Consider the following 55,587-nt stretch of genomic DNA (forward strand, 5'->3'; position numbering starts at 1 on the left):
CTTGTCGCCCAGCGCACCTCAGCGATCAACCGGGTGCTGTGGCATGTTCATGACCTGGATCCCGAGTGGGCCGCGGCCTTGGGTTCGCTGACCGCGCTCAAGCATCAGAAGGCGTTGATGGCCTGGTTGGCCGACCGAGTGGGCGTGGTCGCTGAAATCGCCCGTGCCGAGGTGGGCGACATCATCCGGCTCACCGGTGAGATCAACGCCTTGGCCAAGCGGTTGACCGCCAGCGCCCAGCAGCACGCTCCGACTCTTCTGCAGATCCCCGGGTGCGCGGAGCTGACCGCGGCCAAGATCCTCGGTGAGGTCGCCGGCATCGGCCGGTTCAAAAGCGAGGCCGCGTTCGGCTGCCACACCGGCGTCGCGCCCATCCCGGCCTGGTCAGGCGCCAGCGCCGGGCAGATGCGGCTAAGCCGGGCTGGTAACCGTCAACTCAACGCCGCCATCCATCGCATCGCGGTGACACAGATCCGGATGACCGGCAGCGCCGGGCAGATCTACTTCCAGAAACTGCGCGATGCCGGCAAAACCAAAGCCGCGGCCCGTCGCTGCGTCAAACGCCGCATCGCCCGCCGCGTCTACCAAGCCCTACGCCACGACGCAGGACTTCACAACGACCACCAAAACCCAGTCAAGCCGCCACAATCAGCGGCGGCTTGACATAGGAGCTATTGTTCGCGGAGGAAAGTCAGCCGTCGCCGGGGGAGGGGGCGCTGGAGATCTCCTCCAGACACCCCTCGGCGACGGCATGTTTGATGCTGTCGGTCAGCCGAGGGCAGGACCGAGCCCGGGCCGGATCGCCACCGGAGGCCCGGATCTCTTCGAATGTTGCGCAGCGCTGCACTGCTTCGGAATTCCACTGCACCGAGGTGTGTTCGGCGCTGAGCTTTTTCACCTGCACCGACACGTGACAGAACCGGCAGTCCACCGACACCAGGCCGGACGTCAGGTAGCGCTCGCGATCGCGGGCACTGGCCTCCCGCACGGCGGCGGCGCGGGCCGGGTCGGATGCGAAATCCGGTGCCTTGGACCACGTTCCAGAGGACGGCCCACCGCCGTGTAAGTGGTGCTCGTCGTCGTCGTGTCCGCCGTGCAGCAGCAGCATCGAGCGGGCCATCTGGTCCACATCGGGGGTCTCGACCCGCTCGTTGCGTGCTGCCATCAGCTCGACTGCTCCGCCGATTCCTTCTGCGCGGCTTGGATCTTGAGGTTCTCCTCGACCTCCACATGCCACTTCTCGTTGGCCGCGGTGGTGTCGATCTCCATCTCGAACCGGTCGGTCATATCAGATGTCACGTCCGCCACATCTACATAAAACTGCTGATACCAGCGGCGCATCTGGTAGACCGCGCCGTCCTCTTCGACCAGCAGCGGATTGTCGATGCGGGTCTTGTGCTTCCAGATCTCGACATCCTGGAGGAAGCCCTTGGAAACGCCGTCGGTGAACGCCACCGCGAGCTTCTCGGTGGTCTTGTCGTCGAGTCCCTTGGGCTTCTCGACGATCACGCCCCACTGCAGCACGAACGAATCCTGGGTGACCGGGTAGTGGCAGTTGATCAGGATCGACTCGGCCTTGAAGCCGCCGTAGTTGTTGTGCAGCCAGTTGATCATGAAGGACGGGCCGAAGTACGACGCCTCGGAGTCGAGGTGGGCCTCACCGTAGGTGGTGCCCATGTCGCTGATGTCGGGCCGGCCGACATTGTGCAGGTACTGCGAGGCGATGTGGCCCTCGAAGACGTTCTTGAAGTACGTCGGCAGGCCGTAGTGGATGTAGAAGAAGTGCGCCATGTCGGTGACGTTGTCGATGATCTCGCGGCAGTTGCTGCCTTCGATGAGCATCGTGTTCCACTTCCAGTCGGTCCACTCGCCGCTGGCCCACTCCGGGATCTCTGGGATCCGGACTTCTTCCTGGGGTGGGTTGCCTTCGTGGTCGTGCCAGACGAACAGCAGGCCGCCGCGCACGTCGGTGTGCCATGCCCGGGTGCGGGCCAGCCGCGGGGTGCGCTTGGCGTAGGGGACGAGCTTGCACTTGCCGTCGCCGCCCCAGCGCCAGTCGTGGAACGGGCAGGCCACCTCGTCGCCCTTGATCGTGCCTTGCGACAGGTCACCGCCCATGTGGCGGCAGTAACCGTCGAGGATCTTCAGATCGCCCTTGGAGTCGGCGAACACGACCAACTTGGTGCCGAATGCCTCGATGGAGTGCGGCTGACCGTCCTGGTAATCCTTGACCGGTCCCAAGCAGTGCCAACCCCGCGCGTAGCGGTCTGGCAGGGCGCCGGTGTCGATCTCTCTGATGCCGGCATGTTCGGTAGTCACGGTGGGCCTCCCGTATCTGTGCTCTCTAACTAGAACACGTTACAGTTTTTCGGTCCCTTCTGGCAATCACCAGGGCGTGACCTGCGGCATACCCTTAGTGAGCGTGGGCTACTCCCGCTCCGGAAGACCGTTGCGCAGAGCAATCTGTTGCATGCGGCCGACGGCGGCCACTGTCTGCGGAGACACCGGATCGTCGGGGTTGCTGTCGAACTCCAGGCGCACCACCGCGCGGCCCTGGGTGTACATCAGCAATGTGACCGCCTTCGAGTTGTCGGGCGCCATCCCCGAGATCACGGTGCCGCCCGAGCCGATCGGTACCGGCTGCGGCGGGCCCCGGTCACCATGGTGCTCACGGCCGCGGACGCCTGCTTGAGCGTGGCCGAGGCGGTCTCCGCATCCGGGTAGATCAGGACGGTGTCCGCGATGGCCCGGGTGTCATCGGCATTGACGAACAGGGCGCTGGCCCCGTCTTGACCGTCTGGGTTGTTCTTGGTGGACCGCGCGCTGAAGACTTCCGGCGGGATGCTCACGTCCTCGGCCTGCAGGAGCAGGTAGCTGTAGTCGGACGCCTGTGATTTCGGCGACTTGGTCGCTGTCGTGCTCGACGCCGGGGGTGGCGTGGCCACCCACGGGGAGGTCGGCGAATCGGCGGACGGGGTGCAGGCGCCGGCCGTGCCGACGACGGCTGCGGCGAAACCGATGGTGAGCAGTGATCTGAGGCGAGCGGTTGTCGTGGGCGGCATAGTTACTGTTCAAGGGTACCCGTCGCCGCGCCGACGCCGATTTCCTGCGGTATATCTGGACGATGCCGCTGTTTTCCTTCGAGGGCCGCGCGCCCGTGGTCGACCCCACCGCATTCGTGGCCCCGACGGCGACCTTGATCGGTGATGTGACGGTCGAGGCCGGTGCCTCGGTGTGGTTCAACGCCGTGCTGCGAGCCGATTTCGCGCCGATTGTGATCCGGCAGGGAGCCAACGTTCAGGACGGCTCGGTGCTCCATGCGCCACCGGGCATCCCGGTCGATATCGGACCCGGCGCCACCGTGGCCCACATGTGCGTGGTGCACGGCGTGCATGTCGGCGAGGAGGCGTTGATCGCCAACCACTGCACCGTGCTGGACGGCGCAGTGATCGGCCGGCGCAGCCTGATCGCCGCACATTCACTGGTGATCGGCGGCACCAAGATCCCCGACGAAGTGCTCGTCACCGGCGCGCCCGCGAAGATCCGCGGACCCATCGCCGGTACCGGTGCGCAGACGTGGGTGCAGACGAATCCAGCGGCGTACCGCGAGTTGGCACAGCGCTACCTGACGGGCCTCACCGAGCTCTAGCTTGGTTGCGGCCCGTCAGCTCAGTCCTGCCAGCCGGAGTGGATGTAGGTGTCGGCGAACCGCTTGAGCGAATCCTGTTTCTTCTCCAGCGGGGCATCGAAGCCCAGGCCTTCCAACATCCACGGAATGACGATGTTGTCGGTGATCCCGGCCGCGGCCAGCTCACGGTGCCCGTCGAGATCGAACTTGTCGATGCACACCGCTTGGAATTCGAACGGCTCGTCAGCCCGGCCGTATTCGGCCCGCAGCGTGTTGATCGCCGTGACCGTCTCGGCCAATTGGGCGCAGGTCATCATCGCGGACGTCCAGCCGTCACCGACGCGGGCCGCCCGTTTGAGCGCCACCGGCGTGTGCCCACCGACATAGAACGGCACCGGCGCCGACGGCGCCGGGCTCATCTGCAGGCGCTCGAAATCGTAGAAGTCGCCGTGGAACTCGACCATGCCGCCGCCGAGCACAAGCTTGAGGACCTCGATCATCTCGTCGACACGCGCGCCGCGCTTGGCGAACGGCACCCCGCACCACTCGAATTCCTCGGGAGCCCAACCGATCCCGACGCCGAAACCGAACCGGTTGTTCGTCAGGTTCGCCACCGAGCCGACCTGGCGGGCCAGCAGCAGCGGATTACGCGACCCAAGCTTCATCACGTTGGTGTAGAACCGCAACGTCGAGGTCACCGCCCCCATGGACGCCGCCGCGATCAGCGGGTCCACCCAGGGGGTTTCGGCAGTCCACATCCGCGAACCATCCGGGGTGTACGGATAGTCCGCGGCCTGCTTCTCCATGTAGAACAACGAGTCCGGCAGGGCGATCGAATCGAACCCGACTTCCTCGGCGGTGCGGGCCAATCCGGTCAGGTGCTCCAGCGGGCCCATGGCCACGCTGAGCGTGTACTTCATCTTCACCGGATCAGGCACCCGGCTTGGCCGAAGGCTTGTCGGGTTTGTCGGAAGAAACCACCCACATGGAGTAGTACTGTGCGCCACCGCCGTAGGCGTGGCCGAGTGCCTTGCGTGCACCCTCGACCTGGTGATCGCCACCCTTGCCCATCACCTGGATCGCCGATTCGGCGAAGCGGATCATGCCCGACGCGCCGATCGGATTCGAGCTCAACACGCCACCGGAGGGGTTGAACGGGATCTTGCCGCCGATGGCCGTCTCGCCGGCCTCGGTGAGCTTCCAGCCCTCGCCCTCGGCGGTGAAACCGAGGTTCTCCAGCCACATGGGCTCGTACCAGGAGAACGGCACATAGACCTCGGCCACGTCGATTTCGTCGATGGGGCTGGTGATCCCGGCGTCGCGCCACAACGCGGCGGCCGCGTCGCGACCGGCCTGCGGGTTGACCTGATCGCGGCCGGAGTAGGCCAGCGGTTCAGTGCGCAGCGCGGTGGCGTGGATCCAGGCGACGGGATGACCGTCGGCGATCCGAGCGTCGGCGGCGTCTTCGTTGCCGATCACCAGCGCGGCGGCACCGTCGGAGGACGGGCAGGTCTCATCGAAACGGATCGGATCCCACAGCATCTGCGAGGCCATCACCTTCTCCAGGGTGATGTCGGGCTGATGCAGGTGCGCCAGGGGGTTTTTGGCACCGTTGAGCCGGTCCTTGACCGCCACCATCGCGCCGATGTGCTCGGGAGCGCCGGAGCGGCGGATGTAGGCCCGCACGTGCGGGGCGAAATACCCACCGGCGCCCGCACCGACAGGCTTGGTGAACGGCACCGGAATGCTCAACGCCCACATGGCATTCGATTCCGACTGCTTCTCCCAGGCCATGGTCAGCACCCGGTTGTACTTACCCGATTTGACCAGGCTGGCGGCCACGATCGCGGTGGACCCGCCCACCGAGCCGGCGGTGTGCACGCGGATCAGCGGCTTGTTGGTGGCGCCGGTGGCGTCGGCCATGAACAGCTCGGGCATCATGACGCCCTCGAAGAAGTCGGGCGCTTTGCCGACCACCACGGCGTCGATGTCGTCCATGGTCGAGCCGGAGTCGGCCAGCGCCCGGTCGATGGCCTCACGGACCAGGCCGTTCATCGACACGTCCTGGCGTTTGGCGACGTACTTGGTCTGCCCGGTGCCCAGTACCGCAGCGAGTTGTGCCATGACTATTTACCCTCCAAGACCGCGACCAGATTCTGTTGCAGCGCAGCGCCACTGGTGGCGTGGGCCAGCACGCGCCCGGCCGAGCCGTTGAAGATGTGCTGTGCGGCGAAGCCGATACGTTCCAGGCCGGCCGAGAACATCGGATTCGCCGCCAGAGCGCCACCGGACGGATTCACCTTGGTGTTCGCGCCCAGACCGATCGCCTCGGTGAGGATCAGGTGCTGATGGGTGAACGGAGCGTAGATCTCGGCCACCTCGATCGAGCTGACGTCACCGCCGGCGGCGGCCTGGGCCGAGGCAGTCGTCGAGGTCGAGACGGTCAGATCGCGCGCGCCCAGCACCGGGGTTTCGATGCGATGCTCGAAACCGGTGATCCAGGCCGGGTTTTCGCGAAGCTCGCGGGCCCGGTCACCGGCAGCCAGCACGATGGCCGACGCGCCGTCGGTGATGGGGGCGATGTCGTGGCGACGCAGCGGGTCGGCGAAGAACGGACGGTCCAGCAGGTCCGAGACGGTTCCGGTGACTTCTTCCTTGTCGGTGCGGCCACCGGCGGCGTAGGAATCCAGTGCCACCTGGGCCATCTGCTCGGCCGTCCACTTGCCGGCGTCCAGCCCGAACCGGGCCTGAAGTCCGGCCATCGAGACGGCATCCGGCCACAACGGCGCGACGGTGTACGGGTCGGTCTGCAAGGCGAGCACGCGGCGCAGCACACCCGCCGAGGACTTGCCGAAACCGTAGACCAGCGCGGTGTCCACCTCGCCGGTGAGGATCTTGATGTAGGCCTCGTACAGCGCCCACGCTGCGTCCATCTCGACATGGGACTCGTTGATCGGCGGCACGGCGCCGATCGAGTCGATCGCGGAGATGAACGAGAAGGCCCGGCCGGCAAGGTAATCGGATGAGCCCGAGCACCAGAAACCGATGTCGGTCTGCTGCAGGCCGAGCTCCTCGTAGAGGCTGGCAAAACACGGCATCAGCATCTCGACGCCGTTGGTGGTGCCATCCGTGCGGCGCACATGCGGAGCATGCGCGAAACCGACGACGGCTACGTCACGAAATGTCATGAGTTCCCTTTACAGGTGGTGCTTGTAGCTGTCGTAGTCGGCGTCGGGCTCACCCGTCGGCCGGAAGTGCGAGATGTTGTCGATGCCGAGGCCCCACTCCTCCTGGGGCTTCCACACCGCCTCCACCCGCATGCCCATCCGCACCTCGGACGCGTCGATGTCGGTGACCAGGTGCAGGAACGGAATGTCGGCGCCGTCGAGCAGCACATACGCCGCGACATAGGGCGGCTTGATCCGCTGACCGGCGAACGGGATGTTGATGATCGCGAAGGTGGTGACGGTGCCCTTGTCGACCAACTCGACGAACTGGTCGAGCTCCTTGCCGGTGGCCGGATCGGCCTCCTTGGGCGGGAAGTACACCTTGCCCGAATCGCCGGAGCGGGCGCCCAGCAGCTTGCCCTCACGCAACCCGCGCAGGTACGTGCTCTCGGGCCGGGAGGCGGTGTGCTGGATCTCGATGGCCGACGGCACCACGAGCATGGTCACCGGATCGCGGTCATCCGAGCTTTCCGGTACGTCTTCGGGGGTGTCACCGAGGGAGAAGTACGCGATGTCGGTGATCGCGCCGACCGGCTCGTCGACCCAGTGCGCATGCACGCGGGCACCGGTGGCCAGCTCGCCTTCTGCTGCGTCGACCGCATGCAGCAACGGCGTATCAGCGCCGTCGAGCTTGATCAACGCCCAGGCGAACGGCCGGTCGAGCGGCTGGCCTTCCAGGGGCTCGGGCTGCCACGTCCACGACAGCACGGTGCCGACGCTGGCTACCGGGACGACCTCGGTCAATGCCTCGTAGGTGACCGGGTCATACTCAGCAGGTGGCACGTGCACGCGTCCGTCCGACCCGCGCACGCCGACGATCCGGCGCTCACGCAGGGCAGTGAAGAACTGACTGAGCAGAGGCCCAACTGAACGGGTGTAGTCAAACGACAGTTTCAGTGGCGCGGAAAGTGGCGGCTCACGGTGATCTGTCGAGGCCGGGCGGCTTTGGCTGGCTGTCACACATCGAGTAGAACAGGTTCTAAGAATCGTCGCAAGGACGTGTGGGAAGGTCATCTAAATGAAGCTCGGTTTGCAACTCGGTTACTGGGGCGCTCAGCCGCCGACCAACCACGCCGAACTCGTCGCCGCGGCCGAGGAAGCGGACTTCGACACCGTCTTCACCGCGGAGGCCTGGGGATCGGATGCCTACACCCCGCTGGCCTGGTGGGGACGCGAGACCACCCGCATGCGGTTGGGCACCTCGGTCATCCAGATGTCGGCCCGCACGCCGACGGCCTGCGCGATGGCCGCCTTGACGTTGGATCACCTCTCCGGCGGCCGCCACATCCTCGGTCTCGGCGTCTCGGGCCCGCAGGTGGTGGAGGGCTGGTACGGCGCGAAATTCCCCAAGCCGCTGGCACGCACCCGCGAGTACATCGACATCCTGCGCCAGGTCTGGGCGCGCGAGGCGCCGGTGCGCAGCGACGGCCCGCACTACCCGCTGCCGCTGACCGGTGAGGGCACCACCGGGTTGGGCAAGAACCTCAAGCCAATCACCCACCCGCTGCGCGCGGACATCCCGGTGATGCTGGGCGCCGAAGGTCCCAAGAACGTTGCGCTGGCCGCCGAGATCGCCGACGGCTGGCTGCCGATCTTCTACTCGCCGCGCATCGCCGGGATGTACAACGAATGGCTGGACGAGGGGTTCGCCCGGCCCGGCGCCCGGCGCACCCGGGAGACCTTCGAGATCTGCGCGACCGCGCAGGTCGTGGTCACCGACGACCGGCCCGCGATCATGGAGCTGATGAAGCCGCACCTGGCGCTGTACATGGGCGGAATGGGTTCGGAGGACACCAATTTCCACGCCGAGGTCTATCGCCGCATGGGTTACGCCGAGGTCGTGGACGACGTCACCAAGCTGTTCCGCAGTGACCGCAAGGATGAAGCGGCCAAGATCATCCCGGACGAGCTGGTCGACGACTCCGCGATCGTGGGCAACCTCGATTACGTCAAGGAGCAGATCAAGGCGTGGGAGGCCTCCGGCGTCACGATGATGGTGGTCGGCGCCCGCTCCGTCGAGCAGATCAAGGACCTGGCCGCGTTGGTATAGGCCACGCCAACGCTTCCTGGCGACCGGTCTAGCCGAAATCCAGCCGGACGATCGTCGGCTGTGCCGACCTCAACAACGGAAGCTGTTGCGCCGCCTGCAAAACTCCGTTGAAGATGCGCCCCCGACCGCGGGGGAGCGGCAGGTTCTGCACTGCCCGGACGCCGGGCACGGTGTCGACCAGGCCCGCTGCCTCGGACGGGGACATGTTGAAGGGCATGGGCGGCATCCGGTATTGCCGCGAGGTGCGTATCCCCTTGCGCGCCCACGCGGCAAGCCAAGCCGGCGGCAGGTCGAACATCATCTGACCGCCGGCGAATCGTTTCGCGCATGCACGAATCAGCCCCATCGCTTCTTCGGGCTCCAGATACATCAGGAGCCCCTCGGCCGTGACGAACACGCCGTCGCCTGGGTCCACCTCGTCCATCCAGCTGAAGTCCAGTGCCGACTGTGCGCAGACGGCCACGCGGTCCGAAGGCGGCAGGAGTTTGCGGCGTAGCTCGATCATCGGCGGTAAATCGACTGTCAGCCAGCGGAAATCATGTCCGACACCGGCCGTGTCGAGCCGATGGAAGCTGGTCTGGAACCCCTCTGCCAACGCCACCACCGTGGCTTTCGGATGGTCGCGTAGGTAGGCGCTCGTGGTCATGTCGAAGAGCAAGGCGCGCAGCGCCACGTCTTGGCGCCGAGGCGACCCGAACTTGGCGAAATCGCAATCGATCGAGTCGAACAACTGCACCGCCACGGGATCATCGATGATGCGGTCAGGACGCCTTGCCTCGTGCGCGCGCATCTGCAGCGTCAACAGGGCCGTCTCGGCGACGTCGCTCAGATCAACCGTGGCACGGGGAGCCGGTGACGAGTTCTCGATCACCGACCCGAACTTACCTCACCGGGCCGACCTCACACTCGGTCGCATTGGCCTCGGTCTGACGAGTAGACACTTCCTTGCAAGCTGTCTACTCGAGGTTCTAGATTTATGGCGTGAGTCACAGCGCTCCCGCCTCCGGGCCCTCGCAACACACTGTTGCCGGCACGGTGCTGACCATGCCGGTGCAGATCCGCACCGCCGAGCAACACATGGCGATGTTCTCGGTGGACGCCGCGGCCGCGCAGCGGATGATCGACTACAGCGGGCTGCAGGTCTACCGGTACCGGCCGCACCGCGCGATCGCCGTGCTGATGCTGATGCGCTACATCGACGGCGACCTGGGGCCGTACCTGGAGTACGGCACCAATGTGATGGTCAACCGGCCCGGCTCGCGCGAAACCGGCTTGCGCGGCTTCGGTTCGGCCGGCGCCTTCGTGCACCATCTGCCCGTCGACGGTGAGTTCACCCTGCAGGCCGGCCGGCAGATCTGGGGTTATCCAAAGGTCTTGGCGGACTTCGCCCTTCGTGAGGGCAAGCCGTTCGGCTTCGAGGTGAGCATCGACGGCCGGCTCGCGGTCGGTATGGAGTTCAAGCCCGGCCTGCCGGTGCCGTCGGCGTTCACCGCCAAACCGCAGGTGCAGTCCACCTACTCACATCTCGACGGGGTGTTGCGCGAAACCGAGGGGACGATGCGGCTTTCCGGTGTGCGCTACCGCCCGGGTGGGGTGCGAATCCGGCTGGGGGATCACCCCTACGCCGAGGAACTCGCCGCGCTGGGCCTGCCCAAGCGGGCGTTGCTGTCCGGCTCGGCCCGCAATGTGCAGATGACTTTCGCTGACGCCAAGGAGATTCCGTGACCCAGGTTCTGCTCAAGCCCGATGTCGATCTGACCAACGGCACGTTCTATGCCGACGGCGGCGCCCGCGAGGCCTACCGCTGGATGCGGGCGAATGAGCCGGTGTTCCGCGACCGCAACGGCCTGGCCGCGGCCACGACGTACGCCGCGGTGATCGATGCCGAACGTAACCCCGAGCTGTTCTCCAGCACCGGCGGGATCCGCCCGGACCAGCCGGGCATGCCGTACATGATCGACATGGACGATCCGGCACATGTGTTGCGGCGCAAGCTCGTCAACTCCGGATTCACCCGCAAACGCGTCATGGACAAGGTGCCGTCGATCACGAGCCTGTGCGACACCCTGATCGACGCGGTGTGTGAGAAGGGGGAGTGCGACTTCGTCCGCGACATCGCCGCGCCCCTGCCGATGGCGGTGATCGGCGACATGCTCGGAGTGCTGCCCACCGAACGGGACCTGTTGCTGCGGTGGTCCGATGAGCTGGTGTGCGGGCTGTCGTCGCACCTGGACGAGACGGCGATCACCAAGATCATGGAAACCTTCGCCGCCTATACCGCCTTCACCATGGAGGTGATCGCCAAACGGCGCGCAGAGCCCAACGACGATCTGTTCTCGATCCTGGTCAACGCCGAGGTCGAGGGGCAACGGATGTCCGACGACGAAATCGTCATGGAGACACTGCTGATCCTCATCGGCGGTGACGAGACCACCCGCCACACCCTCTCCGGCGGCACCGAGCAACTGCTGCGCCATCGTGACCAGTGGGAGACCTTGGTGGCGAACCGCGACGCGCTCCCCGGGGCGATCGAGGAGATGCTGCGCTGGACCTCACCGGTCAAGAACATGTGCCGCACCCTCACTGCTGACACCACATTCCACGGCACCGAGCTCAAAGCCGGCGAGAAGATCATGCTGATGTTCGAATCGGCCAACTTTGACGAGACGGTCTTTGAGAATCCCGACGAGTTCCGAATCGGCCGGAATCCGAACAGCCACATGGCCTTCGGGTTCGGGACGCACTTCTGCCTGGGCAATCAGCTGGCCCGGCTGGAACTGCGGCTGATGATCGAGCGGCTACTCACCCGTCTGCCCGACCTGCGTCTGGCCGACGACGCGCCTTTGCCGTTGCGGCCGGCCAACTTCGTCAGCGGTCCGGAATCGATGCCGGTCGTGTTCACCCCGACCGCTCCGGTGGGAGCCTGACCGGCAGGTCCTGTGAATCCCTGTGTCCTACTTAAGTATCGGCTGTGCAAGCTGGTTCACAGGTTCCGCCTAGCTTGTCTAATTAGATAGTCTTTCGAAATCGGGGATGACGCGACGATCGAAGGGCGCACGCTATGGCACGACATTTACCTGGGCGAACACTGCTGGGCGGGATGCTGGTGAGCGGAGCACTGCTGGCCGGTGCGGTGGGTATGGCGACCCAGGCGAACGCCGAACCGCTTCCCGGTGCGGCGCCGGCCGCACTTCACGTCGGCGGACCGGCCCCGCTGTTCCCACCACCGCCTCCACCGCCACGGCCGTGGGGTCCGCCGCCGCCTCCGCCACCGTTCTGGGGTCCGCCTCCACCGCCGCCCCCACCGCCGTTCTTCAGACCGCCGCCGCCTCCGCGATTCTGGGGACCGCCACCCCCGCCGCCCGGACCGTGGCGGCCGCCGCCGCCGGGACACTAGCGCTGACGCCATAAAAACTGAGGCCCTGCTCGAAACATCGAGCAGGGCCTCAGTTTTGGAGTAGGGGGGTGGTACCGATGACAACGCTGAAGATTGCGGCTCGATGCTGACCGGAATCTTCAGCGCAACGTCGTCGGGCGCTACTTCATCTGGAAGTTCGGGGCCCGCTTCTCCTTGAACGCCAGCGGGCCTTCCTTGGCGTCCTGCGACAGGAACACCGGGATGCCGTTGGCGGTGTCAGGCTTGAATGCCTCGTTCTCGTGCATGCCCTCGGTTTCACGGATGGTCTTGAGGATCGCCTGCACGGCCAGCGGGCCGTTGTTGTTGATCACCTCGGCGATCTCCAAGGCCTTGTCCAGCGCGGTGCCGTCCGGGACGACGTGACCGATCAGGCCGTACTCGAGCGCCTGTGCCGCGGTGATGTGCCGGCCGGTCAGCAGCATGTCGCACGCGATGGTGTAGGGAATCTGCCGCACCAGACGCACTGCCGAGCCGCCCATCGGGTACAGGCTCCACTTGGCCTCGGAGATGCCGAATTTGGCGCTCTCCCCGGCGACGCGGATGTCGGTGCCCTGCAGGATCTCGGTGCCACCGGCGATGGCAGGACCCTCGACCGCGGCGATCAGCGGTTTGGTGAGCCGGCGGCCCTTGAGCAGACCCTCGATCTTCGACGGGTCGTAGCTGCCGTCCTTGAAGGAATCGCCCGGCGGCTTCTTCGTCGCGCCCTTGAGGTCCATGCCCGCGCAGAAGTAGCCGCCGGCGCCGGTCAGGATGCAGGTGCGGATCTCCGGATCGTTGTCGACGCGGTCCCAGGCTTCCACCATGATCGAGAGCATCTCGGTGGAAAGTGCGTTGCGCGCCTCCGGCCGGTTCAGCGTCAAGATCAAAGTGTGTCCGCGCTGCTCAATGAGGGCGTCGGGCCCTTTATCAGGCTCAGTCACTGGTGTCTGCCTCTCTACATTTTCGACCCAGACTTGTATCGAAATGTAACACGTTCTAGTTTAGGTTCTGTGGCTCTGAATATTGCTGATCTTGCCGAGCACGCCATCGACGCTGTGCCGGACCGTGTCGCGCTGATTTCCGGTGACGAGCAGCTGACCTACGGGCAGTTGGAAGAGAAGGCCAACCGCCTGGCCCACTACCTGATCGATCAGGGCGTCAAGAAGGACGACAAGGTCGGCCTGTACTGCCGCAACCGCATCGAGATCGTGATCGGGATGCTCGGCATCGTCAAAGCCGGCGCGATTCTGGTCAACGTCAACTTCCGCTACGTCGAAGGCGAACTGAAGTACCTGTTCGACAACTCCGACATGGTCGCGCTGATCCACGAGCGTCGCTACGCCGACCGGGTGGCCAACGTGCTTCCGGAAACGCCGAACGTCAAGACGGTGCTCGTCGTCGAGGACGGCTCGGACGACGACTTCCAGCGCTACGGCGGCGTGGCCTTCGAGGATGCGCTGGCCCAGGGCTCGCCGGAACGGGACTTCGGCCCGCGCAGCGAGGACGACATCTACCTGCTCTACACCGGCGGCACCACCGGATTCCCCAAGGGCGTCATGTGGCGTCACGAGGACATCTACCGAGTGTTGTTCGGCGGCACCGACTTTGCCACCGGTGAGCCGGTGGCCGATGAGTACGACCTGGCCAAGGCGGCCGCGGCGAATCCGCCGATGATCCGCTACCCGATTCCGCCGATGATCCACGGCGCCACGCAGTCGGCCACCTGGATGGCGCTGTTCTCCGGCGGAACCGTCCTGCTGACCCCGGAATTCGACGCCGACGAGGTCTGGCAGGCCATCCACGACTACAAGGTCAACCTGCTGTTCTTCACCGGCGACGCGATGGCGCGTCCGCTGCTGGACTCGCTGTTGGCCGCGCAGGCTGCCGGCAAAGAACATGACTTGTCGTCTCTCTTCCTGCTCGCCAGCACCGCGGCGCTGTTCTCCACGAGCCTCAAGGAGAAATTCCTTGAGCTGCTGCCCAATCGCGTCATCACCGACTCGATCGGCTCCTCGGAGACCGGCTTCGGTGGCACCAGCATCGTGGCCAAGGGGCAGTCGCACACTGGCGGTCCGCGCGTCACCATCGACAAGAACACCAAGGTGCTCGACGAGGACGGCAACGAGGTCAAGCCCGGTTCCGGGGTGCGCGGCATCCTGGCCAAGTGCGGGCACATCCCGGTCGGCTACTTCAAGGACGAGAAGAAAACTGCCGAAACCTTCAAGACCTTCAACGGTGTTCGCTACGCCATCCCCGGCGACTACGCCGAGGTCGAGGCCGACGGCAGCGTGACCATGCTGGGTCGCGGCTCGGTGTCGATCAACTCCGGCGGCGAGAAGATCTATCCCGAAGAGGTCGAGGCCGCACTCAAGGGGCACCCCGACGTGTTCGACGCGTTGGTGGTCGGTGTTCCCGACGAGCGTTTCGGCCAACACGTCGCGGCCGTCGTGCAGCCCCGGGAAGGGGCTCGGCCGACGCTGGCCGAACTCGACGCCTTCGTGCGCAGTGAAATCGCCGGGTACAAGGTGCCACGCAGCTTGTGGCTGGTCGACGAGGTCAAGCGCTCACCTGCGGGCAAGCCCGACTACCGCTGGGCCAAGGATCAGACCGAAGAGCGTGCCGCCGACGAGGTGCATGCCAACCATGTGGGAGCCAAGAGCTGATGCGTACAGAGCTGTGTGAACGGTTCGGGATCGAATACCCGATCTTCGTGTTCACCCCGTCGGAGAAGGTGGCCGCCGCGGTCAGCAAGGCGGGCGGTCTGGGTGTGCTTGGTTGCGTGCGGTTCAACGACGCCGACGACCTCGAAGAAGTCCTGCAGTGGATGGATGTCAACACCGACGGCAAGCCCTACGGTGTCGACGTGGTGATGCCGGCCAAGATCCCCACCGAGGGCACGGCCGTGGACATCAACAAGCTGATCCCGCAGAGCCACCGCGACTTCGTCGCGAAAACCCTTGCCGATCTTGGTGTTCCGCCGCTGTCCGCGGATGAGGAGCGCAACGAGGGCGTGTTGGGCTGGCTGCACTCGGTGGCCCGCAGCCACGTCGAGGTCGCGCTCAAGCACCCGATCAAGCTGATCGCCAACGCGTTGGGCTCCCCGCCGGTCGACGTGATCGAGCAGGCCCACGCCGCGGGAGTCCCGGTGGCCGCACTGGCCGGTAGCGCCAAACACGCACTGCGCCATGTGGAGAACGGCGTCGACATCGTCGTGGCCCAGGGGCATGAGGCCGGTGGGCACACCGGTGAGATCGGCTCGATGGTGCTGTGGCCGGAAATCGTTGACGCCCTTGATGGTAAGGCTCCGGTGCTGGCCGCCGGCGGTATCGGCACGGGCAAGCAGGTCGCCGCGGCCCTGGCGCTCGGAGCTTCGGGCGTGTGGATGGGTTCGGCGTTCCTGACCTCGGCCGAGTACGACCTTGGACACCGGCTGCCCGGCGGCACCTCAACGATCCAGGAGGCCCTGCTCAAGGCCACCACCGCCGACACTGTGCGTCGAAAGATCTACACCGGCAAGCCGGCCCGGCTGCTCAAGACCAAGTGGACCGACGCCTGGGATGCCCCGGACGCGCCGGAGCCGCTGCCGATGCCGCTGCAGAACATCCTGGTCAGCGAGGCCCATCAGCGGATGAACGAGTCGGACAACCCCGACACCGTGTCGATGCCCGTCGGTCAGATCGTGGGCCGGATGAACGAGATCCGCCCCGTCGCCGACATCATCGGCGAGCTGGTGAGCGGTTTCGAGGCGGCCACCAAGCGCCTGGACGGTATCGCCAGAGCCTGACCCTCCGCGAAAAGACATAAACCCGTACCTTTTTCCGCGAAAAGGTACGGGTTTGTGTCTGTTCGGCAGAGGAAATTAGCGGCCGGGCAGCTTCTGCACCGCCTGGATCATCGGCGTCAGCGCCTTCTGCCACAGCGTCTGCGAGATCCCCAGCGGCGGATCGAGATTGATCACCCGGGCGGTGGACACGGTCTGCGACTCGGTGTATTTGAGGATGCCGTCGGCACCGTGGCGGCGTCCGACCCCGGAGGCCTTCATGCCGCCCATCGGCGCCGCGGTGCTGCCGAACGCCAGGGCGTAGCCCTCGTCCACGTTCACCGTGCCCGAGTTGATCTTCGCGGCAATCGCCTCACCCTCGGCCTTCGACCCGGCCCAGACGCTGGCGTTGAGACCGTACTCGGTGTCGTTGGCCTTCTCGATGGCCTCGGCCACCGAATCGACCGGGTAAATCGACACCAGCGGACCGAAGGTCTCGTTGCGGGCGCATTCCATCTCGTCGGTGACGCCGGTCAGCACGGTCGGCTCATAGAACAGCGGGCCGATGTCCGGGCGGGCGTTGCCGCCGGCGACCACCGTGGCGCCCTTGACCTTTGCGTCGTCGACATGGCCGGACACGGTCTTGACCTGGTCCTCGGAGATCAGGCTGCCCATGTCGGCGGTGAAGTCGTAGCCACCGGCCAGCTTCATGTTGCGGACCCGCTCACCGAACTTGGCGGTGAACTCATCGGCCACCTCGCGCTCGACGTAGATCCGCTCGATCGAGATGCACAGCTGACCGGCGTTGGAGAAGCAGGCCCGGGTAGCGGCCTTGGCCACCACATCGAGGTTGGCGCCCTTGGTGACGATCATCGGGTTCTTGCCGCCGAGTTCGGCGGAGAACCCGATCAGCCGGCGGCCGCACTGCTCGGCCAGCGTCCGCCCGGTCGCGGTGGACCCGGTGAACATCAGGTAGTCGCAGTTCTCGACGATGGCGGTGCCGACCACCGAACCCGGTCCGGGCACCACCGCGAACAGATCGCGCGGCAGGCCGGCCTGATACAGCAGTTCGGCGTTGGCCAGCGTGCAGTACGGCGTCTGGCTGTCGGGCTTGACCACCACGGCATTGCCGGCGAGCAGGGCCGGGATGGAATCCGAGATCGACAGCGCCATCGGGTAATTCCACGGCGAGATGACGCCGATGACGCCCTTGGGGTGGTGGTTGACCACGGTCTTGACCAGGCCCGGCAGCAGGCCCTGCACCCGTTTGGGGGACAGCAGCTTGGTCGCCCGCCGGGCGTAGTAGCGCGAGTTCAAGATCATGTCGACGATCTCTTCCTGCGCGGCCGAGCGGGCTTTGCCGGTTTCGGCCTGCGCCACATCCATCAGGAAGTCGCGATTCTTGGCCACCAGTTCGCCGAAGCGCTCGATGACGGCAGCACGCTCGGAGACGGGTCGTTTGGCCCACTGGGCTTGCGCGGTGCGGGCCTTGGCGAAGGCTGCGGTCACGTCGTCGGCGGTGCCGACCGGGATGGTGGTCAGCTCCCGCCCGGTGAACACCTCGTCGATGGTTTTGGTCGCGCGCGCACCTACTTCAGCGTCGTCGATCGCGACGAGTGCGCGCAGACGAGCGAAATCCGCAGCGGACGGAGCAGGCATCGGAATTCTCCCTACTGGCAAGTAACCAACAATCAAGGCCAACCTACTCGGTACCGACGGTCCGACAAAGGCCCAGGTTGTCCGATTCGTTCACGACTGGGCCTGGTTCGTCGCTCTAACCTGCCGGTATGACTGTGAACCTGAACGCGGTGGTCATCGAGATCGTCACCAAAGACCTGCACCGATCCCTGGATTTCTACCGGCTGCTCGGCTTGGAGGCCCCTCAACCGGACGGGCCGCACGTCGAGGTGGCGTTGCCGGGCGGAAACCGGCTGGCCTTCGACACCGAGGAGGTGATTGCCGGAATGCTTCCCGGGTGGACGCCCCCGACCGGGCCCGGCCGGGTCGCGCTGGCGTTCGGGCTCGACGCGCCCGCCGACGTCGACGAACTCTATGAGCGGCTCACCGGAGCCGGCCACACGGGAACACTCACGCCGTTCGACGCCCCCTGGGGGCAGCGCTACGCGACCGTCGAAGATCCCGACGGCACCTCGGTGGACTTGTTCGCCGCGTTGGACAAGTGACGTAACGGCACCCCGGCGAGGGCACGAGCTTCGCGGTGCAGGTGCGGCTGGTCGGCATAGCCCGCCTGGGCCGCGACTGCGCTGGTACTCATCCCGGCGTCGATCATCCGCACCGCGCGCCGAAACCGGAGAATGCGGCGCAGCGTGGCCGGACCATACCCGTAGATCGCCGTGCACTGGCGTTGCAGCGTCCGGTCCGACCAGCCGATGTGGCGTGCCGTCGCACTGACCGATTCGCCTGCCGCCAGCCGGCGTGTGACGGATCGCAGCATCGGCAGCGACCATGGGGCGGTCTCGGCCCCAGGTGTGCGAGAGGCCAGTGCGAGCGCGAGCTCTTCGAGTGAGCGGTCGTGGAGGATCGGGGTCAGCTCGCTCAGCTCAACCCTGGTGTTGCGCAGTTCGGATGCCGGGACACCCAGCAACCGCGGCAGCGCACCGGGACGAAACCGTAACCCCCGCACCGTGTCCGGGCTGGCATCGGTGAGGAATGCCGTCGTGTCGGGCCCGGCTACGACGATCGTGCCGCCCATCTCGATCAAATCCATGCAGCCGTCGGGCAGCACGCGGCCGGGCGCGGCCGGGCCCGTGCGCGTCCATCGGCACTCGACGAGTTCGCGTAGCCGGGGCGGCGGATCCTGTTCGCGGTAGCCCACGTCCCCGACGCTACCCGTGCGGATCATGGGGTTGAATCAGGGAATGACCGGGCGGCCACGCGATGCTTCGATCGACGAGCGGGTGCTCGCGGTCACGCGTGAGCTGCTGGTCGAGGTCGGCTGGGACGATCTCAGCCTTCGGTTGGTCGCGGCCCGCTCCGGCGTGGGCCGCTCCAGCCTGAACCGCCGATGGGCCTCCAAGGCCGAACTGGTGCTGCACGCGATCCTCGGCGAAACACCGGACATGTCACCGTTTTCCGGCACCGACCTGGCCGGGTGGATCGACTGGGTGGTGCGCGGCAGCCACGAGCTGTTCAGCCGAGCCGACGTCAGTGCGGCCGTGCCCGGACTGCTGTTGGCCCTGCGTGAGAACGGGGCGTTGCGAAAGGCCCTGTGGGAGAGCTTCAGTGGGCCGGCGATCGAGTTGTTCGTCGCCCGGGGGTACGGGTCGGCGTCGGATGCGAAGGCTGTGCTGTCCATGGCGGCCGGGGCCGCGATGCTCACGACCACCGTGGCGATCGACGACGATTCAGCTCAGCTGCGGCACGGGGTGGTACGGCTGCTGCGCCAGGCGCTCGCCGGGTCACCGTCCGAATGAGGCCAGCATCGCCGCCTGCGGCGACCGCCAGGCCTCGATATCGAGATCGACGAGCGTGCTTTTGTCGTCGGTCGGGGTGGCGGCCGTCAACAACATCGCAGCCTCGTAGCTGATCCCGTCACCGAGCGGCAGCACTCCACCGGTCAGATCGGAAAGCCAGCCGATGCCGCGAAATAGCGGTCCCGGCAGGGGAATCCGGCGGATCCTGCGTCCGGCGCCCTGTTCCAGCACGTCGATCATCTCGTTGAACGACACCATCACGCCGCCGCAGACATATCGCTTGGGGCCGCGGCCCGGGACCATGAGTCGCTCGTGCACCAGCGCGACGTCACGCACGTCGATCATCTGCATACCGCCGGTCATCCGGGGCGCCAGGCCGGCCTTGGCGATCGGTGCCCAGCCCCGCTCGGTGACACCAGCGGCGGTGTGGAATGCCGGGCCCACGACGCTCGACGGGTAGGTCACCACCACCGGTGCGCCGGCCTCCTGCAACCGCCGGGCCACCCGATCGGCGTAGGCCTTGGTCTTGGCATACGGGCTGCGACCCGGTGCGGGCGGGGTGTCGGCGGAGATCACCCCGTTGGGCGGCGGGAACAGCGAGCTGTAGCTGCTGACCGAGACGATCGGGTCGAGCCCGGCCTCGACGGCACGGTTCAGCACCGCCTCGGTGGCGTGCGCGTTGATCTCCCACATCAGTTGCTCGCGGCGCTGATCGGTGCCGACGATGCCTGCGGCATGAATGAGGGCCTCACACCCCGACAGCAGGCTGCCGACGGTCTCGCTGTCGCGGATGTCGCCTTCCAGCACGGTCATCTCGCCGAGCGCGGCGAGATGACCGATCACCTCCTCGCCTCCGCAGCCCGGTGCGACCAGGAGGCGGATGCGATGGCCCGCCTCGAGCAAGCGTCGAACGGTGTGAGCTCCGAGATAGCCGGTGCCGCCGGTCACTGCGATGTGCATACTGCGCCTCCCATGTTTCGATGCCAATGGTATCGAAATGGTGATGCGAGGTCGCGGTGGAGGTGCTTAGGCCGCGAATTGCGGTCAGCATAGGTCAGCATCGAGCAGCAACTCGCGGCATAGAGCGCAACGCGGCAGACACCGATCAGCGGGTGATCGGCCAGACCGGGTCGGCGCAGTCGGTGCCCTCGGCCGACAACTGGCGCTTGATCACCTTGAACGTCTCGGTCCGCGGCAACGCGGTGCCGATGCGCACATACGACGGCCACTGCTTGGGGCCGAGGTCGGACTGCTCATGCAGGAAGGCGCGGAACTTGTCGAGGTCGAAGACGGCGTCGGCGGTCAGCACCAGGGCAGCCATCACCTGATCGCCGACATTCGGGTCCGGGATCGGGAAGACCGCGGCCTCGACCACATCGGGGTGGCGCAACAGGATTCGCTCGATCGGGGCGGTGCCCAGGTTCTCCCCGTCGACGCGCATCCAGTCACCCAGGCGCCCGGCGAAGTGGGCATAGCCGTCCTCGTCGAGGTAGGCCAGATCGCCGGTGTGGTAGACACCGCCGGCCATCCGGTCCGCCTCGGCGTCGGGATCGTTGTAATAGCCGCGGAACCAGCCGGCACCGGTTGGGTTCACCAGCTCGCCGACCACGCCCGGCGGACACGGCTTTCCGGTGTCGGGGTCGACGATGGCCACCTGGTCGGTGAGCGGGCCCAGCGCACCTTCGGGGGTGTCGGGCGTGCGGGCGATTGCGACACCGCCCTCGGTGGAACCGAATCCGTCCACCACCCTGACCCCGAACCGCTCGGCGAACCGGTTCAGATCCCGCGGGGCGCCCTCGTTGCCGTAGAGGATCCTCAGCGGGTTGTCGGCGTCGTCGGGCGAAGGTTCGGTGGCCAGGATGTAGGACAGCGGTTTGCCGACGTAGTTGGCGTAGGTGGCGCCGTAGCGGCGGACGTCGGCCATGAAGCCGGATGCAGAGAATTTGCGCCGCAAGGCAATCGAGGCGCCCGCGGCGGTGGCGACGGCCCAACCCGCCATGATCGCGTTGGAATGGAACAACGGCATCGACAGGTAGACGGTGTCGGCCGGGCCCAGGCCGAAACGCTCAGCCAGCATCCGGCCCGGGAACGCCACCTTGTCATGCGTGACCCGAACGGCCTTGGGATCACCGCTGGTGCCCGAGGTGAAGATCAGCATGAACAGGTCGTCGGCCGACAGATCGGCGAAGGACACCGGAGTATCGCGGTACGACGCGAGTTCGGTTGCCCAGTCCTCGGATTCGACGTCGATGTAGTCCACGCCCGGCGGGACGGTCACCGACGAATCGGCCAGCACCAGCTGGCAGTCGGCATGGGCGATGTCGCGGGCCAGCGCCTCGCCACGCCGGGTCTGATTGAGCCCAACCGGTACCAGCCCGTCCAGGCCGGCGGCCACCAGCAGGCTGGAGAAGAACGTGGTGTTGCCCAGTAGTGCCCCGACATGCGGGGGCTTTGTGGGGTCCAACCGTGCCCGTAACGCCGCTGCGAGCTGTGCGCCCGAGGCGATGTGGTCAGCCCAGCTGACGAACGAATCCGCTTGGTAGATACCGCGATCGGTGACCCCGGCCAGCGGGGCCAGCAGCTGGGTGACGGTTGGACCCCCCATCCCTAGACCGGAGTGTCGGCGAGTTCGCGGCCGATACGCAGCAGCTGCCCGGTGGCCCCGCCGACCCCGAACTCGGTCTGCTTGGCGGCCAGGAAGTACCGGTGCACCGGATGGTCCATGTCGATGCCGACACCACCGTGTACGTGCACGGCGGTGTGCGCGACGCGGTGGCCGGCCTCGGCGGCCCAGAACGCCGCACTGGCGACGTCGATGTCGGCGGGCAGGTCTTCGGACAACCGCCAGGCGGCCTGGGTCAGCGTCAGGCGCAGGCCCTTGACGTCGATGTAGCCGTCGGCCAGCCGCGACGACACGGCCTGGAAGCTGCCGATCGGCCGGTCGAACTGTTCCCGCTCGCGGGCGTACTCGGACGTCAGTTCCAATGCGCGCTCCAGGACCCCGAGCTGAAAAGCGCTGCGGCCCAGCGCGGCATGCGTGGTCAGCCAAGCCAACACTTCCGCTCCACCGATCCGCAGGCCGGCGTCGACGTCGGTGAACTCCAGGTGCGCGACACTGCCCTTACCGGTGGTGCTCAGCGCACTGACGGTCAGCCCGGCTGCATCGGCGGGAACCAGGAACACGGCGGTGTCGCCCTCGGTTTCGGCCGGCACCAGGAAAGCGTCGGCCACCGGCCCGTAGTAGACCTGGGTCCGGGTGCCGGTGAGTGAGCCGTCGGCCCGGGCCTGCACGGGTCCCTGGCCCATCTCGCCGTCGAGCGCGACCGCGAGGATCTTCTCGCCGGCCACGGCGGGCTGCGCCCACGCCTCACGCAGCTCCTCGGATCCGAACTCGGCCAGCGCTCCGGCGCCCAGAACCACTGAATCCAGGTACGGCACGGCGGCCAGTTGGCGGCCGAGGGCGGTCAGCACGGCGGCCTGCTCGAGCACGCCGTAGCCACCGCCGCCCACGGATTCGGGGGCCGCGGCCGAGAGCACGTCGGCCTCGCGCAGCTTGGCCCACAGATCGACGTCGAAACGTTGCTCCAGGCCGTCGAGTTCACGCTGGTGCTCGGGGGTGCACACCGATTCAGTGATCGTCCGCACCAGGCCACCGAGGTCGTCGGCGGCTTCTGTTGTCTTGAAATCCATGATGTCCCTTACCGATTGACCCTGGGCAGGCCCAAGGCGACCATGCCGATGATGTCCCGCTGAATCTCGTTGGTGCCGCCGCCGAAGGTCAGGATCAGCGCCGAACGGTGGAACCGCTCGATCCGGCCGCGCAGCAACGCGCCCTTGCTGTCCGGACGCAGTGTCGCCGCGGTACCCAACACCTCCATCAGCAGACGGTAGGCCTCGGTGGCCAGCTCGGTGCCGTACACCTTGGCTGCCGATGCATCGGCCGGAGAGGGCGCGCCGTCGGCAGAGGCCAGCTCCCAGTTGATCAGCTTTAGCACCTCGGCCTTGGCGTGCACCCGGGCCAGGTTGAGTTGCACCCATTCGGAATCGATGTACCGCTTGCCGTGCACGTCCTTGGTGTTCTGCGCCCACTCGCGGACCCCGTCCAGCGCGACGTAGATCGGCTGTGCAGAAACCAGGGCCACCCGCTCGTGGTTGAGCTGGTTGGTCACCAGCTTCCAGCCCGCGTTCTCCTCGCCGACCAGGTTGGTGACGGGGATGCGCACGTCCTGGTAGTAGGTGGCGCTGGTGTCCACCCCCGACATGGTGTGCACCGGAGTCCAGGAGAAGCCCTCGGCGGTCGTGGGCATGATCAGCATGGAGATGCCGCGATGCTTCTTGGCCTCGGGGTTCGTGCGCACCGCCAGCCAGACGTAGTCGGCGTAGGCGATGAGGGAGGTCCACATCTTCTGGCCGTTGACCACGTAGTCATCACCGTCGCGCACCGCCGTCGTGCGCAGCGCGGCCAGGTCGGTACCCGCACCCGGCTCGGAGTATCCGATCGAGAAGTGCAGCTCACCCGCGGCGATCTTCGGCAGGAAGAACTTCTTCTGCTCCTCGGTACCGAAGTGCATGATCGTCGGCGCGACACTGTTGATCGTCAGGAACGGCACCGGGGCGCCGGCGATGGCAGCCTCGTCGGTGAAGATCAGGCCGTCCATCGGCGGGCGGGCCTGGCCGCCGAATTCTTTGGGCCAACTCAGCGTCAGCCAGCCGTCTTTACCCATCTGGGCGACGGTCTCGCGGTAGATGTTGCCGCGCCCCATCTCACCTTCGGAGGAGCTGAGGGCCTCGACCCGCTCGGGCGTCATGAGCTTGGCGAAGTAGGCGCGCAACTCGCGGCGCAACTCCTCCTGCTCGGGGGTGTAACCGATCCGCATTCCGCTGCATCCTCACTGCTCGATAGACCTGAGTTCTCACCTGGTTGTAACACGTTCTAGTCTGATGATCCAGGCCGGTCTCGGACCGGTTTCCGTCAGGTGGGGTCGTATTCTGTGGCTGCGCGCACGCAGCCCCGTGTACGCACACGTCGTGAGGAGGTCGCCATGCGAGTTGAAGTTGACCGTGATCGCTGTGAAGGCAATGCGGTGTGCGTGGGTATTGCCCCTGATCTGTTCGATCTTGACGATGACGACTACGCCGTGGTCAAGTCCGATCCGGTGCCTGCCGATCAGGAGGGCCTGGCCGAGCAGTCCATTGCCGAGTGTCCCCGGGCCGCCCTGATCCGGAAAGACTAGAGGTATTCATAAATTGCGAGGAGCAGCATGACCGACGAGGCTCAGATCGATCTTTCCGGCAAGGTCGCCGTGGTCACCGGCGCGGCCGCCGGCCTGGGGCGCGCCGAGGCCATCGGCCTGGCCAAGGCCGGGGCGACCGTGGTGGTCAACGACATGGCGGCGGCGCTGGAGGGCTCCGACGTCCTCGACGAGATCGCGGCCGCCGGCTCCAAGGGTGTCGCGGTGGCCGGAGACATCAGTGCCCGCTCGACCGCCGATGAGCTGGTCGCGACCGCTGACGGACTGGGCGGCCTGGGCATCGTCGTCAACAATGCCGGCATCACCCGCGATCGCATCCTGTTCAACATGAGCGACGAGGAGTGGGATGCCGTCATCGCGGTGCACCTGCGCGGGCACTTCCTACTGACCCGCAATGCCGCGGCCTACTGGCGCAACAAGGCCAAGGCCGGTGATGGCACGGTGTACGGCCGGATCATCAACACGTCGTCCGAGGCTGGTCTCTCGGGTCCGGTCGGCCAGCCCAACTACGGCGCCGCCAAGGCCGGTATCACCGCACTGACGGTGTCGGCGGCCCGGGCGCTGGAGCGCTTCGGTGTCCGCGCCAACGCGATCGCCCCGCGCGCCCGTACGGCGATGACCGCCGGCGTGTTCGGCGACGCGCCCGAGATGACCGACGGTCAGGTTGATCCGCTGTCCACCGACCACGTCGTCACACTCGTGCGATTCCTGGCGTCGCCGGCCTCAGAAGCGGTCAACGGTCAGCTGTTCATCGTCTATGGTCCAACTGTCACGTTGGTCGCGCCGCCCACAGCAGAGAAGCACTTCACCGCAGACTCCTCTGCGTGGAACCCGGCAGACCTCAGCGGGACACTGCACGAGTACTTTGCTGATCGTGATCCGGAGCGTGGATTCTCGGCCACTGAGCTGATGGGTTCGCGAGACTGACAGTCTCGTTGCCCCACGCTCGACGGCGGTAGAACATGTTCCAGAACTGTATCGGCTCGGCATGGCCTGAACTGGGAAAATGTTGCGTTGACCTGAGAATTTGAATTCTTTGACAGTGCGAACGTGTTCTAGTTAATATGATCCGGCTCACTAAGAGCACCGTAAGATCAAGGGGTGGGAAAGCGGCCGCGAAATATGGCCGTCCATCTTTCGCTAACGCGATCTCGGCGAAGTTCGCCGCCCCTTGTAGCGCGACCCAGTTTGGAAACGAGAACGGAGCCCAGGTTGATCGAACAGCTTGCGGTTCCGGCCCGGGCCGTGGGCGGCTTCGTCGAGATGTCCTTGGACACCTTCGCCAAGATGTTCCGCCGGCCGTTCCAGCTCAAGGAGTTCCTTGACCAAACCTGGATGATCGCCCGAGTCTCGCTGGTTCCCACGCTGTTGGTGGCCATCCCGTTCACCGTGCTGGTGGCGTTCACGCTCAATATCCTCCTGCGCGAGATCGGCGCGGCGGACCTGTCGGGTGCGGGCACCGCGTTCGGCACCGTCACCCAGCTCGGTCCCGTGGTAACCGTGCTGGTGGTGGCCGGTGCCGGTGCCACCGCGATCTGCGCGGACCTGGGTGCGCGCACGATCCGCGAGGAGATCGACGCGATGCGCGTGCTGGGCATCGACCCGATCCAGCGCCTGGTGGTGCCGCGCGTGTTGGCCTCGATGTTCGTGGCGTTGCTGCTCAACGGCCTGGTGTGTGCCATCGGTATCGCCGGCGGATACGCCTTCTCAGTGTTCCTGCAGGGGGTCAACCCCGGCGCCTTCATCAACGGCCTGACCGTGCTGACCGGCCTTGGTGAGTTGGTGCTCGCCGAGATCAAGGCACTGCTGTTCGGCGTGGTCGCCGGCCTGGTCGGGTGCTACCGCGGGCTGACCGTCAAAGGAGGCCCGAAGGGTGTCGGGAACGCAGTGAACGAAACGGTCGTCTACGCCTTTATCTGCTTGTTCGTCATCAACGTGATCATGACGGCCATCGGTGTTCGGGTGCTCGTTCGATGATGAGCGCTTGCGCGAAGAAGAGACAACCATGAGCTACGACGCCACCCTTCGCTTCCGCCGGCTGTTCCGCGGTGTGCCCAAGTCCGTCGACAACGTCGGTGAGCAGGCACTGTTCTACGGCGAGACGATGCGGTACATCCCCAACGCCGTCACGCGGTATCGCAAGGAGACCATCCGGCTGGTCGCCGAGATGACCATGGGCGCCGGCGCGCTGGTGATGATCGGTGGCACGGTCGGCGTCGCGGCCTTCCTCACCCTGGCCTCCGGCGGCGTGATCGCGGTGCAGGGTTACTCATCCTTGGGCAATATCGGCATCGAGGCGCTGACCGGCTTCCTCTCGGCCTTCCTCAACGTGCGCATCGTGGCCCCGGTGATCGCCGGTATCGCGTTGGCCGCGACCATCGGCGCGGGCGCCACCGCCCAACTCGGTGCGATGCGGGTGGCCGAGGAGATCGACGCGGTCGAGGCGATGGCCGTACACGCGGTGTCGTACCTGGTCTCGACGCGACTCATGGCCGGTCTGATCGCGATCGTCCCGCTGTACTCGCTGTCGGTGCTGGCCGCCTTCTTCGCCGCCCGCTTCACCACGGTGTTCATCAACGGCCAGTCGGCCGGTCTGTACGACCACTACTTCAACACCTTCCTGATACCGAGTGACCTGCTGTGGTCGTTCCTTCAGGCCATCGTCATGGCGATCGCGGTGATGCTGGTGCACACGTATTACGGCTACAACGCCTCCGGCGGGCCCGTCGGCGTGGGCGTCGCGGTCGGTCAGGCCGTGCGCACCTCACTGATCGTCGTCGTCACCATCACCCTGTTCATCTCCCTGGCGGTCTACGGCGCGTCCGGCAACTTCAACCTTTCCGGGTAGGTGGCAGGAACCTTTATGTCAGACGCAACGACCAAACACCGCCGTCACGTCCGGATCGCCGCGGCGATCCTGGCGGCGATCGTGGCCGCCGCGGTGGTCTTCACCTACTTGTCGTACACCGCGGCCTTCACGCCGACCGACACCGTCAGCCTGACCGCGCCGCGGGCCGGCCTGGTGATGGAACGCGACGCCAAGGTCAAGTACCGGGGCATCCAGATCGGCAAGGTCACCGACATCGCCTACGCCGGCAACGAGGCGAAGCTGACGCTGTCGATCAAGCGCGGCGAGATGCGGTACATCCCGTCCAACGCCACCGTGCGGATCGCCGGCAACACCATTTTCGGTGCGAAGTCGGTCGAGTTCCTGCCGCCGGCGCAGCCGGATTCGAAGTCGCTGCGGCCGGGCAGCACCGTGGCGGCCAAGGACGTGCAGCTGGAGGTCAACACCCTCTTCCAGACGTTGTCCGATGTGCTCGACAAGATCGACCCGGTGAGTTTGAACGCCACCCTGACCGCCCTCGGTGAGGGTCTGCGCGGCCACGGGGACGATCTGGGCGCCAGCCTGGCGGGCCTGAACACCTATCTGCAGCAACTGAATCCGAAGTTGCCGACGCTGCAGGACGACTTCGCCAAGGCCGCCGTGGTGTCCAACATCTACGGCGACGCGGGCCCGGACCTGGCCCGGGTCATCGACAACGTGCCCGCGTTGAACAAGACCATCGTCGACGAGAAGACGAACCTCAACGCCACGCTGCTGGCCGCCACCGGACTGGCCAACAACGGCACCGCCACCCTGGAGCCGGCGGCCGATGACTACATCGCCGCGATCCAGCGCCTGCGGGCTCCCCTGAAGGTGGCCGGCGACTATTCGCCGGAGTTCGGTTGCCTCCTGCAGGGCGTCTCGGTCGCCGTCGACCGGTTCGCCCCGATCATCGGTGGTGTGCGGCCCGGCCTGTACGTGAACTCGAACTTCCTGCCCGGCTCCCCGGCCTACACCTATCCCGAGAGCCTGCCGATCGTGAACGCCTCCGGCGGACCGAACTGCCGCGGCCTGCCCAACATCCCGAGCAAGCAGTTCGGCGGCAGCTGGTACCGCTCGCCGTTCCTGGTGACCGACAACGCGTATGTCCCGTTCCAGCCCAACACCGAGGTGCAGTTCGACGCTCCGGCGACGTTGCAGTTCCTGTTCAACGGTGCGTTCGCAGAAAGGGACCGGTTCTGATGGCCTCCGACGCGCGTCCTGATCGGACCATGCTCAAGGTCGGCATCTTCACCGTCGCCATGGTGTTGGTCGGTGCGATGCTGGTGGTGGTCTTCGGCGAGTTCCGGTTCGCCTCGTCCAACAGCTACCACGCCACGTTCAGTGAGGCGTCCCGGCTGAAGGCCGGCCAGGACGTCCGTATCGCCGGTGTGCCGGTGGGCACCGTCAACGACGTGAAGCTCAACCCGGACAACACCGTTGACGTGGCATTCGACGTCAACAAGCGCTACCAGCTCTACACCTCCAGCAAGGCGCTGGTGCGGTACGAGAACCTGGTCGGGGATCGCTACCTGGAGATCACCTCGGGCCCAGGCGAACTGCGAAAGCTGGCGCCCGGGGCCACCATCCCGGTGCAGAACACCCAGCCGGCCCTGGATCTCGATGCCCTGCTGGGTGGATTGCGCCCGGTGCTCAAGGGCCTCGACGGGGCGAAGGTCAACGAGATCTCCAACGCGGTGATCGAGATGCTGCAGGGCCAGGGCGGCGCGTTGGCGAACATGCTCACCAGCACGAGCGCCTTCACCCAGAACCTGGCCGCGCGTGATCAGCTCATCGGCGACGTCATCACCAACCTCAACACCGTGCTCGGCACCGTCGACGAGAAGGGCGCCCAGTTCGACGCCAGCGTCGACGAGTTGCAGAAGCTGATCACCGGATTGTCCGAGGGCCGGGACCCGATCGCCGGCGCCATCGAGCCGCTGGCCTCGGCCGAGAACGACCTGACCGACATGCTGGAGAAGTCGCGCCGGCCGCTGCAGGGCGTGATCGAGAACGCCCGCCCGCTGGCGCAGCGTCTGGACGAGCGCAAGGGCGACGTCAACAAGGTGATCGAGCCGCTGGCGGAGAACTACCTGCGCCTCAACGCACTTGGCGCTTACGGCTCGTTCTTCAACATCTTCTACTGCTCGGTCCGGTTGAAGGTCAACGGCCCGGCCGGCAGCGACATCCTGATTCCGTTCGGCGGCCCGCCGGACCCGTCCAAGGGGAGGTGTGCGCCGACCAATGGCTAGTACGCGCGAGTCGAATCCCGTGCGCACCGGGATCCTCGGCATCTTCGTGGTGGCGTGCCTGGTACTGGTGTCGTTCGGCTACACCGGTCTGCCGTTCTTCCCGCAGGGCAAGCAATTCGAGGCTTACTTCAGCGATGCCGGCGGGATCTCCCCGGGCAATGACGTCAACGTCTCGGGTATCACGGTCGGCAAGGTGACCGACGTGGCCCTGGCCGGCGACACCGCCAAGGTCGGCTTCACCGTCGACCGCGACATCAAGGTCGGCGATCAGTCGTTGGTGGCGATCAAGACCGACACCGTGCTGGGGCAGAAGTCGCTCTCGGTGACTCCCAGGGGCTCGGGCACGTCGACGGTTATCCCGTTGGGCCGCACCACGACTCCCTACACCCTCAACACGGCTCTGCAAGACCTCGGGCACAACGTCTCCGAGCTGGACAAGCCGAAGTTCGAGCAGGCGTTGCAGACCCTGACCGACACGCTGCGCGATGCCACCCCGCAATTGCGCGGTGCGCTCGACGGCGTCGCGAACCTGTCCCGCAGCATCAACAAGCGTGACGAGGCCCTCGAGGGGTTGTTGACGCACGCCAAGCGGGTGTCGGATCTGCTGGCCGCCCGTGCCGGACAGGTCAACCAGCTGTTGACCGACGGCAATCAGCTGTTCGCTGCGCTCGACGAGCGCAGGCAGGCGCTGAGCAACCTGATCGCCGGGATCGACGATGTGTCCAAACAACTTTCGGGATTCGTCGCCGACAACCGCAAGGAATTCAAGCCGGCGTTGGAGAAGCTCAACCTGGTGATGGACAACCTGCTGGAGCGTCGCGAACACATCGGTGAGGCGCTCAAGCGGCTGCCGGGATACGCGACGGCGCTGGGTGAGGTCGTCGGCTCGGGCCCGGGCTTCCAGATCAACCTGTACGGTCTGCCGCCGGCGGCCATCTCCGAGGTCCTGCTCGACACCTACTTCCAGCCGGGCAAACTGCCCGACAGCCTGGCCGACATGCTGCGCGGTTACATCTCCGAACGGACGATCGTTAGGCCGAAATCGCCATGACACAAGACAATTCGGCGCCCGGCCGGAGTCGCTGGCTACGTATCGCGCTGGCTGTGGTGCTGATCGGCGTTCTCGCCGTCGGCGTCTACCAGGTCTGGCCGTCGCGCCAGGGGCACACGCTGACCGCCTACTTCACCAATGCGGTCGGCATCTACCCGGGCGACGAGGTGCGGATCGTCGGCGTGCCGGTGGGCACGATCGATTCGATCGAGCCCAGGCCCTCGGACGTCAAGATCGAGATGACGCTGGATCGCGGTATCAAGGTGCCCGCGGACGCCAAGGCCCTGATCATCTCGCCGAACCTGGTGTCCTCGCGGTTCATTCAGCTGACCCCGGCCTACACTGAGGGCGACGAGATGGCCGACGGTGCGACCATCGGACTCGACCGCACCGGGGTCCCGGTCGAATGGGACGAGGTCAAAGAGCAGCTGACCCAGCTGAGCAGTCAGCTCGGCCCGCAGCCGGGCTCGGTGCAGGGGCCGGTGGCGGCGTTCGTCGACCAGGCCGCAACCACGTTCGACGGCAACGGCGACTCGTTCCGCAACGCCCTGCGCGAACTGTCGCAAACCGCTGGGCGACTGGGGGATTCCCGCACCGACCTGTTCGGCACGGTGAAGAATCTGCAGATCCTGGTGGATGCACTTTCCAACAGCAATGAGCAGATCGTGCAGTTCACCAACCACGTGGCGTCGGTCTCGCAGGTGTTGGCCGACAGCTCCAGCGGGCTGGACCAGACACTGTCCACGCTGAACCAGGCGCTCGGTGATGTCCGCGGGTTCCTCAACGAGAGCAACGACGCGTTGATCGCCCAGGTGGGCAAACTGGCGGACTTCACCCAGATCCTCACCGATCACAGTGACGACATCGAGCAGATCCTGCACGTCACGCCCAACGGGTTGGCGAACTTCTACAACATCTACAACCCGGCCCAGGGCACCGTCGGTGGTTTGCTCTCACTGCCCAACTTCGCCAACCCGGTGCAGTTCTTGTGCGGCGGCAACTTCGACACCGGCGCGAACCCGGAGAACTACAAGCGTGCCGAGATCTGCCGGCAGCGGATGGGTCCGGTACTGCGACGGATCACGATGAACTACCCGCCGGTGCTGTTCCACCCGATCAACAGCATCACCGCTTACAAGGGGCAGATCATCTACGACACCCCCGAAACCGAGGCCAAGTCCGAAACGCCGGTGCCGTACCTGCAGTGGCAGAACGCCCCCGGTGTGACGCCGCCGCAGATTCCGGCGGACGCAACGCTGAGCTCGTTGGTGCTGCCGCCGGAGGCGCCGGCACCCGCAGCCGGAACCGGTGTCGGTCCGGCACCCGGACCCGCGGCTGAACCTGCGCCTGCGCCCGCCGCGGCCGCGCCTGCCGAGGCTGGGGCTGGTGGATGATGAGGGGTAAAGCATTGAGGGGCAAAGCTTCCCGGATCGGTGGCCGGACACTGGCGATCGGCAGTGGCGCGGTGCTGTTGGCCGGCTGCCAGTTCGGCGGACTCAACTCGCTCAACATGCCGGGCACGGCCGGGCATGGCGCGGGCTCCTACACCGTCACGGTGCAGCTGCCGGATGTGGCGACCCTGCCGCAGAACTCGCCGGTGATGGTCGACGACGTGACCGTCGGCAGCGTGTCGGGCGTGGACGCTGTGCAGCGTCCCGATGGCACCTTCTACGCCGCCGTGGAGCTGTCGCTCGACGGTGACGTGAAGCTGCCGGCGAATGCGGTTGCGCGCGTTGCCCAGACGTCGCTGCTGGGCTCGCAGCACGTGGAGTTGGCCGAGCCGGTCGACGAGCAGCCGGAAGGGCAGCTGCGGGAAGGCTCGAACATCAAGCTGGCCCAGACCGGCCGCTATCCCACCACCGAAGAGGTGCTGTCCTCGCTCGGCATGGTGGTCAACAAGGGCAATCTCGGTGCGCTGCATGACATCACCGATGAGGCCTATGCGGCGGTCGCCGGGCGGGCAGGCAGCTTCACCGATCTGATTCCCCGGCTGGCCGAGCTGACCGCGTCGCTGGACCAGCAGACCGACGACATCATCGCCGCCGCCGACGGGTTGAACCGGTTCGCCTCGATTCTGGCCCGCAGTAAAGACAACCTGGGCCGCACCCTCGATACGCTGCCCGGCGCGCTGAAGGTGCTCAACGACAACCGGTCCCACATCGTCGAGGCGTTCACCGCGTTGCGCAGCTTCGCCCAGGTCGGTGCGCGGATCCTGTCGCAGACCAAAGCCGACTTCGCGGCAGACCTGAAGGATCTCTATCCGGTGATCAAGGCGTTCAACGACAACGCCGACGATTTCATCAAGGACCTGGAGTTCCTGCCCACGTTCCCGTTCCACTACAAGTACCTGCGCCAGGCCGTGCGGGGTGACTACCTGAACGTCTATGTCACCTTCGACCTGACCCTGCGCCGGTTCGGTGAGTCGATCTTCACCACCGGGGGCTTCGACCCCAACATGCAGCACCTCAGCGAGGTGATCAATCCGCCGGACTTCCTGACCGGGGCGATGGCCAACCTGTCCGGCCAGGCCGCCGATCCGTTCAAGATCCCGGCGGGCACCGCGACACAACACGACGAGGGGACGCCGTAATGATCGACCGGCTCACCCGCCTGCAACTGATGATCTTCGGGGTCGTCACGATCCTCACCGTGGGTGCCATCTCGCTGTTCTATCTGCACCTGCCGGCGGCAGTGGGAATCGGCACCTATCACGTCAAGGCGAACTTCGCCTCCGGTGGCGGGATCTATCAGAACGCCAACGTCACCTACCGCGGGGTCACCGTGGGGCGGGTGGAATCGGTCGGGCTGGCGCCCGACGGCGTCATCGCCGACATGCAACTCAACAGCAACACCGCGATACCCGACAACGTCACCGCGACGGTCAAGAGTGTCTCGGCTGTCGGTGAGCAGTACATCGACCTGATCCCGCCGGAGGATCCGTCGTCGGGCAAGCTGCGCAACGGCGCCATGATCGACCAGCAGCACACCCGGGTGGGGCAGGACATCGCCGGGCTGCTGCACGAGGCCGACACGCTCGTCAGCAGCATCGGTAACAGCCGGCTGCAGGACCTGTTGCGCGAGACGTTCAAGGCGTTCAACGGATCCGGACCGGAGCTGGCCCGGTTGATCGAGTCGTCGCGGCTGTTGATCGACGAGGCCAACGCCAACTACGGCCAGACCACCCAGCTCATCGACCAGGCCGGGCCCTTCCTGGACGCCCAGATACGCAGCGGCGACAACATCCGTTCGCTCGCCGACGGGCTGGCCCGGTTGACCGGTGAGGTGAACAAGGCCGACCCGCAGCTGCGCACGACACTCAAGACCGTTCCGGGCGCCACCGAGGCGGCCAACACGGCGTTCAGCGGTATCCGGCCGACCTTCCCGGTGCTGGCCGCCAACCTGGCCAACTTCGGCCGGATCGGGGTGATCTACAGCAAGTCACTCGAGCAGGCGCTGGTGATCTTTCCGGCGCTGATGGCCGCGCTGAACACCGTCGCCGGTGGGTTGCCCGCCGACGAAGGCGCCAAGCTGGACTTCAAGATCGACCTCGGTGATCCGCCGCCGTGCTCGGTCGGCTTCCTCCCGGCGACCCAGATCCGGTCACCGGCCGACGAGACCCTGCGGGAGCTCCCGTCGGATCTGTACTGCAAGACCGCGCAGAACGATCCGGCCGTGGTGCGCGGTGCGCGTAACTATCCGTGCATGGAGTTCCCGGGTAAGCGAGCACCCACCATCCAGCTGTGCCGCGATCCCAACGGCTATGTGCCGGTCGGCAGCAACCCGTGGCGCGGGCCGCCGGTGCCGTACGGGACTCCCATCGAGGACGGGCGCAACATCTTGCCGCCCAACAAGTTCCCGAACATCCCGCCACAGGTCGATCCGGATCCGGGGCCGCCATCCGTGCAGCTGCCACCCGGTGTGCAGCCGGGTCCGGGTCCGGCACCGCACGCGCCGTTCCCGCTGCCGGTGCCGCCGAACAAGCCGGGAACGCCGCCACCGCCGTGGCCGTACTTCGCGCCGCCGGACCAGATCGTGCCGCCGTACGGCCGGACACCTCCGGGGGCTCCGGAAGCACCGGCTCCCGATGCGCCGTTGCCTGCGGAGGCACCACCTCTGGCCAGCCCTCCCGGGATCGGCACCTACGATCAGCACAGTGGGGTCTTCGCTGACGCCGACGGAGGCACCGGTGTGTACGCAGCCGGCGCCGAAGATCTGGCACCCGCGGAGACCTGGGTAGACCTGATGCTGGATCCAAGGCAGGCTTGATGTCCGAAGAAACGGCCTCGAACCAGAGGCCGGTACGTAGGCGCGCGTCCAGGGCGGCCGGTCCGACCGGCGCCCCGGCCGCCGAGGTGACCACGACGACGGTGGCGGTCGAACCGCCACCCGGCTCCGCTCGCAGCAGCCGTGCGGGAGCCACCACACCGGTCAAGGCGCCGCCGCGGCGGCGCGGGCACCGCGCGCTGGTGGCGCTGGTGGCTGCCTCGGTGCTGGGGCTGGCCACCGTCGCGCTCGGAGTCCTGGCCTACGTGATGCTCGACCAGCAACGCGCCGTCGACGACGTTCAGGCCCGCAACGAGCGCTTCGTCGACACCGGCAAACAGACCGTGGTCAACATGTTCAGCTACACCCAGGACACCATTGACGAAAGTGTAAACCGCTTCATCGACGGGACCAGCGGCCCGCTGCGCGACATGATGAGTCAGGGCAACAACGCCGACAACCTCAAGGCGTTGTTCCGTGACACCAATGCCAGCTCGGAAGCGGTGATCAACGGCGCGGCGCTGGAGCAGGTCGACGAGATCGCCAAGAACGCCTCGGTTCTGGTGGCGGTGCGGGTCACGGTCACCGACGTGGACGGTCTCAATTCACCGACCCGCCCGTACCGACTGCGGGTCATCGTGCACGAGGACGACAACGGGCACATGACCGGATACGACCTCAAGTACCCCGACGGTGGAAACTGACAGATGCGCTCGAAACTCGTTGCCCTGCTGATCGGCGTGCTGTCGGTGGCCTTCGTCGCGCTCGGCGGAATCGGCGGCTCGCTGTACTGGAACCGCGTGATGCAGCGGGGTCAGGAAGTCACCAGGACCACCCTGCCCGCGCTGGCCGCCGAGCAGATCCCGAAGGTTTTCGGCTACGACTACCAGACCGTCGAGCGCAGCCTGATGGAAACGTATCCACTGCTGGCCCCGGACTTTCGCCAGCAGTTCGAGCAGGACGCCACCGCCAAGGTGATCCCCGAGGCACGTAAGCGTCAACTGGTGGTCCAGATCAACGTCGTCGGGGTCGGCATGATGACTGCGGCCCGCGAATCCGGATCGGTGCTGGTGTACATGAACCGCACCGTCACGGACAAGTCCCGTCAGCCTCTCTACGACGGCAGCCGGCTACGGGTCGACTACCGCAAGGTCGACGGGAACTGGTTGATCAACGCGATCAACCCGATCTAGCGCTTGCCAGCGCGCAGGTTGAATTTGCGCTTGCCAGCGCTCAGGTTGAATCTGCGCTTGCCAGCGCTCACGCTGAATTTGCGCTTCCCAGCGCGTCGAGAAACGCGCGGGCCCACCGATCCACATCATGCGCCAGCACCTGCCGGCGTAGGGCACGCATCCGCCGCCTGCCCTCCTCCGGGCTCTGGTTCAGTGCCGCCTCGATCGCATCTTTGACACCCTCGAGGTGATGCGGGTTGGTCAGGTAGGCCTGGCGTAGTTCGGCCGCCGCGCCGGTGAACTCCGACAGCACCAGCGCACCGCCGAGGTCGCTGCGACAGGCCACGTACTCCTTGGCCACCAGGTTCATCCCATCGCGCAGCGGGGTGACGAGCATGACGTCGGCGGCGACGAAGAACGCGACGAGCTCCTCCCGCGGCACCGGCCGGTGCAGATAGTGCACCACCGGATGGCCCACCTCGCCGTACTCCCCGTTGATGTGACCGACCTGGCGTTCGATGTCCTCGCGCATCATCTTGTAGCTCTCGACGCGCTCGCGGCTCGGGGTGGCCAGCTGCACCAGGACGGTGTCGTCGCGTTTGACCCGCTGCTCTTCGAGGAGTTCGGAGAACGCGCGCAGCCGCACGTCGATGCCTTTGGTGTAGTCGAGCCGGTCGACACCCAACAAGATCTTGCGCGGGTTACCGAGCTCGGCGCGGATCTGCCGGGCCCGCTGCCGGATGGTCCGGTTGCGGGCCTTGGCGTCCAGGTCGGCGGAGTCGATCGAGATGGGGAAGGCACCGACCTTGACGGTGCGGAACCCGTAGGAGATCTCACCGAACCGGGACCGCACGCCGATCGAGGCGCGTGAGGTGTTGGCCCCGACCAGTCGGCGAGCCAGGACCAGGAAGTTCTGGGCGCCGCCGGGTAGGTGGAACCCGACCAGGTCCGCCCCGAGAAGGCCCTCGACGATCTCGGTACGCCACGGCATCTGCATGAACAGTTCGACCGGCGGGAAAGGAATGTGCAGGAAGAACCCGATGGTGAGATCCGGTCGGAGCATGCGCAGCATCTTGGGGACGAGCTGCAGCTGGTAGTCCTGAATCCAGACGGTGGCATTCGGCGCGGCGGCCCGAGCCGTGGCTTCGGCGAAACGCCGGTTCACGTCGACGTAGCTGTCCCACCATTCGCGGTGGTACTCGGGTTTGACGATGAGGTCGTGGTACAGCGGCCACAGCGTCGCGTTGGAAAAGCCCTCGTAATAGTCGGCGACGTCCTGCGCGGACAGCTGCACGGGGAAGAGCTGGACGTCCTCCTCGACGATGGGCTCTTCGCCGCTGTCGGGAATTCCGGCCCAGCCGATCCAGGCGCCGCGACGTTTCCGCAGCAGTGGTTCCAGGGCGGTGACCAGACCGCCCGGGCTGCGTTTGAAGGTTGTGCTGCCATCCGGCAACCGCTCCATGTCGATGGGCAGCCGATTGGCCACCACGACGAAGTCGGAGTTACCGGAGGCGGCCGGTTGGCCGCGCTCCGGACTCATCTACGCCTCGTTTTTCGAGGGGCCGATGCCGAGCATCGACAGGAACATCCGGCATTCGTCGGCGTCGGTGGCGTAGGTGGCCACCACACGCCGGGCCTGGCTGGCGGTGCTGTCGGCGAGCGGCTCGACGTCGTCGATGTCGGCGGCGGGATCAGTTTTCGCAGGCATGGCACAACTCTATGCGACCGGGACAAACCCGGCCGCATCCTGTTGTCAGCCGATGGAACCGTGCACGGTCGGGCTGCTGCCGATCGTCGACTCGGGGGTCGCCGCCGGGCCCTGCGATTGCGCCTCCTCGGCCAGGCCGATGCATTCACCGGTGTTGGCGCCGGTGCACGGGATGGCCCCACCGCCGCCGGGTGCGTGGACGGCGGGCAGGTTGGGGTTGCCCGGGATGCCGCCGAACCCGCTGGGCGAATTCGGCACGGTGTGCGGGACGCACTGCCCGCTGTAGAGGTCTTCTTCTTCGCCTGACGGGCACGCCAGCGCCGGGCCGGAGGAGTCAGGCACGGTCAGCACGGCGACGGCCGGGGCGGCGGCCACGGCGAGGCCGAATCCGCAGCCGAGGATGAGCCGTCGTATCGAGATGGGGAGGGTCGCCATCGTCACGCTTTCTCTAGGTATTCGATTGTTTCGTCGCCGAGGATTCTATGGAAGCTGGGAAGAATCTGCATCAGTTCTAGGAGGTGCCTGGCAAAGCGTCGACACGCGTCTAGGGGCTGGCGCTGATGGTCGAGCGCGGGATGGCCCGCGGCCCCTCGGCGGCGTCCTCCTCGGCCAGGCCGATGCACTCCCCGGCGTTGTGACCGGTGCAGGGGATGGCGCCTCCGCCGCCGGGCAGGTTCACCGCAGGCAGGTCGGGATTACCGGGGATGCCGCTGAACGGAGACGGTGAATTCGGCACCAGGAACGGGGTACAGACGGTGGTGAAAGAGTCCTCTTCCTCACCGGACGTACACGCCGCGTGTGCCGTCGGCGCGCCGGACGACAACGATAGGGCGAATCCGACGGCGGCCAGTGCCAGTGCGGCGGCAAGAGGTGATTTCACGCCCAGCAGTTTAGAGCTGCTGGACGTTTACTGTGCGGCGTCTGAAGTAGGGCTGTGACCGCCCGAGCTCAGCCGATGGAACCGTGCACGGTCGGACTGCTGCCGACCGTCGATTGCGGGACCGGTTGTTGTCCTTGAGCCTGTTGCTCTTCACCGAGGCCGATGCACTCCCCGGTGTTGGCGCCGGTGCACGGGATGTCGCCGCCGCCGCTCGGCGCGTTCACCGCAGGCAAGTTCGGGTTGCCGGGAATGGAGGAAAAAGGTGAGTTCGGCACCAGGTCCGGGACACACACCGTGGTGTAGGTGTCTTCGCTCTCGCCGTTGGGGCAGTCGGCCAGGGCTTGGGAACCGGTGGAGAGGACGGTGAGCCCGGGAGCCGCCACAAGGGCTGCCGCGACACCGGCCGCGACGGTGAAACGGCGGATGCGAAGCGGGGAGATGGCCATTGTCGCGATATCCCTTCGGTGCCTGACGAGTTTGCTGAACGACTGGTTGACGGGGCTGGGGCCACCGTCGTTGGCTTTTCAATATCCTACTCGTCACAAGGGAAAAGCGCTGTGCCGGCGGTGTGTGCGCGGTACGGATGACGACCTGCTGTGAGTCGACTGTCGAGTAGCTGTGACGCCGGTGTGAGTGGATCGTCGTGATACACGTAAGGTGCAGTTTGTTAAGCAACCATCCCACCTGCGAGGTATCCCATGGCCAGTTCCGACGACGCAGCCCGCCAGGTCGAATACGAGACACTCGATGACGGACGCATCGCCCGGATCTGGCTGAATCGTCCCGGCGCCCAGAACGCCCAATCCCGCACTTTGCTGGTCCAACTCGACGAGGCCTTCGGCCGGGCCGAGGCCGATGACGCGGTGCGGGTGGTGATCCTGGCCGCCCGCGGCAAGAACTTCTCCGCCGGGCATGACCTGGGCTCAGAAGAGGCACTGGCCGAGCGTGAACCAGGTCCCGGCCAGCACCCCACGTTCCGTGGCTACGGAGCCACCGCCGCCGGCGTGGCCGAACGAACGTACTTGCAGGAGTGGCACTTCTATTTCGAGAACACCCGGCGGTGGCGCGATCTGCGCAAGATCACCATCGCCCAGGTGCAGGGCAACGCCATCTCCGCGGCGCTCATGCTGATCTGGGCGTGCGACCTGATCGTGGCGGCCGACGACGCGAAGTTCAGCGATGTCGTCGGCGTACGGATGGGGATGCCCGGTGTCGAATATTACGCCCACCCATGGGAATTCGGTGCCCGTAAAGCCAAAGAGTTGTTGCTGACCGGTGATTCGATCGATGCCGACGAGGCGTACCGGCTGGGCATGGTGTCCAAGGTGTTCGCCCGCGACGAACTCGAAGACAAGACACTGGAATTCGCCCGCCGCATCGCCGAGCGGCCGACGATGGCGGCCCTGCTGGTGAAGGATTCGGTCAACGCGGCAAGCGATGCGATGGGCTTCACCGAGGCGCTGCGGCACGCGTTCCACATCCACGAACTCGGGCACGCGCACTGGGCATCGGCCAACGAGAACCGCTGGCCGGTCGGCATGCCGCCGGATGTTCCGGATTGGCGCACATTGGGCGCACCCAAGCCGGCCCGGCGTGATACACCTTGACCTGACGAGAACCTGTTCTAGTTCTTTAGGAGTGCAGCAGTGCAGCTGTCGTTGGCGGATCGTACGTATTTGGTGACCGGCGGCGGTAGCGGCATCGGCAAAGGTGCCGCGGCCGCGATCGTCGCCTCCGGCGGTAACGCGCTCCTGGTCGGCCGCAACGCCGACAAGCTCAGCGCCGCCGCCGAAGAACTCGAATCCCTCGGGCCCGGCTCGGTGCGCTATGAGCCCGCCGACGTCACCAACGAGGACGAGGTGCGTCGCGCCGTCGATGCCGCCACCGCGTGGCACGGTCGGCTGCACGGCGTGGTGCACAGTGCCGGCGGTTCCCAGACCATCGGCCCGATCACCCAGATCGACTCCGAATTATGGCGCCAGACCGTCGATCTCAACGTCAACGGCACGATGTATCTGCTCAAGCACACGGGCCGGGAGATGGTGCGCGGTGGCGGCGGATCGTTCGTCGGCATCTCGTCGATCGCCTCGAGCAACATCCACCGGTGGTTCGGCGCCTACGGCGTGAGCAAGGCGGCCCTCGATCACCTGTTGATGCTGGCGGCCGACGAGCTCGGACCGTCTTGGGTGCGGGTCAACAGCATCCGGCCCGGTCTGACCCGTACCGAGATGGTCGGCCCGATCATGGATGTCCCCGCCGTCACCGACGACTACAAGGCCTGCACGCCGCTGCCGCGGTTCGGCGAGGTCTCCGACATCGCCAACCTGGCGGTGTTCCTGCTCAGCGATGCCTCCGGCTGGATCACCGGGCAGACGATCAACGTCGACGGCGGACACGGGCTGCGCCGTGGGCCCGACATCTCCGGGATGCTCGAGCCGTTGTTCGGGGCGGACGGGCTGCGGGGCGTCGTCGCCGACTAATACCAAGACCTACGCTGAAGGTTGCGGTCACCACATGACCGCAACCTTCAGCGTTGTCGGTTCTAGGCCTCGCAGGCCCGGTGCACCGCGTTGACGATGCCCTGGTAGCCGGTGCAGCGGCAGAAGTTGCCTGACAGCCCCTCGCGGATCTCCTCATCGGTGGGGCTCGGGTTGTCGTTCAGCATCGCGGTGATCGAGGTGACGAATCCCGGTGTGCAGAAGCCGCATTGCAGGCCGTGACATTCCTTGAGGGCGGCCTGCACCGGCGACAGTTCCCCGTCCGGGCCGGCGATGCCCTCGACCGTGGTCACCTCCTGGCCGTCCACCTGGACGGCGAACACTAGGCAGGACCGGACCGCCTGGCCGTCCAGCAGGACCGTGCAGGCCCCGCAGGCGCCGTGCTCGCAGCCGAGGTGGGTACCGGTCAGACCGCAGTTCTCCCGGAGGAAGTCGGCGAGCGTGACGCGCGGTTCGACCTGATCGCGGTAGTCACGTCCGTTGACCGAAAGTGCAACGGGCAGTTCATGCATGGAGCGCCTCCTCGGTGACGTGCGTGACGGCCTGGGTCCAGGCTCTGGACACCATGGCGGCACCGACCCGAGCCCGGTAGGACGCCGAGCCCTGCAGATCGGAGGGAATGTCGGTGAGGCCGGACATGGCCAGTGCACCGATCTCGTCGGCGGCGATGCCGCCGATCGGGGTGCCGAGCAGTGAAGTTTCGGCGCCGGTGGCCCGCAGCGGCGTGGAGCCGAGGGCCAGCAGACCGATGCCGCAGCGGGTGATCCGGTCATCCTCGTCGAGTTCGATACCGACCACCGCGCCGGCGATCGCGAAATCGCCGTGACGCCGTGCAAATTCGGCGATACCGAACCCACTGCGGCCCGCTGCGACCGGGAAGCGCACTGCGGTGAGGATCTCGTCGGAGGCCAGTGAGGTCTCCCACAGGCCGGTGAAGAACTCCGTCGCGGGGATCTCGCGGGTGCCGCGTGCGGAGGTGGCCTCGATCGTGGCGTCGAGCGCCAGGGCGACGGCCGCGTATTCGGCGGCCGGATCGGCGTGCGCGATCGCGCCGCCCAGGGTGCCGCGACTGCGGATCTGGAAGTGCCCGATGTGCGGCGTGGCCAGCGTCAGCAGCGGAACCGACTCGGCGACCTCGTCGTCGAGCCCGACCATGGCGTGCGGGGTCGCGGCACCGATCCGAACCTCGTTGCCCTGCAACGTGATGTCGTTGAGCTCGGGGATTCGGGAGATGTCGATCAGGTTGTCGAAGTGGGTCAGGCGCATGGCCAGCATCGGCACCAGGCTCTGGCCGCCGGCCAGGACCTTGGCGTCCTCGCCGTACTCGCCGAGCATGGCCACCGCCTCGGCCACATCCGCGGGCCGGTGGTAGTCAAACGGGGCCGGCTTCATGACACCAACCGCAGCAGCGCGGCGTGCAGATCGTCGGCCGACAGCGGACTGTGCTTACGGTTCTTGCGGCCCGTGCGGCCCAACACGAATCCGAGCACGCCGGCCGCGGCGACCGCGCCGATGGCCGGGGCGAAACGCTTGGCCATCGGCACCGCCATCACCTTCGCGAGGGCCAGCGCGTTGATCGGCGCGGCCTCCTGCGGTGCTTGCGGGGTTTCACCAGAGCCGGTCTCGGCTGCGGGTGCCTGGGACCTGCCACCGGTCAGCTCGGCTTCCAGGCTGCGGGCGAACTGGTCGATCAGGCTTCCGGCGACATCGGCCAGCACGCCGCGGCCGAACTGGGCGGCCTTGCCGGAAATGGCCAGATCGGTGGTGACGACAACGAGCGTGGAGTCGGCGCCTTCCTCTTTGAGCTGGGCGGTGACGATGGCCGAGGCGGTGCCGTTGCCGCGGGTCTCCTTGCCGTTGGCCTTGAGCACCACGCGCTGTGCGGCCGCGTCCTTTTCCTGGAAGGTGGCCTCGCCCTGGTAGGCCACCGTGATCGGACCGACCTTCACCTTGACCGCACCGGTGAAATCGTCACCGTCGACGCTCAGCAGGGTGGCGCCGGGAAGGCACGGTGCCACGCGCTCGACATCGGTGAGCACCTCCCAGGTTTTCGCTGCCGGTACCGCGACCCGGAATTCGTTGTTGAGTTCCACGACTTGTGGTCCCTTCCTTATGGTTTCTGCGAGCGTGCTGCCTGTGCCTGCTCGATGGCTTCGACGATCGCCGCAGGCGTGGCGGGCAGTGTGGTCAAGGTGACCCCGAGCGGGGCAAGCGCGTCGTTGACGGCGTTGATCACCGCGGGCGTGGATCCGATGGCACCGCCCTCGCCTGCGCCCTTGTAGCCGCCGACGCCGGGACCGGGAATCTCGACGTGGCCGTACTCGATCACCGGCACCTCGGTGGCAGTGGGCAGCAGATAGTCGACAAACGTTGAGGAGAGCGGGTTTCCGGCGTCGTCGTACGACAGCTTCTCCAACAGTGCGCCGCCGATACCCTGCACGGTACCGCCGGCGATCTGGCCCTCGACCACGTTGGGGTTGATCATCGGGCCCACATCCTCGCTGACGATGTAGCGGGTGAGGGTGACGTGGCCGGTGACGACATCCACCTCGCACGTGCAGGCGTGGGTCGCGTTGGCCCAGTGGATCGGAGCGGTGGGTGGTGCGGTGTAGCGAGCGGTCGCTTCGAGATTTGCGGACATGCCCGGCGGCAGCATTTGGGGTTCGTAGTGTGCGCGGTAGGCCAGATCGGCGAAGCTCACGCTCTTCTCGGGATCGTTGCGCGCTATGGCTTTCGAGCCGGCCAGTTCGATCTCGGATTCCTCGACCTCCAGCCGGGCCGCGGCCATCGCGACCAGCTGGTTGCGCAGGATGGTGCCGGCCTCGTTGACCGCACCCGCGGTCATCGGCGCACTGCGGCTGCCCTGGGTACCCGCGCCGTACGGCGTCACCGCGGTATCGCCCTGGATCGTGGCGACATCGTCGATATCGGCGCCCAGTGCGTCGGCAGTCAGCTGAATCACGGTGGTTTCCAAGCTGTTTCCGGTGGACCCGCCGTTGACGTAGACGTTGATCTTGCCGGTCGGCTCCATCCGGATCGTGCAACCCTCGCTGGCCAGGTGGCCGGTGGCCGCGCCGGTGGGCTCGATGTAGGCCGAGAAGCCCAGCCCGAGGTAGCGGCCTTGGGCCAGCGCCTCGGCTTGCTCTTTACGGAATCCCTCGTGGTCGAGGATCTTGACGGCCTGCTCGAAGGTCTCGATCGGGGCGACGTGGTCGTACGGCATGCCGTTGGGGTTGAAGTACGGCATCTCGTCGCCGCGGAGCAGATTCTTGCGCCGCAGCTCCACCGGATCCATGTCCATCTTGCGGGCGGCGATGTCGAGAAGGATTTCGCGGGTGAGGGTTTCGTACTGCCAGGGCCCGCGGTAGGCGTGCAGGCCCGCGGTGTTGGAGAACACCGTCTTGTAGTTGAAGCTGGCCTTGGGCACCCGGTACGGCCCAGGGAAGAACATGCCGATGGCCGCGGTGGTCAGCACCGGATACGGGGTCGGGTAGGAGCCGACATCCTGGATGAAGTCGATGTCGGCGGCCAGGATGGTGCCGTCGGAGTCGAAGGCCATGCGGACGTCGCCGTCGACGTGGCGGGACTGGCCGGCCGACATCAGGTTCTCGCGGCGGTCCTCGATCCACTTGAGAGCTGTGCCTGATCGCGCGTTCGACGTCGCAGAAGCAACCCGCCGGGCGGCCAGCATGATGCACATGTCCTCTCGCATCGGGACGACCTTCTGGCCGAATCCGCCGCCGGTGTCGCGCATGATGACCCGAACGTGCTGGGCCGGGATGCCGAGCAGGCGGGCCGCGAAGGCACGCAGCTCATGCGGGGTCTGGGTGGAGGCCCAGATGGTCAGCTCGCCCGCCGAAGTGCCAGTGGCCGACCACTCCGCCACCATGCCGCGGCACTCGATCGGCACCGGCACATGCATTTGCTGATAGATGTGTTCTTTCACCACATGGGCGGCGGAACCGAAGACCTCTTCGTCCGGCGGCATGCCGGCCATGCCGCCGGCATTGTTGTCCGGGAAGGCCTCGTGCACGGAGACCTCGGAGGTCAGCGCCTGGCGGAAGTCGGCGACCGCCGCCAGCGGTTCGTAGTCGACGTCGACGAGGTCTACCGCGTCCTCGGCGACATACCGGCTCTCGGCGATGACGAGAGCCACCGGATCGCCGACGAACTTGACCTCACCCTCGGCCAGGGGTGGCCGTGGGGTGTCGGGGACGTCCTTGCCGGCGACCGCGTGCCAGGCCTCCTTGACCTCGGGGTTGAGATCGGCCGCGGTGAGCACGGCGTGCACCCCGGGCAGGGCCAGGGCCGCGGTGGCGTCGACGGTGGTGAACCTGGCGTGCGCGTACGGGCTGCGCACGAAGCAGGCGTGCAGCATGCCGGGTCGTGAGATGTCGTCGACGTAGGTTCCGCGTCCGGTGAGCAGGCGAGTGTCCTCCACCCGTTCGACTCGTCTGCCGGCATAGCGGGTCGCGACGGTCTCCGGTACGGCTGACGCCATAGGGTCGCTCCAATCCCTCGGTTGCTTCTGCGCGTAAGTAAGTGGTCGTCAGGGCTGCGACGCCGACTCAAGAGTGTGATTATCGTACATTGGTAAGCGATATCTCAGAAGGGGAGAGCGTCATTTCCCCTGTGAATCTAGGGTAGTCGGCTACTCACGACACGGTCGCCGAACAGGGTGATCCTGTACTCCGTCGGACAACGGAGGTGGGATGACGATGACGACGCAAACCGATGTTCTGCAGCCTCTAGAAGATGCCACGACCTTCGACGGCGTGGTGCACAATCTGGACCTCGTCATCGACTGGTCGATCCGGGCGAACAGCACGATCGGCTACTTCGCCGCCTTGTACAAACGCGGCACGATCGCCATCCAGCGCGCCACTCGCGCCGGCGAGTTCACCGATGCGCAGTGGATCGAGCAACTCGACTGCGTGTTCGCGAGACGGTACTTCGATGCGCTGAACGCCTTTTTCCATCCGGGCTCGCACGATCCGGAGGCGCTGACCCTGCCGTGGGAGATCGCGTTCCTAAACCAACACAACCGCAAGGCCTCGATGCTGCAGCACATGGTCGCCAGCCTGAACGCCCACATCTGCTTCGACCTGGGAATCGCGGTCGTCGACCTCGCGGCGAACCGGCTGCCCGAGATCCATGCCGATTTCGAACGCGTCAATGACTTGGTGTCCCTTCAGACGCCGGACATGCTCGACATCGTCCAACGCCGGTCGCCGCGGGTGCGGTGGCTGCGCTGGGCGATCCCCAAGGAGGACCTGTTCATCAAGGACACTCTGACCAAGTTCCGGGAGGGAGCCTGGAACTTCGCGACCAGTCTGGCCGTCTATCCGGAGGCAGCGCACGAGAAACGGGTCCACCAGCTCGCCTGGGCGGCCGGCCTGGGCGCCTTCTATCTGGAGCCACCGGCGAAGTGGCCGCCGATCGCGGTCGTGCTGCGAAGTATCACCACAGGTGAGAACCAAGACGTCGCAGGGAACCTGCGCGCCCTTGCCGGCATTACCGAGCAGCCGCACATGTCGGCACAGTCCGGCGTGGGAAGTCTCAGCCGGAGCCACCCAGTAGCGCGAGCAGGCCGCGTGCGAGGGCGCCGGTAGTCTCCGGTATCCCGGCGTAGTCGATCTTGATCGGCGGTGGGACGGGCCCCCGGCCCAGTTGCCAGCGCAGCTTGTCCCATCGGCGGAACGGCTCCAACGCCCGCGGCTCGTGCAGCGGCCACACCGGGCATCTGGCCGCGGGCGACCCGGTGGCGTCGAGTATCCCATTGACCGCGCGCCGCGCGGCCTCGTTGGCGGCCTCCATCGTCGCCAAGTCGGTGTAGGTGCGGACGAAATCGGCGGCCAGGACGAAGTTGGGGAGGGCCGTCACGGCGTCCGGGCGGTCCGCCCATGAGCCCTTGGTGTTGATCAGCAAGGGCTCGTCGTTCTTCGCCTCGACCTTTTTCTGTCCACTGCCGAATGTGATTGCCGGATCGAGAAAGAAGTCGACCACGTTGGCCTTGGCCAGGGAGCCGTCGTCGATGTGGTCGGTGATCTGCTTCCACACCTCGGCACGAATCTCGTCCCGACTGCACATCTTGGCGATGTCCCCCGTGCTACCGGGCACATCCCAGGCCGAGATATCCACGGAGAGAATGCCTTCCACCCGGCCGTCGCCGCGATTCGCCCAGTTGAAGTTGCGCCAGAACTGCCCTTGGGAGATCGCGGTCAACGACCATTTGGAGTCGATGAAGATGGCGTGGCCGTGAACCAGGGGCTTGTCGACGTCCAGGTAGAACATCGCGCCGTTCATCCAGTCGGTCGTCAGCCGCGGCAGCCCGGTGAGCCGTGGCTCGGCGGCACACAACTGCGGCGTCAGCAGCAGTTCAAGGCGTTCCTTGGGCATCGCCGCCACGTAGTGATCGGCCACGATCTGCTCGGTGTGGCCGTCGACGGACATGGTCACGCCGGTGATCTGTGTTCCGTCACAATCGATCCCGGTGACCTCGTAGCCGCCACACAGGTTCACCCCGAGGCCGGCGAGGTGGGCGAGCCACGGATCGATCCAGACGTCACTGGTCGGCCCGTCCAACACCCGGTCCATCTTCCCGTTCGGGCGTACCAGGTCGAACATCAACTGGCACAGGATCAAACCGCCGGTGCGCGCCGAGATCTCGGTGGCCTTCGCCGCCACCAGCGTGCGGGTCATCCCGTTGGCCAGGAACTTCTGGAACTGCGGCGAGCGGTTGGCCGCGCCGATGAAGTCCCACCAACTCGTCTGCTCCCACTGGCCGAAGCGACGCTCGTCGCACGAGGCCAGCAGGGTGAGCAGCCGTTCCACAAACACGGTCATCTCCTGCGGTGGGATACCCAGCCCCACGCCCAGCTGCCAGATGGCCTTCATGGTGGCCGACAGATCGTCGAGTGCCGACGCGACCTGGGTGGCCACGATGATCTCGTTGGCACCCTTGTGCTGCGCCAGCATCATCTGCGTGGCCGTGACGAGATGGTCGGCAACGGTCTGGCCGTTGTGGGGAATTCGCACCATCGTGTCCGGGACATGTCGATAAAACCCTGGGAAGAACCGGAATCCGTGTTCGCCCGGCAGGTCCTTGCGCCCTCCGGCGGCCGACCCGGGGAACGCCATCGACCGGGCCTTGCCGCCGAACGCCCCGGTATGCCGCTCGTAGACGGTCACGTCGAATCCGCGGTCGGCCAGCTCGTGGGCCGCGGTCAGGCCGCCGATACCACCACCGAGCACCGCCACCGTCGTCATGACAGGATCCGTTCTGCCAGTTGGCGTTCCGGTAACCGGACGTCCTCGGGGAGGCGGTGCAGCGCCGAGGCCAGCCCGTCGGAGTCACCGTCTGTCAACAGCTCGAACGAATCCAGGTGACAGCGCAGTTCGAACAGCAATGCCTGCTGTTCGCGGGCACACGCCAACGCGTCGGCCAGCGCTGCGCGCCGCGCTGGTTCCTCGGTGAAGGTGTGGGCGCGTATGCGCATCAATTCGGCGTCGTGAAAGTGCATCCCCGTTCCCCCTGCGATGAGTAGTGATTTCTCCAACCGTTCCCGGGCCAGATCCGGCTGACCTGCCGCGATCAGCAATCGGCCGATGATCGCGTCGTGAAAGTTCAGATAGACGTTGAGGTGCATGACGCGCGATCCGTCGACCCGCCTGGCGATGTTGTCCGCGGCCGCCATCAGGGTCGCCGGGTCGGCGCCCGAACGCAGCGCGGCCATCGCTTTCACCGTGGCGTACACGGTGGCGCTGACCACCCGCCACAGGTCCAGGCCGGACTCCTCGGTGCAGCGGCGCATGCCGGCCGACAACGTGGCCGCGGCCTCGATCTGTCCGCTCTCCAGAGACACCCAGATCTGTTTGAAATACGTGTGGGCCCGGTTGAAGGCGTTGACCGGGAAATCCAAAAGGTCACACCGCCGCACGGATTCGGCGAGGTGATCCTCGGCGCCGGCGAGGTCGGCGCGCATCAGATCGCTCAGTGCCAGGTAGGTGTGCGCGCCCGAGATGGGATCGGTGTTGCCCCACCAGGTGGTGTCCAGGGCCCGCGGGTCGGCGGCCGAACTGTCGTCGAGTGCGCTCAGGAGGTGGCTGCGTGCCACCGCGAAGTCGCCCTGCAGCCACGCCACCGAACCCATGGACGACGCGATCGCCGAATGAAGCCATGGCCGGTCCTTGGTGATCAGTCCCGACAACGAATCGAGCAGTTCCCGGCTGCGCTGGAGTTCGGCCCGCGGGATGCAGTAGCTCACGAGAGCGTTGAGCGCCCAGAACAATTCGTCCTGATACGACCCCGTGGTGGCCAGGTCCAGGCAGCGCTGGTAGTCGGCGGGGCAGTCACCGCTCATGCTGCCGTGCGCGGCGCCGATCAGAAAGCCGCGTTCCAGCCGGATGGCGATCTCCAACTTTTCCCGTGCCGGCCCCGGTGTGCAGCGCGCGAGCTGGCTGAGTGCGTTCGTCAGGTACGTGCAGGCCTCTTCGGCCGCGCCGCGGCGACGGGCGGCCACCGAGGCCTTGCGGTAGGCCGTGACGGCTTCGCCGAAATTGTGCGCGCACTCGTAATGTCGCGCCACCAGGTGCCAGTCCGGCTGCACGCTCGAGGCAGCCCGGACCAGCTCTTCGGCCACGCGCTCGTGCAGGGCGCGTTGCACGCTGGGCGGGGCGAGTTCGGCGGCCACCTCCCGGAGCAGTTCGTGCCGGAACCGCCACCGATCAACACCGTCGGTCTCGAACACCTGGGCATCCACCAATTCGGCGACCACGAGCTCGGTGTCGTGGTCGTCTCCCACCACCGCCCGCAGCAGGGCCAGATCACCGCTGCGGCCGATCACAGCGGCGGCCTCCACCACGGGCACGGCGTTGGAGCGGGTGTGCAGGCGTGCGAACAACGGCTCGTACAGCGCCTCGGGGACGGGTTCGGGTCCCGAAGCCCCCACCGCCGCCAGAATGTGTTCGATGTAGAACGGAATTCCCTCGCTGCGCCGGCGCACGGCGCTGCGTTGCGCCAATGTCAGCTCGGGATCGATGGCCTCGATGAGCGCGTCGGACTCCTCGACCGACAGCGGTTTGAGCTCGAAAACCTCCATCGGCCAATCGGCATGCAGTGCCTTCTGCTCGCGCGTGGTCAACACCATCAGCAGGCGGCCGTCAGCGGCGGAGAACAGCGATTCGATCAGGGAGACGGTCGACGCGTCGAACCACTGGAGATCCTCGGCGATGATCAGGCCGGGGTTGCCGTCGAGACACCCCAGCAGGTAGCGATGCGTCGCGCTGCCGATCGCCTCATACAGGCTGCGGCCCTCGGCCGCGGCCGGCTGGTATCCGTGTTCGGGTCCGACGCCGAGGACCGGCGCGAGCAGCGGGACGTACGTTTCGGGGTCCATTGTGCGCGAGCGCAGTTCGGCTTCCAGCAGGCGGAGCCGATCGGCGGCGGCGGTGAGTCGGGTGATGCCGCAGCGCGCTTCCAACAGACGCCGGACGGGGTAGAGCCCCGCATCGGTGTGCAGGGGTGAGCCGCGGATCTTCACGACCGTGCCGCCGCTGTCCTCGGCGAGCGCCGCCGCGGCGTGCGCCAGCCGCGTCTTTCCGATCCCGGCTTCACCGAGGAAGGCGACGCCGGGACATTCGGAAACTCCCTTCAGCACCTGCGGCCAGGTGTGTTGCAACCAGGCCAGCTCGCGTTGTCGCCCGACCAGGCGTGCCGGTTTCGCCAGGACCGCTTGCGGATGCTCGGCGAGCACGAGGTGGTGATCCACCAATCCGTCGACACCTTTGACGGCCGCCGGCGGGCGCGCCGCGAGCTCGAACGTATCGTTGACCAACACCGCGACCACGTCGGACACAGCAACGGTTCCCGGAGTTGCCAGCGAGGAGATCCGGGCGGCGAAGTTGGCGGCAAAACCGTAGACGTCGTCCTGGTCGGTGTCGAGGTAGACGATGCCCCGGTGGACGCCGACCCGGACATCGATCCCCACGCCGAATCGACGCTTGGCCTGCTCACTCAGCCGGGCCACGGCGTGCGTGATCTCCAGCCCCGTCGCCACTGCCCGGCGAGTGTCGTCCTCGTGCGCTCTGGGGTGACCGAACACGGCCAGTAGACCGTCGCCTTTCGTCGAACTGATATGTCCCTCATAGTGATTGACGAGTCGCTTCACCTCGGCCCGGTAACGGCCGACCACCGTGTGGTAGGTCTCGGGCTCGATCCGGGTGGACAACAGCGTCGAGTCGACAAGGTCGATGAACATCAGGGTCAGGCGGCGGATCTCACCTTGGTCGGCAGCCGCCGTGAGCAGGTCTTCGGCGTCGGCGTTGCGATGGTCGACAGCCAGAACCTGTTCCGCCAGAGAATTTGCTGCAGCGCGGTCGCCGCGATTGCACGCACGTACCGCTCGGTCGAGCAGTGCGTCGATCGATGTCTGCGTTTCGTCGCGGCTCATCTCCGGTTTTCCTGCGAGGGAACGGGAAAAGCGTATCCTGCGCGCAACCGACTCCGGTGAAATTGTCGTTAACGACGAAACTTTGCTTGAACCGGCAATCAAATCCGTTGTGGTGCAATATGTCGATGCGTCCCGCTCTGCTCGCGCTGATGCTGGTGTCGGGCGTGGTTGTCGCCCCCGCGCCCGCAGCCGGTGCCCGACCGGCGGCCGCGGCCGGTCTTGTCGACGTACGGTCGGTCGTTCCGGACGCGATCGTCGACCTGCGCTACGCGACCAGCGACAACTTCGTCGGCCGGCAGTTGTACCCGGTCGGGGCGCCGTGCCTTGTGCACGAGTCGATGGCCGCGGGCCTGGCCGCGGCCGCAGCCGCGTTGCGGCCCGAAACCCTGGTGTTCTGGGACTGCTACCGGCCACATGAGGTGCAGGTACGGATGTTCGAGGCGGTGCCGAATCCGAATTGGGTGGCCCGACCGGGCGACTACGCCCGCAGTCATGAGGCCGGCCGCTCGGTCGACGTCACGATCGCCGACGCGGGATCGCTCGTCGACATGGGCACCGGCTTCGACGACTTCACCCCGCGCAGCCACGCCTACGCCGCCGAGGGGGTCAGCCCGGCGGCGCAGAAGAACCGGGCCCGGCTGCGCGAGGCCATGAGTGCCGGTGGCCTGGCGGTGTACCCGGGGGAGTGGTGGCACTTCGACGGCCCGGGCGCCGGTGATCCGCGGCCGCACCTGGACGTGCCGCTGGCATAGACGGCCGGGTTTGGGAATTGCAGGCATGGGGAACGGCAACGTTCGTCACGGGCCGGTGGGCCCAGCAGGCCGGGAGTCGATATGAACATCCTCAAACTGATCATGGGCGCGGCGCTCATCGCCGCCTCCGCCGTGGTGGTCGCACCGTTGCCCCGCGCATCGGCGCAGCCGTGCCCTGATGTTGAGGTGGTGTTCGCCCGCGGCACCTACGAGCCACCAGGGGTGGGTGGTCCCGGCCAGAGCTTCGTCGACGCGCTGCGTGCGCGTACCGGCGAGCGGTCCGTCGAGGTGTATCCGGTGAACTACCCGGCCAGCGGCAACTTCGGTGACCGTATCGAGTTCGCCAGGACCGTCGTCGACGGTATCCGCGATGCCGCCGACCACATCGAGGCCACCGCCAAGAACTGCCCCGACACCAGGGTGGTGTTGGGCGGTTATTCGCAGGGTGCCGTGGTGGCCGGATTCGTCACCTCGGCTGCCGTGCCGGACGGCATCCCGACGGAGTACAAGCAGTACATCCCCGACCCGATGCCGCTCGAGGTGTCCGACCACGTGGCCTCGGTGGTGCTGCTCGGGACGCCGTCGGACGAGTTCATGCGTGGCATCGGCGCACCGCCCATGGTGATCGGCCCGCGGTACAAGGACAAGACCATCGAGCTGTGTGAAGCGGGTGACTCCATCTGCGACGGGACACCCGCCGGCGTGCCCACCTTCGCGCACACCGCCTATGTGTTCAACGGGATGCCGGGCCAGGCCGCCGATTTCACGGTGGGCCGGCTCTAGGGATAGCTCCAGCGCGTTGATAACGATATGAAACCTCAATGGTTGCAATGTGATACGTGAGGCTGAGGGCTGCGCCGGCCGCCACTATGTTCACTAAGTGCACCGTCGAACGGCCCTCAAGATCCCGCTGGTACTGGCAGCGTCAGCGGCCCTCACTCCCGCACTGTCCGCGCTTTCCGTCCTCCCGCGCGCCACCGCGGCGCCCGGGCAATGGCCCGTCGAACGTGCCAACGCGTGGTACCAGGCGCAGGGCTGGCTCGTCGGCACCAACTTCATCACCTCGAACGCGATCAACCAGCTCGAGATGTTCGGACCGGGCACCTACGACGCACGGCGCATCGACAGCGAGTTGGGCGCCTGCCGGCTGCTGGGCTTCAACACCGTACGCGTATTCCTGCACGACCTGCTGTGGGCGCAGGACCGGGCCGGATTCCAAAGCCGGCTGGGGCAATTCGTCGGGATCTCGGCCCGCCACGGCATCAAGCCGCTGTTCGTGTTCTTCGATTCATGCTGGGATCCGCGGCCACAGGTCGGTGCCCAACGCGCACCGACACCGGGAGTGCACAACTCGGGCTGGGTGCAGAGCCCCGGGGCGCAACGCATCGACGACCCGCGTTACCGGCCCGTGCTGCGTGACTACGTCGTCGGGGTGATGAGCCAGTTCCGCAACGACAACCGCGTGCTGGGCTGGGACCTGTGGAACGAGCCGGACAACCCGGCCAAGCAATACCGCAAGGTGGAACGCAAGGACAAGATCGACGCGGTCGGCGGCCTGCTACCCGAGGTCTTCGGATGGGCGCGGTCGGTCAATGCCGACCAGCCGTTGACCAGCGGGGTGTGGCAGGGCAGTTGGGACCGGGCACACCGCAGCGAGATGGCCGCCTTCCAGCTCGACAACTCCGACGTCATCTCGTTCCATTCCTATGCCGGCCCCGCCGAATTCGAGGCCCGCATCGACGAACTCGCCCCGCTGGGTCGACCGATCCTGTGCACCGAGTACCTGGCACGCGATCAGGGCAGCACGGTCGAGGGCGTGCTGCCGGTGGCCAAGCGACACAACGTTGCTGCCTACAGCTGGGGGTTGGTGGCCGGAAAGACCCAGACGTACTTCCCCTGGGACTCGTGGGACAAGCCGTATACCAAGGTGCCCAACGTGTGGTTCAGCGACCTGTTGCAGCCGGACGGCCGGCCGTACAAGGTCACCGAATACCAGACCCTGCGAAAGCTGACCACCCGCGTCTGAACGTTTGGCCCCGGCCCGGCGGGTGAATAAACGGGGCTATGGAGCAACGCGAGGACGGCCGACCGATACCGAAGGACGCCCGGGAGACGACCGAGGGCCAGCGGGAGTTTCAGCACGATCTCGATCACCAAGGTGAGGATCCGGACGGCCCCGGGTTGCACGAGAGCCGCGAGCAGATCGCCGACGAGACCTGACGGCTGGGCTCAGGGAAATCAATTCCCGGTTGATGCCCCTACCTGCATTGATGCTAGAATGCATGCATGCGCACGACCGTCGAGATCACCGAACCTCAGCACCGTGCACTGAGCGCGTTGGCGCAGCAGCGAGGCGTACGCGGGTTCTCATCGATCGTTCAAGAGGCACTCGATGCCTACTTGGCGAGTGTTGCTCCGGATGAGGTCGACGCCCTGCTCAGCTTGGAGGGCACGTTCACCGATGCCGACGCAGACCTGGCAACACAGGCAATTCGGGAAATGCGGGAGACGTGGCGGGCCTCGTAGTTGTCGACACCGATCTGGTGATCGATTTTCTGCGAGGTAAGGGTGCCGGCGTTTCGCTCGTGCGTGAACTGATCAGTTCTCGGCGGATCCGGCTGACGGCTCTAACTGCTTTCGAGCTTCGCATGGGCACCGATTTTCACCGGTGCCATCAGGAGATACTAAAGCTGCTGAAAGCGCGGACTCTGCCGCTCGACATGGCTGCTGGGCTGCGAGCAGGTGAAGCCGCGTCACTTCTACGCGACGCGGGCACGCCGATCGGTTTCGCCGATTGCCTGCAAGCCGGAATCTGTATCCGCAACAACTTGCCGTTTGCAACGCGGAATCGACGCCACTTCGAGCGAATCCCCCAGCTTAGCCTGGTCGACCTCGCCGAAGTGTGACGTCCGCCAATCCCATATCGGTGGAACCGCTTCAGGCCCG

At 66.4% G+C, this 55,587-nt stretch carries 58 protein-coding genes; 31 read left to right on the top strand and 27 right to left on the bottom strand.

All coding sequences use genetic code 11. The features are described 5' to 3' along the window. Positions 1 to 663 (top strand): transposase (locus A5699_RS20300; RefSeq protein ID WP_157561191.1); only part of this gene is annotated, 663 nt, incomplete at its 5' end. A gap of 28 nt (positions 664 to 691) precedes the next feature. On the opposite strand, the gene A5699_RS20305 is transcribed toward A5699_RS20300, so the two are convergent. The 4 genes from A5699_RS20305 to A5699_RS20315 all read right to left on the bottom strand — a co-directional run bounded on the left by A5699_RS20305 (position 692) and on the right by A5699_RS20315 (position 3,062). Further along, complete coding sequence (locus A5699_RS20305; protein ID WP_067772952.1) at positions 692 to 1,165, bottom strand: hypothetical protein; 474 nt, start codon at positions 1,163 to 1,165, stop codon at positions 692 to 694. Beyond that, positions 1,165 to 2,319 (bottom strand): Rieske 2Fe-2S domain-containing protein, encoded by a 1,155-nt coding sequence (locus A5699_RS20310; RefSeq protein WP_067772954.1) that lies wholly within the window; start codon positions 2,317 to 2,319, stop codon positions 1,165 to 1,167. The genes A5699_RS20305 and A5699_RS20310 overlap by 1 nt, the downstream gene beginning before the upstream one ends. 108 nt (positions 2,320 to 2,427) lie before the next feature. Further along, a complete protein-coding gene (locus A5699_RS30000; RefSeq protein WP_231965779.1) occupies positions 2,428 to 2,601 on the bottom strand; it encodes a hypothetical protein in 174 nt (57 codons plus the stop codon). A gap of 8 nt (positions 2,602 to 2,609) precedes the next feature. Further along, positions 2,610 to 3,062 carry a hypothetical protein gene (locus A5699_RS20315; RefSeq protein WP_231965780.1) on the bottom strand — a complete coding sequence of 151 codons (453 nt, stop codon included), beginning with the start codon at positions 3,060 to 3,062 and terminating at the stop codon, positions 2,610 to 2,612. Positions 3,063 to 3,124: 62 nt separating this feature from the next. Here A5699_RS20315 and A5699_RS20320 point away from each other — a divergent pair, with 62 nt between their 5' ends. Next, complete coding sequence (locus tag A5699_RS20320; RefSeq protein WP_067772957.1) at positions 3,125 to 3,649, top strand: gamma carbonic anhydrase family protein; 525 nt, start codon at positions 3,125 to 3,127, stop codon at positions 3,647 to 3,649. 20 nt (positions 3,650 to 3,669) lie between these two features. On the opposite strand, the gene A5699_RS20325 is transcribed toward A5699_RS20320, so the two are convergent. Genes A5699_RS20325 through A5699_RS20340 form a run of 4 tightly spaced genes read right to left on the bottom strand, consistent with a single transcriptional unit; the run spans position 3,670 to position 7,815 of the window. After that, positions 3,670 to 4,548, bottom strand: a complete 879-nt coding sequence (locus A5699_RS20325) for a TIGR03619 family F420-dependent LLM class oxidoreductase (RefSeq protein ID WP_067773130.1) — start codon at positions 4,546 to 4,548, stop codon at positions 3,670 to 3,672. Positions 4,549 to 4,558: 10 nt separating this feature from the next. Beyond that, positions 4,559 to 5,752, bottom strand: a complete 1,194-nt coding sequence (locus tag A5699_RS20330; RefSeq protein WP_067772960.1) for a thiolase domain-containing protein — start codon at positions 5,750 to 5,752, stop codon at positions 4,559 to 4,561. A 2-nt stretch (positions 5,753 to 5,754) separates the two neighbouring features. After that, positions 5,755 to 6,816 (bottom strand): thiolase domain-containing protein, encoded by a 1,062-nt coding sequence (locus A5699_RS20335; RefSeq protein WP_067772962.1) that lies wholly within the window; start codon positions 6,814 to 6,816, stop codon positions 5,755 to 5,757. Positions 6,817 to 6,825: 9 nt separating this feature from the next. Next, on the bottom strand, positions 6,826 to 7,815 hold the full coding sequence (locus A5699_RS20340; protein WP_067772963.1) for a Zn-ribbon domain-containing OB-fold protein: 990 nt from the start codon (positions 7,813 to 7,815) through the stop codon (positions 6,826 to 6,828). 58 nt (positions 7,816 to 7,873) lie between these two features. Between A5699_RS20340 and A5699_RS20345 the strand changes: the two genes are divergently transcribed. Continuing rightward, the gene (locus tag A5699_RS20345; RefSeq protein ID WP_067772964.1) at positions 7,874 to 8,905 is read left to right on the top strand and encodes an LLM class F420-dependent oxidoreductase; all 1,032 of its coding nucleotides are present in this window, start codon (positions 7,874 to 7,876) and stop codon (positions 8,903 to 8,905) included. 28 nt (positions 8,906 to 8,933) lie between these two features. On the opposite strand, the gene A5699_RS20350 is transcribed toward A5699_RS20345, so the two are convergent. Further along, positions 8,934 to 9,695, bottom strand: a complete 762-nt coding sequence (locus A5699_RS20350) for a class I SAM-dependent methyltransferase (RefSeq protein ID WP_082957805.1) — start codon at positions 9,693 to 9,695, stop codon at positions 8,934 to 8,936. Between the two features lie 254 nt (positions 9,696 to 9,949). On the opposite strand from A5699_RS20350, the gene A5699_RS20355 reads away from it, so the two are divergent. The 3 genes from A5699_RS20355 to A5699_RS28710 all read left to right on the top strand — a co-directional run bounded on the left by A5699_RS20355 (position 9,950) and on the right by A5699_RS28710 (position 12,302). Further along, entirely contained in the window at positions 9,950 to 10,630 is a 681-nt protein-coding gene (locus A5699_RS20355; RefSeq protein ID WP_067773137.1) for an acetoacetate decarboxylase family protein, read from the top strand. Further along, positions 10,627 to 11,832 carry a cytochrome P450 gene (locus A5699_RS20360; protein ID WP_067772967.1) on the top strand — a complete coding sequence of 402 codons (1,206 nt, stop codon included), beginning with the start codon at positions 10,627 to 10,629 and terminating at the stop codon, positions 11,830 to 11,832. The genes A5699_RS20355 and A5699_RS20360 overlap by 4 nt, the downstream gene beginning before the upstream one ends. A gap of 173 nt (positions 11,833 to 12,005) precedes the next feature. Continuing rightward, the gene (locus tag A5699_RS28710) at positions 12,006 to 12,302 is read left to right on the top strand and encodes a hypothetical protein (RefSeq protein WP_231965781.1); all 297 of its coding nucleotides are present in this window, start codon (positions 12,006 to 12,008) and stop codon (positions 12,300 to 12,302) included. A 140-nt stretch (positions 12,303 to 12,442) separates the two neighbouring features. Here the strand turns inward: A5699_RS28710 and A5699_RS20365 are convergent, their stop codons facing one another. Then, on the bottom strand, positions 12,443 to 13,243 hold the full coding sequence (locus tag A5699_RS20365) for a crotonase/enoyl-CoA hydratase family protein (RefSeq protein WP_067772970.1): 801 nt from the start codon (positions 13,241 to 13,243) through the stop codon (positions 12,443 to 12,445). Positions 13,244 to 13,276: 33 nt separating this feature from the next. On the opposite strand from A5699_RS20365, the gene A5699_RS20370 reads away from it, so the two are divergent. Next, the gene (locus A5699_RS20370; protein ID WP_197508346.1) at positions 13,277 to 14,965 is read left to right on the top strand and encodes an acyl-CoA synthetase; all 1,689 of its coding nucleotides are present in this window, start codon (positions 13,277 to 13,279) and stop codon (positions 14,963 to 14,965) included. Continuing rightward, on the top strand, positions 14,965 to 16,086 hold the full coding sequence (locus tag A5699_RS20375; RefSeq protein WP_067772976.1) for a nitronate monooxygenase family protein: 1,122 nt from the start codon (positions 14,965 to 14,967) through the stop codon (positions 16,084 to 16,086). Before A5699_RS20370 ends, A5699_RS20375 begins: the two co-directional genes overlap by 1 nt. A 75-nt stretch (positions 16,087 to 16,161) precedes the next feature. On the opposite strand, the gene A5699_RS20380 is transcribed toward A5699_RS20375, so the two are convergent. Beyond that, positions 16,162 to 17,721: a succinic semialdehyde dehydrogenase gene (locus tag A5699_RS20380; protein ID WP_067772979.1), complete on the bottom strand. Its 1,560-nt coding sequence runs from the start codon at positions 17,719 to 17,721 to the stop codon at positions 16,162 to 16,164. A gap of 128 nt (positions 17,722 to 17,849) precedes the next feature. Between A5699_RS20380 and A5699_RS20385 the strand changes: the two genes are divergently transcribed. Beyond that, positions 17,850 to 18,245: a VOC family protein gene (locus tag A5699_RS20385; protein ID WP_067772982.1), complete on the top strand. Its 396-nt coding sequence runs from the start codon at positions 17,850 to 17,852 to the stop codon at positions 18,243 to 18,245. On the opposite strand, the gene A5699_RS20390 is transcribed toward A5699_RS20385, so the two are convergent. Next, on the bottom strand, positions 18,182 to 18,898 hold the full coding sequence (locus A5699_RS20390) for a helix-turn-helix domain-containing protein (RefSeq protein WP_067773140.1): 717 nt from the start codon (positions 18,896 to 18,898) through the stop codon (positions 18,182 to 18,184). The genes A5699_RS20385 and A5699_RS20390 overlap by 64 nt on opposite strands. Positions 18,899 to 18,941: 43 nt before the next feature. Between A5699_RS20390 and A5699_RS20395 the strand changes: the two genes are divergently transcribed. Further along, positions 18,942 to 19,496: a TetR/AcrR family transcriptional regulator gene (locus A5699_RS20395; RefSeq protein WP_082957803.1), complete on the top strand. Its 555-nt coding sequence runs from the start codon at positions 18,942 to 18,944 to the stop codon at positions 19,494 to 19,496. On the opposite strand, the gene A5699_RS20400 is transcribed toward A5699_RS20395, so the two are convergent. The 4 genes from A5699_RS20400 to A5699_RS20415 form a co-directional block, all read right to left on the bottom strand. Then, entirely contained in the window at positions 19,482 to 20,456 is a 975-nt protein-coding gene (locus A5699_RS20400) for an NAD-dependent epimerase/dehydratase family protein (RefSeq protein WP_067772988.1), read from the bottom strand. The genes A5699_RS20395 and A5699_RS20400 overlap by 15 nt on opposite strands. A gap of 145 nt (positions 20,457 to 20,601) precedes the next feature. Continuing rightward, complete coding sequence (gene fadD17, locus A5699_RS20405) at positions 20,602 to 22,101, bottom strand: long-chain-fatty-acid--CoA ligase FadD17 (RefSeq protein ID WP_067772991.1); 1,500 nt, start codon at positions 22,099 to 22,101, stop codon at positions 20,602 to 20,604. Positions 22,102 to 22,103: 2 nt separating this feature from the next. Further along, positions 22,104 to 23,186, bottom strand: coding sequence for an acyl-CoA dehydrogenase family protein (locus A5699_RS20410; protein ID WP_067772994.1), 1,083 nt, complete (start codon positions 23,184 to 23,186; stop codon positions 22,104 to 22,106). Positions 23,187 to 23,194: 8 nt separating this feature from the next. After that, a complete protein-coding gene (locus A5699_RS20415) occupies positions 23,195 to 24,373 on the bottom strand; it encodes an acyl-CoA dehydrogenase family protein (protein ID WP_067772997.1) in 1,179 nt (392 codons plus the stop codon). Between the two features lie 165 nt (positions 24,374 to 24,538). On the opposite strand from A5699_RS20415, the gene A5699_RS20420 reads away from it, so the two are divergent. From A5699_RS20420 to A5699_RS20475, 12 genes are all read left to right on the top strand, one after another. After that, positions 24,539 to 24,730 carry a ferredoxin gene (locus A5699_RS20420; protein WP_067773000.1) on the top strand — a complete coding sequence of 64 codons (192 nt, stop codon included), beginning with the start codon at positions 24,539 to 24,541 and terminating at the stop codon, positions 24,728 to 24,730. Between the two features lie 27 nt (positions 24,731 to 24,757). Next, the gene (locus A5699_RS20425; RefSeq protein WP_067773004.1) at positions 24,758 to 25,675 is read left to right on the top strand and encodes a 3-oxoacyl-ACP reductase; all 918 of its coding nucleotides are present in this window, start codon (positions 24,758 to 24,760) and stop codon (positions 25,673 to 25,675) included. A 285-nt stretch (positions 25,676 to 25,960) separates the two neighbouring features. Further along, positions 25,961 to 26,725 carry an ABC transporter permease gene (locus A5699_RS20430; protein ID WP_067773006.1) on the top strand — a complete coding sequence of 255 codons (765 nt, stop codon included), beginning with the start codon at positions 25,961 to 25,963 and terminating at the stop codon, positions 26,723 to 26,725. 28 nt (positions 26,726 to 26,753) lie between these two features. After that, a complete protein-coding gene (locus tag A5699_RS20435; protein ID WP_067773009.1) occupies positions 26,754 to 27,596 on the top strand; it encodes an ABC transporter permease in 843 nt (280 codons plus the stop codon). 15 nt (positions 27,597 to 27,611) lie between these two features. Continuing rightward, a complete protein-coding gene (locus A5699_RS20440) occupies positions 27,612 to 28,817 on the top strand; it encodes an MCE family protein (protein WP_067773012.1) in 1,206 nt (401 codons plus the stop codon). After that, positions 28,817 to 29,866, top strand: coding sequence for an MCE family protein (locus tag A5699_RS20445; protein ID WP_067773015.1), 1,050 nt, complete (start codon positions 28,817 to 28,819; stop codon positions 29,864 to 29,866). The genes A5699_RS20440 and A5699_RS20445 overlap by 1 nt, the downstream gene beginning before the upstream one ends. Continuing rightward, on the top strand, positions 29,859 to 30,917 hold the full coding sequence (locus A5699_RS20450) for an MCE family protein (RefSeq protein ID WP_067773019.1): 1,059 nt from the start codon (positions 29,859 to 29,861) through the stop codon (positions 30,915 to 30,917). Before A5699_RS20445 ends, A5699_RS20450 begins: the two co-directional genes overlap by 8 nt. Beyond that, positions 30,914 to 32,311, top strand: coding sequence for a virulence factor Mce family protein (locus tag A5699_RS20455; protein ID WP_067773023.1), 1,398 nt, complete (start codon positions 30,914 to 30,916; stop codon positions 32,309 to 32,311). The genes A5699_RS20450 and A5699_RS20455 overlap by 4 nt, the downstream gene beginning before the upstream one ends. Further along, positions 32,311 to 33,507: an MCE family protein gene (locus tag A5699_RS20460; RefSeq protein ID WP_067773143.1), complete on the top strand. Its 1,197-nt coding sequence runs from the start codon at positions 32,311 to 32,313 to the stop codon at positions 33,505 to 33,507. Before A5699_RS20455 ends, A5699_RS20460 begins: the two co-directional genes overlap by 1 nt. Then, positions 33,507 to 35,183, top strand: coding sequence for a virulence factor Mce family protein (locus A5699_RS20465; RefSeq protein ID WP_067773026.1), 1,677 nt, complete (start codon positions 33,507 to 33,509; stop codon positions 35,181 to 35,183). The genes A5699_RS20460 and A5699_RS20465 overlap by 1 nt, the downstream gene beginning before the upstream one ends. Beyond that, positions 35,183 to 35,884 (top strand): mammalian cell entry protein, encoded by a 702-nt coding sequence (locus A5699_RS20470; RefSeq protein WP_067773028.1) that lies wholly within the window; start codon positions 35,183 to 35,185, stop codon positions 35,882 to 35,884. Before A5699_RS20465 ends, A5699_RS20470 begins: the two co-directional genes overlap by 1 nt. Positions 35,885 to 35,887: 3 nt before the next feature. Beyond that, positions 35,888 to 36,373 carry a mammalian cell entry protein gene (locus A5699_RS20475; RefSeq protein WP_067773031.1) on the top strand — a complete coding sequence of 162 codons (486 nt, stop codon included), beginning with the start codon at positions 35,888 to 35,890 and terminating at the stop codon, positions 36,371 to 36,373. A 67-nt stretch (positions 36,374 to 36,440) separates the two neighbouring features. Here the strand turns inward: A5699_RS20475 and A5699_RS20480 are convergent, their stop codons facing one another. The 5 genes from A5699_RS20480 to A5699_RS20495 form a co-directional block, all read right to left on the bottom strand. After that, on the bottom strand, positions 36,441 to 37,892 hold the full coding sequence (locus tag A5699_RS20480; protein ID WP_067773034.1) for a trehalose-6-phosphate synthase: 1,452 nt from the start codon (positions 37,890 to 37,892) through the stop codon (positions 36,441 to 36,443). Next, positions 37,893 to 38,060, bottom strand: a complete 168-nt coding sequence (locus A5699_RS29320) for a hypothetical protein (RefSeq protein ID WP_142254208.1) — start codon at positions 38,058 to 38,060, stop codon at positions 37,893 to 37,895. It lies immediately after the preceding gene. 45 nt (positions 38,061 to 38,105) lie between these two features. Then, the gene (locus A5699_RS20485) at positions 38,106 to 38,495 is read right to left on the bottom strand and encodes an intersectin-EH binding protein Ibp1 (RefSeq protein ID WP_067773037.1); all 390 of its coding nucleotides are present in this window, start codon (positions 38,493 to 38,495) and stop codon (positions 38,106 to 38,108) included. Between the two features lie 109 nt (positions 38,496 to 38,604). Next, entirely contained in the window at positions 38,605 to 38,940 is a 336-nt protein-coding gene (locus A5699_RS20490) for a hypothetical protein (RefSeq protein ID WP_067773040.1), read from the bottom strand. A gap of 68 nt (positions 38,941 to 39,008) precedes the next feature. Continuing rightward, positions 39,009 to 39,386 (bottom strand): intersectin-EH binding protein Ibp1, encoded by a 378-nt coding sequence (locus tag A5699_RS20495; RefSeq protein ID WP_067773042.1) that lies wholly within the window; start codon positions 39,384 to 39,386, stop codon positions 39,009 to 39,011. 252 nt (positions 39,387 to 39,638) lie between these two features. On the opposite strand from A5699_RS20495, the gene A5699_RS20500 reads away from it, so the two are divergent. Further along, a complete protein-coding gene (locus A5699_RS20500; protein ID WP_067773046.1) occupies positions 39,639 to 40,547 on the top strand; it encodes an enoyl-CoA hydratase in 909 nt (302 codons plus the stop codon). A 39-nt stretch (positions 40,548 to 40,586) separates the two neighbouring features. Further along, complete coding sequence (locus A5699_RS20505) at positions 40,587 to 41,420, top strand: SDR family oxidoreductase (RefSeq protein ID WP_067773047.1); 834 nt, start codon at positions 40,587 to 40,589, stop codon at positions 41,418 to 41,420. A gap of 62 nt (positions 41,421 to 41,482) precedes the next feature. Here the strand turns inward: A5699_RS20505 and A5699_RS20510 are convergent, their stop codons facing one another. From A5699_RS20510 to A5699_RS20525, 4 genes are read right to left on the bottom strand one after another with little or no spacing between them, the layout of a single operon-like run. Beyond that, positions 41,483 to 41,950, bottom strand: a complete 468-nt coding sequence (locus A5699_RS20510) for a (2Fe-2S)-binding protein (protein ID WP_067773050.1) — start codon at positions 41,948 to 41,950, stop codon at positions 41,483 to 41,485. After that, complete coding sequence (locus A5699_RS20515; protein WP_067773053.1) at positions 41,943 to 42,830, bottom strand: xanthine dehydrogenase family protein subunit M; 888 nt, start codon at positions 42,828 to 42,830, stop codon at positions 41,943 to 41,945. The genes A5699_RS20510 and A5699_RS20515 overlap by 8 nt, the downstream gene beginning before the upstream one ends. Next, positions 42,827 to 43,531, bottom strand: coding sequence for an SRPBCC family protein (locus tag A5699_RS20520; RefSeq protein ID WP_067773056.1), 705 nt, complete (start codon positions 43,529 to 43,531; stop codon positions 42,827 to 42,829). Before A5699_RS20520 ends, A5699_RS20515 begins: the two co-directional genes overlap by 4 nt. Before the next feature lie 17 nt (positions 43,532 to 43,548). Continuing rightward, positions 43,549 to 45,939: a xanthine dehydrogenase family protein molybdopterin-binding subunit gene (locus tag A5699_RS20525; RefSeq protein WP_067773059.1), complete on the bottom strand. Its 2,391-nt coding sequence runs from the start codon at positions 45,937 to 45,939 to the stop codon at positions 43,549 to 43,551. Positions 45,940 to 46,150: 211 nt separating this feature from the next. Here A5699_RS20525 and A5699_RS20530 point away from each other — a divergent pair, with 211 nt between their 5' ends. Beyond that, positions 46,151 to 47,050: a DUF5995 family protein gene (locus A5699_RS20530; protein ID WP_067773062.1), complete on the top strand. Its 900-nt coding sequence runs from the start codon at positions 46,151 to 46,153 to the stop codon at positions 47,048 to 47,050. Here A5699_RS20530 and A5699_RS20535 read toward each other — a convergent pair. Together A5699_RS20535 and A5699_RS20540 are read right to left on the bottom strand one after the other, a co-directional pair. Next, on the bottom strand, positions 46,998 to 48,707 hold the full coding sequence (locus tag A5699_RS20535) for an FAD-dependent oxidoreductase (RefSeq protein WP_067773065.1): 1,710 nt from the start codon (positions 48,705 to 48,707) through the stop codon (positions 46,998 to 47,000). The genes A5699_RS20530 and A5699_RS20535 overlap by 53 nt on opposite strands. Beyond that, positions 48,704 to 51,889: an adenylate/guanylate cyclase domain-containing protein gene (locus A5699_RS20540; RefSeq protein ID WP_067773068.1), complete on the bottom strand. Its 3,186-nt coding sequence runs from the start codon at positions 51,887 to 51,889 to the stop codon at positions 48,704 to 48,706. The genes A5699_RS20535 and A5699_RS20540 overlap by 4 nt, the downstream gene beginning before the upstream one ends. 119 nt (positions 51,890 to 52,008) lie before the next feature. Between A5699_RS20540 and A5699_RS20545 the strand changes: the two genes are divergently transcribed. From A5699_RS20545 to A5699_RS20565, 6 genes are all read left to right on the top strand, one after another. Continuing rightward, positions 52,009 to 52,641, top strand: a complete 633-nt coding sequence (locus A5699_RS20545; RefSeq protein WP_369806737.1) for a M15 family metallopeptidase — start codon at positions 52,009 to 52,011, stop codon at positions 52,639 to 52,641. Between the two features lie 81 nt (positions 52,642 to 52,722). Continuing rightward, a complete protein-coding gene (locus A5699_RS20550) occupies positions 52,723 to 53,424 on the top strand; it encodes a cutinase family protein (protein ID WP_067773071.1) in 702 nt (233 codons plus the stop codon). 97 nt (positions 53,425 to 53,521) lie between these two features. Next, complete coding sequence (locus tag A5699_RS20555; RefSeq protein ID WP_067773074.1) at positions 53,522 to 54,667, top strand: cellulase family glycosylhydrolase; 1,146 nt, start codon at positions 53,522 to 53,524, stop codon at positions 54,665 to 54,667. 38 nt (positions 54,668 to 54,705) lie between these two features. Continuing rightward, a complete protein-coding gene (locus A5699_RS29675; protein WP_197508347.1) occupies positions 54,706 to 54,861 on the top strand; it encodes a hypothetical protein in 156 nt (51 codons plus the stop codon). A gap of 66 nt (positions 54,862 to 54,927) precedes the next feature. Further along, entirely contained in the window at positions 54,928 to 55,167 is a 240-nt protein-coding gene (locus tag A5699_RS20560) for a hypothetical protein (RefSeq protein WP_067773077.1), read from the top strand. Further along, entirely contained in the window at positions 55,152 to 55,547 is a 396-nt protein-coding gene (locus A5699_RS20565) for a type II toxin-antitoxin system VapC family toxin (RefSeq protein ID WP_067773081.1), read from the top strand. Before A5699_RS20560 ends, A5699_RS20565 begins: the two co-directional genes overlap by 16 nt. Positions 55,548 to 55,587 lie beyond the last annotated feature (40 nt).

Source organism: Mycobacterium sp. E802 (assembly GCF_001666875.1).
Classification (GTDB): Bacteria; Actinomycetota; Actinomycetes; order Mycobacteriales; family Mycobacteriaceae; genus Mycobacterium.

Bases quoted from the DNA above. Each gene is read 5' to 3' on its own strand.
- A5699_RS20305 (WP_067772952.1), bottom strand. From the start codon at position 1,165: ATGGCAGCACGCAACGAGCGGGTCGAGACCCCCGATGTGGACCAGATG.
- A5699_RS30000 (WP_231965779.1), bottom strand. From the start codon at position 2,601: ATGGCGCCCGACAACTCGAAGGCGGTCACATTGCTGATGTACACCCAG.
- A5699_RS20315 (WP_231965780.1), bottom strand. From the start codon at position 3,062: ATGCCGCCCACGACAACCGCTCGCCTCAGATCACTGCTCACCATCGGT.
- A5699_RS20320 (WP_067772957.1), top strand. From the start codon at position 3,125: ATGCCGCTGTTTTCCTTCGAGGGCCGCGCGCCCGTGGTCGACCCCACC.
- A5699_RS20325 (WP_067773130.1), bottom strand. From the start codon at position 4,548: ATGAAGTACACGCTCAGCGTGGCCATGGGCCCGCTGGAGCACCTGACC.
- A5699_RS20330 (WP_067772960.1), bottom strand. From the start codon at position 5,752: ATGGCACAACTCGCTGCGGTACTGGGCACCGGGCAGACCAAGTACGTC.
- A5699_RS20335 (WP_067772962.1), bottom strand. From the start codon at position 6,816: ATGACATTTCGTGACGTAGCCGTCGTCGGTTTCGCGCATGCTCCGCAT.
- A5699_RS20345 (WP_067772964.1), top strand. From the start codon at position 7,874: ATGAAGCTCGGTTTGCAACTCGGTTACTGGGGCGCTCAGCCGCCGACC.
- A5699_RS20350 (WP_082957805.1), bottom strand. From the start codon at position 9,695: ATGCGCGCGCACGAGGCAAGGCGTCCTGACCGCATCATCGATGATCCC.
- A5699_RS20355 (WP_067773137.1), top strand. From the start codon at position 9,950: ATGCCGGTGCAGATCCGCACCGCCGAGCAACACATGGCGATGTTCTCG.
- A5699_RS28710 (WP_231965781.1), top strand. From the start codon at position 12,006: ATGCTGGTGAGCGGAGCACTGCTGGCCGGTGCGGTGGGTATGGCGACC.
- A5699_RS20375 (WP_067772976.1), top strand. From the start codon at position 14,965: ATGCGTACAGAGCTGTGTGAACGGTTCGGGATCGAATACCCGATCTTC.
- A5699_RS20380 (WP_067772979.1), bottom strand. From the start codon at position 17,721: ATGCCTGCTCCGTCCGCTGCGGATTTCGCTCGTCTGCGCGCACTCGTC.
- A5699_RS20385 (WP_067772982.1), top strand. From the start codon at position 17,850: ATGACTGTGAACCTGAACGCGGTGGTCATCGAGATCGTCACCAAAGAC.
- A5699_RS20395 (WP_082957803.1), top strand. From the start codon at position 18,942: ATGACCGGGCGGCCACGCGATGCTTCGATCGACGAGCGGGTGCTCGCG.
- A5699_RS20400 (WP_067772988.1), bottom strand. From the start codon at position 20,456: ATGCACATCGCAGTGACCGGCGGCACCGGCTATCTCGGAGCTCACACC.
- fadD17 (WP_067772991.1), bottom strand. From the start codon at position 22,101: ATGGGGGGTCCAACCGTCACCCAGCTGCTGGCCCCGCTGGCCGGGGTC.
- A5699_RS20410 (WP_067772994.1), bottom strand. From the start codon at position 23,186: ATGGATTTCAAGACAACAGAAGCCGCCGACGACCTCGGTGGCCTGGTG.
- A5699_RS20415 (WP_067772997.1), bottom strand. From the start codon at position 24,373: ATGCGGATCGGTTACACCCCCGAGCAGGAGGAGTTGCGCCGCGAGTTG.
- A5699_RS20420 (WP_067773000.1), top strand. From the start codon at position 24,539: ATGCGAGTTGAAGTTGACCGTGATCGCTGTGAAGGCAATGCGGTGTGC.
- A5699_RS20425 (WP_067773004.1), top strand. From the start codon at position 24,758: ATGACCGACGAGGCTCAGATCGATCTTTCCGGCAAGGTCGCCGTGGTC.
- A5699_RS20435 (WP_067773009.1), top strand. From the start codon at position 26,754: ATGAGCTACGACGCCACCCTTCGCTTCCGCCGGCTGTTCCGCGGTGTG.
- A5699_RS20440 (WP_067773012.1), top strand. From the start codon at position 27,612: ATGTCAGACGCAACGACCAAACACCGCCGTCACGTCCGGATCGCCGCG.
- A5699_RS20445 (WP_067773015.1), top strand. From the start codon at position 28,817: ATGGCCTCCGACGCGCGTCCTGATCGGACCATGCTCAAGGTCGGCATC.
- A5699_RS20450 (WP_067773019.1), top strand. From the start codon at position 29,859: ATGGCTAGTACGCGCGAGTCGAATCCCGTGCGCACCGGGATCCTCGGC.
- A5699_RS20455 (WP_067773023.1), top strand. From the start codon at position 30,914: ATGACACAAGACAATTCGGCGCCCGGCCGGAGTCGCTGGCTACGTATC.
- A5699_RS20460 (WP_067773143.1), top strand. From the start codon at position 32,311: ATGAGGGGTAAAGCATTGAGGGGCAAAGCTTCCCGGATCGGTGGCCGG.
- A5699_RS20465 (WP_067773026.1), top strand. From the start codon at position 33,507: ATGATCGACCGGCTCACCCGCCTGCAACTGATGATCTTCGGGGTCGTC.
- A5699_RS20470 (WP_067773028.1), top strand. From the start codon at position 35,183: ATGTCCGAAGAAACGGCCTCGAACCAGAGGCCGGTACGTAGGCGCGCG.
- A5699_RS20475 (WP_067773031.1), top strand. From the start codon at position 35,888: ATGCGCTCGAAACTCGTTGCCCTGCTGATCGGCGTGCTGTCGGTGGCC.
- A5699_RS20480 (WP_067773034.1), bottom strand. From the start codon at position 37,892: ATGAGTCCGGAGCGCGGCCAACCGGCCGCCTCCGGTAACTCCGACTTC.
- A5699_RS29320 (WP_142254208.1), bottom strand. From the start codon at position 38,060: ATGCCTGCGAAAACTGATCCCGCCGCCGACATCGACGACGTCGAGCCG.
- A5699_RS20485 (WP_067773037.1), bottom strand. From the start codon at position 38,495: ATGGCGACCCTCCCCATCTCGATACGACGGCTCATCCTCGGCTGCGGA.
- A5699_RS20495 (WP_067773042.1), bottom strand. From the start codon at position 39,386: ATGGCCATCTCCCCGCTTCGCATCCGCCGTTTCACCGTCGCGGCCGGT.
- A5699_RS20500 (WP_067773046.1), top strand. From the start codon at position 39,639: ATGGCCAGTTCCGACGACGCAGCCCGCCAGGTCGAATACGAGACACTC.
- A5699_RS20510 (WP_067773050.1), bottom strand. From the start codon at position 41,950: ATGCATGAACTGCCCGTTGCACTTTCGGTCAACGGACGTGACTACCGC.
- A5699_RS20515 (WP_067773053.1), bottom strand. From the start codon at position 42,830: ATGAAGCCGGCCCCGTTTGACTACCACCGGCCCGCGGATGTGGCCGAG.
- A5699_RS20525 (WP_067773059.1), bottom strand. From the start codon at position 45,939: ATGGCGTCAGCCGTACCGGAGACCGTCGCGACCCGCTATGCCGGCAGA.
- A5699_RS20530 (WP_067773062.1), top strand. From the start codon at position 46,151: ATGACGATGACGACGCAAACCGATGTTCTGCAGCCTCTAGAAGATGCC.
- A5699_RS20535 (WP_067773065.1), bottom strand. From the start codon at position 48,707: ATGACGACGGTGGCGGTGCTCGGTGGTGGTATCGGCGGCCTGACCGCG.
- A5699_RS20540 (WP_067773068.1), bottom strand. From the start codon at position 51,889: ATGAGCCGCGACGAAACGCAGACATCGATCGACGCACTGCTCGACCGA.
- A5699_RS20545 (WP_369806737.1), top strand. From the start codon at position 52,009: ATGTCGATGCGTCCCGCTCTGCTCGCGCTGATGCTGGTGTCGGGCGTG.
- A5699_RS20550 (WP_067773071.1), top strand. From the start codon at position 52,723: ATGAACATCCTCAAACTGATCATGGGCGCGGCGCTCATCGCCGCCTCC.
- A5699_RS29675 (WP_197508347.1), top strand. From the start codon at position 54,706: ATGGAGCAACGCGAGGACGGCCGACCGATACCGAAGGACGCCCGGGAG.
- A5699_RS20560 (WP_067773077.1), top strand. From the start codon at position 54,928: ATGCGCACGACCGTCGAGATCACCGAACCTCAGCACCGTGCACTGAGC.